General features: G+C 65.9%; 49 protein-coding genes, 1 tRNA gene and 1 other RNA gene (1 of these 51 cut by a window edge). 33 read left to right on the forward strand and 18 right to left on the reverse strand.

The features are described from left to right. The 5 genes from CEY09_RS23560 to CEY09_RS23580 form a co-directional block, all read left to right on the forward strand. A partial coding sequence (locus tag CEY09_RS23560; protein ID WP_143219578.1) for an IS3 family transposase occupies window positions 1-82 on the forward strand: 82 nt, incomplete at its 5' end. Window positions 83-284: 202 nt separating this feature from the next. Continuing rightward, window positions 285-1,943, forward strand: a complete 1,659-nt coding sequence (gene boxC / locus CEY09_RS23565) for a 2,3-epoxybenzoyl-CoA dihydrolase (protein WP_088590480.1) — start codon at window positions 285-287, stop codon at window positions 1,941-1,943. 19 nt (window positions 1,944-1,962) lie between these two features. Further along, a complete protein-coding gene (gene boxB / locus CEY09_RS23570; protein ID WP_006222822.1) occupies window positions 1,963-3,390 on the forward strand; it encodes a benzoyl-CoA 2,3-epoxidase subunit BoxB in 1,428 nt (475 codons plus the stop codon). A gap of 54 nt (window positions 3,391-3,444) precedes the next feature. After that, entirely contained in the window at window positions 3,445-4,692 is a 1,248-nt protein-coding gene (gene boxA, locus CEY09_RS23575) for a benzoyl-CoA 2,3-epoxidase subunit BoxA (protein WP_088590481.1), read from the forward strand. Window positions 4,693-4,773: 81 nt separating this feature from the next. Next, a complete protein-coding gene (locus CEY09_RS23580; RefSeq protein WP_006222824.1) occupies window positions 4,774-5,217 on the forward strand; it encodes a MaoC family dehydratase in 444 nt (147 codons plus the stop codon). A gap of 63 nt (window positions 5,218-5,280) precedes the next feature. On the opposite strand, the gene CEY09_RS23585 is transcribed toward CEY09_RS23580, so the two are convergent. From CEY09_RS23585 to CEY09_RS23595, 3 genes are all read right to left on the reverse strand, one after another. Further along, complete coding sequence (locus CEY09_RS23585; RefSeq protein ID WP_088590482.1) at window positions 5,281-6,279, reverse strand: TRAP transporter substrate-binding protein; 999 nt, start codon at window positions 6,277-6,279, stop codon at window positions 5,281-5,283. 174 nt (window positions 6,280-6,453) lie between these two features. Beyond that, entirely contained in the window at window positions 6,454-7,647 is a 1,194-nt protein-coding gene (locus CEY09_RS23590) for an acyl-CoA dehydrogenase (RefSeq protein WP_006222826.1), read from the reverse strand. 132 nt (window positions 7,648-7,779) lie between these two features. After that, entirely contained in the window at window positions 7,780-9,462 is a 1,683-nt protein-coding gene (locus CEY09_RS23595) for a thiamine pyrophosphate-binding protein (RefSeq protein WP_006222827.1), read from the reverse strand. A gap of 170 nt (window positions 9,463-9,632) precedes the next feature. On the opposite strand from CEY09_RS23595, the gene CEY09_RS23600 reads away from it, so the two are divergent. The 4 genes from CEY09_RS23600 (at window position 9,633) to CEY09_RS23615 (ending at window position 12,803) form a co-directional block, all read left to right on the forward strand. After that, a complete protein-coding gene (locus tag CEY09_RS23600; RefSeq protein WP_088590483.1) occupies window positions 9,633-10,547 on the forward strand; it encodes a LysR substrate-binding domain-containing protein in 915 nt (304 codons plus the stop codon). A gap of 5 nt (window positions 10,548-10,552) precedes the next feature. Then, complete coding sequence (xerD, locus tag CEY09_RS23605) at window positions 10,553-11,536, forward strand: site-specific tyrosine recombinase XerD (protein ID WP_088590567.1); 984 nt, start codon at window positions 10,553-10,555, stop codon at window positions 11,534-11,536. A gap of 65 nt (window positions 11,537-11,601) precedes the next feature. Continuing rightward, complete coding sequence (gene ybaK, locus CEY09_RS23610; RefSeq protein ID WP_088590484.1) at window positions 11,602-12,090, forward strand: Cys-tRNA(Pro) deacylase; 489 nt, start codon at window positions 11,602-11,604, stop codon at window positions 12,088-12,090. Between the two features lie 134 nt (window positions 12,091-12,224). Then, window positions 12,225-12,803, forward strand: coding sequence for a DJ-1/PfpI family protein (locus tag CEY09_RS23615; protein WP_006222832.1), 579 nt, complete (start codon window positions 12,225-12,227; stop codon window positions 12,801-12,803). An 87-nt stretch (window positions 12,804-12,890) separates the two neighbouring features. Here the strand turns inward: CEY09_RS23615 and adhP are convergent, their stop codons facing one another. Then, window positions 12,891-13,916, reverse strand: coding sequence for an alcohol dehydrogenase AdhP (adhP, locus tag CEY09_RS23620; protein WP_088590485.1), 1,026 nt, complete (start codon window positions 13,914-13,916; stop codon window positions 12,891-12,893). Between the two features lie 250 nt (window positions 13,917-14,166). Between adhP and CEY09_RS23625 the strand changes: the two genes are divergently transcribed. Continuing rightward, window positions 14,167-14,556 (forward strand): ribbon-helix-helix domain-containing protein, encoded by a 390-nt coding sequence (locus CEY09_RS23625; protein WP_006222834.1) that lies wholly within the window; start codon window positions 14,167-14,169, stop codon window positions 14,554-14,556. 70 nt (window positions 14,557-14,626) lie between these two features. Here CEY09_RS23625 and pbpG read toward each other — a convergent pair whose 3' ends face one another. Both pbpG and CEY09_RS23635 read right to left on the reverse strand, forming a co-directional pair. Continuing rightward, entirely contained in the window at window positions 14,627-15,841 is a 1,215-nt protein-coding gene (pbpG, locus tag CEY09_RS23630; protein WP_167390151.1) for a D-alanyl-D-alanine endopeptidase, read from the reverse strand. 310 nt (window positions 15,842-16,151) lie between these two features. Next, window positions 16,152-16,226, reverse strand: a tRNA-Arg gene (locus tag CEY09_RS23635). A gap of 294 nt (window positions 16,227-16,520) precedes the next feature. Here CEY09_RS23635 and CEY09_RS23640 point away from each other — a divergent pair. From CEY09_RS23640 to CEY09_RS23670, 7 genes are all read left to right on the forward strand, one after another. Beyond that, entirely contained in the window at window positions 16,521-17,291 is a 771-nt protein-coding gene (locus CEY09_RS23640; protein ID WP_088590486.1) for an enoyl-CoA hydratase/isomerase family protein, read from the forward strand. After that, on the forward strand, window positions 17,288-18,919 hold the full coding sequence (locus tag CEY09_RS23645) for an AMP-binding protein (RefSeq protein WP_175216790.1): 1,632 nt from the start codon (window positions 17,288-17,290) through the stop codon (window positions 18,917-18,919). Before CEY09_RS23640 ends, CEY09_RS23645 begins: the two co-directional genes overlap by 4 nt. After that, entirely contained in the window at window positions 18,916-19,872 is a 957-nt protein-coding gene (locus CEY09_RS23650) for a hydroxymethylglutaryl-CoA lyase (protein ID WP_088590487.1), read from the forward strand. Before CEY09_RS23645 ends, CEY09_RS23650 begins: the two co-directional genes overlap by 4 nt. Before the next feature lie 88 nt (window positions 19,873-19,960). Next, window positions 19,961-20,497, forward strand: coding sequence for a MarR family winged helix-turn-helix transcriptional regulator (locus tag CEY09_RS23655; RefSeq protein WP_006222840.1), 537 nt, complete (start codon window positions 19,961-19,963; stop codon window positions 20,495-20,497). A 91-nt stretch (window positions 20,498-20,588) separates the two neighbouring features. Next, entirely contained in the window at window positions 20,589-21,323 is a 735-nt protein-coding gene (locus CEY09_RS23660) for an enoyl-CoA hydratase/isomerase family protein (protein WP_088590488.1), read from the forward strand. Then, complete coding sequence (locus CEY09_RS23665) at window positions 21,320-22,516, forward strand: CaiB/BaiF CoA transferase family protein (RefSeq protein WP_088590489.1); 1,197 nt, start codon at window positions 21,320-21,322, stop codon at window positions 22,514-22,516. The genes CEY09_RS23660 and CEY09_RS23665 overlap by 4 nt, the downstream gene beginning before the upstream one ends. A gap of 46 nt (window positions 22,517-22,562) precedes the next feature. Beyond that, window positions 22,563-23,549 (forward strand): Bug family tripartite tricarboxylate transporter substrate binding protein, encoded by a 987-nt coding sequence (locus CEY09_RS23670; protein WP_088590490.1) that lies wholly within the window; start codon window positions 22,563-22,565, stop codon window positions 23,547-23,549. Window positions 23,550-23,604: 55 nt separating this feature from the next. On the opposite strand, the gene CEY09_RS23675 is transcribed toward CEY09_RS23670, so the two are convergent. The 5 genes from CEY09_RS23675 to CEY09_RS23695 all read right to left on the reverse strand — a co-directional run bounded on the left by CEY09_RS23675 (window position 23,605) and on the right by CEY09_RS23695 (window position 29,296). After that, the gene (locus CEY09_RS23675; RefSeq protein ID WP_088590491.1) at window positions 23,605-24,558 is read right to left on the reverse strand and encodes an NAD(P)H-dependent flavin oxidoreductase; all 954 of its coding nucleotides are present in this window, start codon (window positions 24,556-24,558) and stop codon (window positions 23,605-23,607) included. A gap of 131 nt (window positions 24,559-24,689) precedes the next feature. Next, entirely contained in the window at window positions 24,690-25,331 is a 642-nt protein-coding gene (locus tag CEY09_RS23680) for a response regulator transcription factor (protein ID WP_088590492.1), read from the reverse strand. A 6-nt stretch (window positions 25,332-25,337) separates the two neighbouring features. Beyond that, window positions 25,338-27,293, reverse strand: a complete 1,956-nt coding sequence (gene acs / locus CEY09_RS23685) for an acetate--CoA ligase (protein WP_088590493.1) — start codon at window positions 27,291-27,293, stop codon at window positions 25,338-25,340. An 18-nt stretch (window positions 27,294-27,311) separates the two neighbouring features. Further along, on the reverse strand, window positions 27,312-28,988 hold the full coding sequence (gene actP / locus CEY09_RS23690) for a cation/acetate symporter ActP (RefSeq protein ID WP_088590494.1): 1,677 nt from the start codon (window positions 28,986-28,988) through the stop codon (window positions 27,312-27,314). Next, complete coding sequence (locus CEY09_RS23695; RefSeq protein WP_088590495.1) at window positions 28,985-29,296, reverse strand: DUF485 domain-containing protein; 312 nt, start codon at window positions 29,294-29,296, stop codon at window positions 28,985-28,987. Before CEY09_RS23695 ends, actP begins: the two co-directional genes overlap by 4 nt. Window positions 29,297-29,526: 230 nt before the next feature. On the opposite strand from CEY09_RS23695, the gene CEY09_RS23700 reads away from it, so the two are divergent. From CEY09_RS23700 to CEY09_RS23750, 12 genes are all read left to right on the forward strand, one after another. Beyond that, complete coding sequence (locus CEY09_RS23700) at window positions 29,527-30,738, forward strand: MFS transporter (RefSeq protein ID WP_006222850.1); 1,212 nt, start codon at window positions 29,527-29,529, stop codon at window positions 30,736-30,738. Between the two features lie 37 nt (window positions 30,739-30,775). Then, on the forward strand, window positions 30,776-30,934 hold the full coding sequence (locus CEY09_RS32330) for a hypothetical protein (protein ID WP_006222851.1): 159 nt from the start codon (window positions 30,776-30,778) through the stop codon (window positions 30,932-30,934). 103 nt (window positions 30,935-31,037) lie between these two features. Then, window positions 31,038-33,701, forward strand: coding sequence for a PD-(D/E)XK nuclease family protein (locus CEY09_RS23705; RefSeq protein ID WP_088590496.1), 2,664 nt, complete (start codon window positions 31,038-31,040; stop codon window positions 33,699-33,701). A 2-nt stretch (window positions 33,702-33,703) separates the two neighbouring features. Next, window positions 33,704-37,150 (forward strand): UvrD-helicase domain-containing protein, encoded by a 3,447-nt coding sequence (locus tag CEY09_RS23710; protein WP_088590497.1) that lies wholly within the window; start codon window positions 33,704-33,706, stop codon window positions 37,148-37,150. A 495-nt stretch (window positions 37,151-37,645) separates the two neighbouring features. Then, window positions 37,646-37,743: signal recognition particle sRNA small type (gene ffs / locus CEY09_RS23715), an RNA gene on the forward strand. A gap of 151 nt (window positions 37,744-37,894) precedes the next feature. Next, window positions 37,895-40,117, forward strand: a complete 2,223-nt coding sequence (locus CEY09_RS23720; protein ID WP_088590498.1) for a DNA polymerase III subunit gamma/tau — start codon at window positions 37,895-37,897, stop codon at window positions 40,115-40,117. Between the two features lie 44 nt (window positions 40,118-40,161). Next, window positions 40,162-40,488: a YbaB/EbfC family nucleoid-associated protein gene (locus CEY09_RS23725; RefSeq protein ID WP_006221090.1), complete on the forward strand. Its 327-nt coding sequence runs from the start codon at window positions 40,162-40,164 to the stop codon at window positions 40,486-40,488. 21 nt (window positions 40,489-40,509) lie between these two features. Beyond that, window positions 40,510-41,118, forward strand: coding sequence for a recombination mediator RecR (gene recR / locus CEY09_RS23730; RefSeq protein ID WP_088590499.1), 609 nt, complete (start codon window positions 40,510-40,512; stop codon window positions 41,116-41,118). A gap of 68 nt (window positions 41,119-41,186) precedes the next feature. Then, window positions 41,187-42,446, forward strand: a complete 1,260-nt coding sequence (locus CEY09_RS23735; protein WP_006222856.1) for a CaiB/BaiF CoA transferase family protein — start codon at window positions 41,187-41,189, stop codon at window positions 42,444-42,446. Window positions 42,447-42,457: 11 nt separating this feature from the next. Further along, on the forward strand, window positions 42,458-43,498 hold the full coding sequence (locus CEY09_RS23740) for an ABC transporter substrate-binding protein (protein ID WP_006222857.1): 1,041 nt from the start codon (window positions 42,458-42,460) through the stop codon (window positions 43,496-43,498). Next, window positions 43,491-44,300: an ABC transporter ATP-binding protein gene (locus CEY09_RS23745; protein WP_088590500.1), complete on the forward strand. Its 810-nt coding sequence runs from the start codon at window positions 43,491-43,493 to the stop codon at window positions 44,298-44,300. Before CEY09_RS23740 ends, CEY09_RS23745 begins: the two co-directional genes overlap by 8 nt. A 3-nt stretch (window positions 44,301-44,303) precedes the next feature. Further along, the gene (locus CEY09_RS23750) at window positions 44,304-45,098 is read left to right on the forward strand and encodes an ABC transporter permease (RefSeq protein WP_006222859.1); all 795 of its coding nucleotides are present in this window, start codon (window positions 44,304-44,306) and stop codon (window positions 45,096-45,098) included. A 52-nt stretch (window positions 45,099-45,150) separates the two neighbouring features. Here the strand turns inward: CEY09_RS23750 and CEY09_RS23755 are convergent, their stop codons facing one another. The 4 genes from CEY09_RS23755 to CEY09_RS23770 are packed head-to-tail and all read right to left on the reverse strand — an operon-like array spanning window position 45,151 to window position 48,972. Beyond that, a complete protein-coding gene (locus CEY09_RS23755) occupies window positions 45,151-45,726 on the reverse strand; it encodes a biliverdin-producing heme oxygenase (RefSeq protein WP_088590501.1) in 576 nt (191 codons plus the stop codon). Between the two features lie 9 nt (window positions 45,727-45,735). Beyond that, window positions 45,736-46,386 (reverse strand): hypothetical protein, encoded by a 651-nt coding sequence (locus CEY09_RS23760; protein ID WP_088590502.1) that lies wholly within the window; start codon window positions 46,384-46,386, stop codon window positions 45,736-45,738. Between the two features lie 13 nt (window positions 46,387-46,399). Continuing rightward, entirely contained in the window at window positions 46,400-46,756 is a 357-nt protein-coding gene (locus CEY09_RS23765) for a response regulator (protein ID WP_234818385.1), read from the reverse strand. 26 nt (window positions 46,757-46,782) lie between these two features. After that, complete coding sequence (locus tag CEY09_RS23770) at window positions 46,783-48,972, reverse strand: ATP-binding protein (RefSeq protein ID WP_088590504.1); 2,190 nt, start codon at window positions 48,970-48,972, stop codon at window positions 46,783-46,785. 97 nt (window positions 48,973-49,069) lie between these two features. Between CEY09_RS23770 and CEY09_RS23775 the strand changes: the two genes are divergently transcribed. Then, window positions 49,070-49,597, forward strand: a complete 528-nt coding sequence (locus tag CEY09_RS23775; RefSeq protein ID WP_088590505.1) for a carboxymuconolactone decarboxylase family protein — start codon at window positions 49,070-49,072, stop codon at window positions 49,595-49,597. A 54-nt stretch (window positions 49,598-49,651) separates the two neighbouring features. Here CEY09_RS23775 and tal read toward each other — a convergent pair whose 3' ends face one another. Next, window positions 49,652-50,605, reverse strand: a complete 954-nt coding sequence (gene tal / locus CEY09_RS23780) for a transaldolase (RefSeq protein ID WP_088590506.1) — start codon at window positions 50,603-50,605, stop codon at window positions 49,652-49,654. A gap of 241 nt (window positions 50,606-50,846) precedes the next feature. Here tal and carA point away from each other — a divergent pair, with 241 nt between their 5' ends. The 3 genes from carA to CEY09_RS23795 all read left to right on the forward strand — a co-directional run bounded on the left by carA (window position 50,847) and on the right by CEY09_RS23795 (window position 56,131). After that, the gene (gene carA / locus CEY09_RS23785; RefSeq protein ID WP_006222867.1) at window positions 50,847-52,001 is read left to right on the forward strand and encodes a glutamine-hydrolyzing carbamoyl-phosphate synthase small subunit; all 1,155 of its coding nucleotides are present in this window, start codon (window positions 50,847-50,849) and stop codon (window positions 51,999-52,001) included. 10 nt (window positions 52,002-52,011) lie between these two features. Then, complete coding sequence (gene carB, locus CEY09_RS23790) at window positions 52,012-55,254, forward strand: carbamoyl-phosphate synthase large subunit (RefSeq protein ID WP_006222868.1); 3,243 nt, start codon at window positions 52,012-52,014, stop codon at window positions 55,252-55,254. A 112-nt stretch (window positions 55,255-55,366) separates the two neighbouring features. Continuing rightward, window positions 55,367-56,131 carry an SDR family oxidoreductase gene (locus CEY09_RS23795; RefSeq protein ID WP_088590507.1) on the forward strand — a complete coding sequence of 255 codons (765 nt, stop codon included), beginning with the start codon at window positions 55,367-55,369 and terminating at the stop codon, window positions 56,129-56,131. A 30-nt stretch (window positions 56,132-56,161) separates the two neighbouring features. On the opposite strand, the gene CEY09_RS23800 is transcribed toward CEY09_RS23795, so the two are convergent. Beyond that, the gene (locus tag CEY09_RS23800) at window positions 56,162-56,806 is read right to left on the reverse strand and encodes a histidine phosphatase family protein (RefSeq protein WP_088590508.1); all 645 of its coding nucleotides are present in this window, start codon (window positions 56,804-56,806) and stop codon (window positions 56,162-56,164) included. Window positions 56,807-56,831: 25 nt separating this feature from the next. Then, window positions 56,832-57,220 carry the final stretch of a LysR family transcriptional regulator gene (locus tag CEY09_RS23805; protein WP_006222871.1) on the reverse strand. The gene runs 520 nt beyond the window's last position, so only the last 389 of its 909 coding nucleotides appear in the window; its start codon lies beyond the right edge, outside the window; the stop codon is at window positions 56,832-56,834.

The following is a 57,220-nucleotide window of genomic DNA, read 5'->3' on the forward strand; positions in this document are numbered from 1 at the left end:
TTACTACAATCACCACCGCATCAAGCTCAAGCTAAAAGGCCTGAGCCCGGTGCAATACCGAGCTCAGGCCTTCGGGCTTTAGCTTCCTCTGACCGTCCAACTTCTGGGGGTCAGTTCATACCGGGCGGCCTTTTTGCATCTGGCCACCAACTCGCTCCTGAGACGCAATCTGCACTTTTATGCATATCTTGCTTGACGCGGTTTTTTTCCTGCACTAATCTGCACAATAATTCATGTGATGCAGTATTTTTCCTGTCCAGGCAGGGCGTACGAGGAGACACACTATGAGCAGCACCATCAACCGGGTCGATTTTCGGACGCAGCCCGAGCACTACCGCCACTGGCGCCTGACGTTCGACGGCCCGGTCGCCACGCTGGCCATGGATGTGGCGGAAGACGGCGGCCTGCGCCCCGGCTACAAGCTGAAGCTGAACTCCTACGACCTGGGCGTGGACATCGAATTGCATGACGCCCTGCAGCGCATCCGCTTCGAACATCCGGAAGTGCGCAGCGTGGTCGTGACCAGCATGAAGGACCGCATCTTCTGTTCCGGCGCCAATATCTTCATGCTGGGGCTGTCTTCGCATGCCTGGAAGGTCAACTTCTGCAAGTTCACCAACGAAACGCGTAATGGCATCGAAGATTCCAGCCGCCACAGCGGCCTGAAGTTCATCGCCGCGCTGAACGGCGCCTGCGCCGGCGGGGGCTACGAACTGGCCCTGGCCTGCGACGAGATCCTGCTGATCGATGACCGTTCGTCCTCCGTGGCGCTGCCCGAAGTACCGCTGCTGGGCGTGCTGCCCGGCACGGGCGGCCTGACCCGCGTGACCGACAAGCGCCGCGTGCGCCACGACCACGCCGACATCTTCTGCACGCTGGTCGAAGGCGTGCGCGGCCAGCGCGCCAAGGACTGGCGCCTGGTCGACGACGTGGTCAAGCCTGCGCGCTTCGAGGCGGCCGTGCGCGAACGCGCGCTGGCGCTGGCCGAAAGCAGCGACCGGCAGCCGGGCGAACAGGGCATCGCGCTGATGCCGGTGCAGCGCACCGAAAGCGCGGACGGCCTGGCCTACCGCTACGTGGATATCCAGCTGGACCGCGAGAAGCGCCAAGCCACCTGGACCGTGCGCGCCCCGCAAGGCCCGGTCGAATCCGAACTGGCGGACATCGTCGCCGCCGGGGCCGCGTGGTGGCCGTTGCAGATGGCGCGCGAACTGGACGACGCCATCCTGTCCATGCGCACCAACGAACTCGACATCGGCACCTGGATCCTGAAGACCGAAGGTGATGCCGACGCCGTACTGGCCGCCGATGCCGCGCTGCAACGCCACGCCGGCCATTGGTTCGTGCGCGAAACCGCCGGCATGCTGCGCCGCACGCTGGCGCGCCTGGACGTGACGTCGCGCAGCCTGTTCGCGCTGATCGAGCCGGGCTCTTGCTTTGCGGGCACGTTGCTGGAACTGGCGCTGGCGGCAGACCGCAGCTACATGCTGGACAACGAGGACGCGTCGGCGCCCGCGCAGATCGTGGTGGGCGAACGCAACTTCGGCGCTTATCCGCTGGTGAACGGCCAAAGCCGCCTGCAGCGCCGCTTCTATGAAGAAACCGCGCCGCTGGAAGCCGTGCGCGCCCGCGCCGGGCAGCGGCTGTCGGCCACCGATGCCTTCGACCTGGGCCTGGTGACCTTCGCGCCCGACAGCATCGATTGGGACGACGAGGTGCGGATGATGCTGGAAGAACGCCGCGCGCTGTCGCCCGACGCCTTGACCGGGCTGGAGGCGAACTTGCGCTTCGGCGGCAAGGAAACGATGGAGACGCGCATCTTCGGCCGGCTGACCGCCTGGCAGAACTGGATTTTCAACCGTCCCAATGCGGCCGGCGACAAAGGCGCGCTGAAGCTTTACGGGAAGGGCGAACAGGCCGCATTCGACTGGAACCGGGTCTGAACAAGAAAAGGAGCGAGACATGTCTGGAATCAATTACACCGATAAGATCCCCAATAACGTCAACCTGTCCGGCGACCGCACCTTGCAACGCGCGCTGGAGCATTGGCAGCCCAACTACCTGCAATGGTGGCAGGACATGGGGCCCGACGGCTCGCACGGTTTCGACGTCTACCTGCGCACCGCAGTCAGCGTGGAACCCGACGGCTGGGCCAATTTCAACCACGTCCGCATGCCCGACTACCGCTGGGGAATCTTCCTGGCGCCGCAGGACGGCCAGCGCAAGATCCACTTCGGCGAAAACATGGGGCGTGACGTCTGGCAGGACGTGCCCGGCGAACACCGCGCCAACCTGCGCCGCATCATCGTCACGCAAGGCGACACCGAGCCCGCCTCCATCGAACAGCAGCGCCATCTTGGCCTGACCGCGCCGTCGCAGTACGACCTGCGCAACCTGTTCCAGATCAACGTCGAAGAAGGCCGCCACCTGTGGGCGATGGTCTACTTGCTGCACCGCTACTTCGGCCGCGACGGGCGTGAAGAGGCCGACGCGTTGCTGCAGCGCAGTTCGGGCGACTCCGACAACCCGCGCATCCTGGGCGCGTTCAACGAGAAGACGCCGGACTGGCTGGCCTTCTACATGTTCACGTACTTCACGGACCGCGACGGCAAGTTCCAGCTGTGCGCGTTGGCCGAGTCCAGCTTCGACCCGCTAGCCCGCACCACCAAGTTCATGCTGACCGAAGAAGCGCACCACATGTTCGTGGGAGAATCGGGCATTTCCCGCGTGATCCAGCGCACCTGCGAAGTGATGAACCAGCTGAAGACCGATGACCCCGAAAGCGTGCGCGCCGCCGGCGTGATCGACCTGCCGACCATCCAGCGCTACCTGAACTTCCACTACAGCGTCACCATCGACCTGTTCGGCGCGGACCAGTCCTCCAACGCTGCGATCTTCTACGGTTCCGGGCTGAAGGGCCGCTACGAGGAATCCAAGCGCACCGACGATCATCAACTGAAGAACGACACCTACCGCGTGCTGACCGTGAACAACGGCAAATTGAACGAGGTCGAAGTGCCGATGCTGAACGCCTTGAACGAAGTGCTGCGCGACGACTTCATCCGCGATTCGGTGGCCGGCATCGGGCGCTGGAACAAAGTCATCGAGAAAAGCGGCATTCCTTTTCGCCTGCATGTGCCGCACAAGGCGTTCAACCGCCAGATCGGCACGCTGGCCGGCATCCGCATGTCTCCCGAAGGCGAGATCCTGTCGGAATCCCAATGGCAGGCCAACAGCCACAAATGGCTGCCCACGCCGGAAGACCGCGCGTTTGTCGCGTCGCTGATGGGCCGCGTCACCGAACCCGGCAAGTTCGCCAATTGGATCGCGCCGCCCGTCATGGGCATCAACCGCCAGCCGGTTAATTTCGACTACGTCCGTTTCAACTAAGGCGACAGGGCGGCGCGTCCGCGCGCCGTCCGCCAGCGCATTGGGAAGACTGCGATGAACGCCCCCCTGCCCGTACAAGTGCTCAAGCAGCATCTGATCGACCCCGAGATCTGCATCCGCTGCAACACCTGCGAAGAAACCTGTCCGGTCGACGCGATCACGCACGATTCGAACAACTATGTGGTGGATCCCGATATCTGCAACGGCTGCATGGCTTGCGTGCCGCCGTGCCCCACGGGGTCGATCGACAACTGGCGGCTGGTGCTGCGCGCCGACGCGTATTCAGTGCAGGATCAGTTGGGTTGGGAAGAACTGCCCGGGGAAAAGGCCTTGCCGGAAGCGGTGGATGCCGGCGCGGGCGATGAACCTCTCGCAGCCCTGGCCGATACGCCGGCGCCTGCCGCGCCCGCCTCATTTTCGTCGGCGGGTGCGTCGGTTCCGCCGTGGTCTGCCGCGCATCCCTACGTCAATCTCTACACGCACAAGGCGCCGATGACGGCCACGGTGGTGGGCAACTACCGCGTGACCGGCGCCGACACCGAAAGCGATATCCACCACATCGTGCTGGACTTCGGCGAGCTGCCGTTTCCGGTGCTGGAAGGGCAGTCCATCGGCATCCTGCCGCCGGGCACGGATGCCCAGGGCCGGCCGCACCACGCGAGGCAGTATTCGCTGGCCAGTCCGCGCGATGGCGAACGCGCCGGCTACAACAACCTGTCGCTGACCGTGAAGCGCGTGACCGAAGACCACGGCGGCGCTGCTGCGCATGGCGTGTGTTCCAACTATCTGTGCGACTTGGCCAAGAACGACACGGTGCAGGTGATCGGCCCGTTCGGCCATACCTTCCTGATGCCGAACCACCCCCGCGCCAATCTCATCATGATCTGCACGGGCACCGGTTCGGCGCCGATGCGCGCCATGACCGAGCGCTACCGCCGGCGCATCGACACCGGGGAAAACGGCCGGCTGATGCTGTTCTTTGGCGCCCGCACCGAACGCGAACTGCCGTACTTCGGCCCGCTGATGAAGCTGCCCCGCGACTTCATCGACATCAACCTGGCGCTTTCGCGCGAGGCTGGCCAACCCAAGCGATACGTGCAGGACCTGATCCGGGAACGGGCTGCCCAGGTGCAGGACTTGCTGAGCGACCGCAACACCTGCATCTACGTGTGCGGCTTGAAGGGCATGGAAGTCGGCGTGCTGGACGCGTTGCGCGAAGTGACGATGCAAGCGGGGCAGGATTGGTCTATCCTGCATGAGGTGCTGCGCCGCGAAGGGCGCCTGCATTTCGAGACGTACTGAATCCAGAAACTTGAGCGTGACTCACGTGAAAAACGGCGCGCCACGGCGCGCCGTTCGCGTTGGTCAGGGGGATAATCAAAGATGAAGTTCGCCGAATTCAAAGACGGCATGTTGATCAAGGCGGGTCCGGTCACCATTACCGAGGCCGAGATCCTGGAGTTCGCACGCAAGTTCGATCCCCAGTGGTTCCACACGGACCCGCAACGGGCCGCGGAAGGGCGTTGGGGCGGCCTGATCGCTAGCGGCTGGCATACCTGCGCACTGGCCATGCGCATGGCGGTGGACGCCGCGCTGCATGACTCCGAGTCCTTCGGTTCCCCCGGCCTGGGCGAAGTGCGCTGGCGTACGCCGGTGCGGCCGGGCGACACCTTGCGCCTGGAAGCGCGGGTGCAGGGCGCCCGTACCTCATCTTCTCGTCCCGATCTGGGCATCATCACGTGGGCCTGGACGGTGATCAATCAGCACGATGAAGGCGTGCTGGAACTGGACGCGACGAGTCTCTTCGATTTGTCGGGCGAGAACTAGGCTCGGCGGCCTGCTCAGCCCCTAATCCACCCGCCCGGTCCCCTTGGCAGCCCGCTTGCACCGTCAGCGGTTGGCTCCCCGTTTCAGGATGCCTGCGGCTTCGGGGCCGACCGCCGTTTTCCAGGCCTGCACCGAATCCGCCGCGGCGCTGCGCAGCGCACGGCGCACAGCAGACGGTACGGCCGTATTGATCGCGACGCCGTTCTTGCGCATGTTGGCGTAGTTTTGCTGCAGGCGGCCGTCGATCCGCTTCCATTGCTCGGTTTCCGTCTGCGCCGCAGCCTGGTCGATGGCGCGCCGTGAGCGCTCGTCCAGGGCCTGATACGCCTGCAGGTTCATCGTCGCGACTGAAATCGGCATTGCGTAGTTGATCTCGGCGAAGTGGGGCAGATGTTCCCAAAGCTTCCGCCCGGCGCCCCCGTCGCCCGACGACAGCACGGCGTTCACCTCGCCCGCGACGATACGCGGCATGGCGTCGGCAAATGAAATGTTCTCCGCGCGGGCCCCGGCCTTCTGCATCACTTCCTGGGACGTGGCGTCATAGGTGCGGATGCTCAGGCTCTTAAGCGCGGCCAGGCCGTCGATCTTCTGTTTGGACCAGATACCGGAAGCGGGCCACGGTGTGGTGTAGAGCAACTTCTGGCCGTGGGCGGCCAGCAGCTTTTCATAGGCGGGGCGCGCCGCCTTGTTCAAGTTGCGCGCCTTGGCCAGCGAGTCCGCCAGGAAGGGCAACGACGATACGCCGAACAGCGGATATTTCGTGGCCAGCGCCCCGGCGAAGGCGTCGCCGGCGTCCACCGTGCGGGCCTCGACGGCATCGATCATGTCGCCCGACTTGATGCCCTTGGACGCGTCGTACGTGGCATCGATCACCACATTGCCCGCCGTCTTCGCACGGACCAGGTCCGCAAACGTGGAAACGCCTTGCCCGGGCATGGACGTCGCCGGGTACTCGGTCGTCATGGTGAGGGTGGTGACGGCGTAGGCGCCATGGGCGCTGAGCAGCAGAGCGATACCCGCCAGCAGGCGGAAGGGGGGGCGGAAGAGGGGGCGGACGGGCATTCGCGACTCCTGGTCGGGGCAAGTGCCACAAAGCGTACGGCGTGTGCAAGCCGCGGCCAATACGGGCTAACGGCAATGCGCAACGCCCCGGCCCCGCGGACTCGGTCCCAACGTTCGGAAACGAAAAAGCCGCCCCGAAGGGCGGCTTTACGCGGCATAAGGCCAGTCAAGCGATCAATAGAACGCCTGGATGCCGGTTTGCGCGCGGCCCAGGATCAGGGCGTGCACGTCGTGGGTGCCTTCGTAGGTGTTGACCACTTCCAGGTTCACCAGGTGGCGGGCTACGCCGAACTCGTCGGAGATGCCGTTGCCGCCCAGCATGTCGCGGGCCAGGCGGGCGATGTCCAATGCCTTGCCGCAAGAGTTACGCTTCATGATCGAGGTGATCTCGACGGCGGCGGTGCCTTCGTCCTTCATGCGGCCCAGGCGCAGGCAGCCTTGCAGCGCCAGCGTGATTTCAGTCTGCATGTCGGCCAGCTTCTTCTGGATCAGCTGGTTGGCGGCCAAGGGGCGGCCGAACTGCTTGCGGTCCAGCGTGTACTGGCGGGCGGTGTGCCAGCAGGCTTCAGCCGCGCCGACAGCGCCCCAGGCGATGCCGTAGCGGGCGGAATTCAGGCAGGTAAACGGACCCTTCAGGCCGGACACGCCGGGCATCATCTGGTCTTCCGAGATTTCGACTTCGTCCATGACGATTTCGCCGGTGATCGAGGCGCGCAGGCCGACCTTGCCGTGGATGGCCGGAGCCGACAGGCCCTTCATGCCCTTTTCCAGGATGAAGCCGCGGATCTTGCCGTCGAACTCGCCGCCGACGCACTTGGCCCACACCACGAACACGTCGGCGATGGGGGAGTTGGTGATCCACATCTTGTTGCCCGACACCTTGTAGCCGTCGGACGTCTTGACGGCACGGGTTTCCATGCCGCCGGGGTCGGAGCCGTGGTTCGGTTCGGTCAGGCCGAAGCAGCCGATCCATTCGCCGCGAGCCAGCTTGGGCAGGTACTTCTGCTTTTGCGCTTCGCTGCCGAATTCGTTGATCGGCACCATGACCAGCGACGACTGCACGCTCATCATCGAGCGGTAGCCGGAGTCGATGCGTTCGACTTCTCGCGCGATCAGGCCGTAGCTGACGTAGTTCAGGCCAGCGCCGCCGTAGGCTTCAGGAATGGTGGCGCCCAGCAGGCCGAGTTCGCCCATTTCCGAGAAGATTTCCGGATCGGTCTTCTCGTTGCGGAAGGCGTTCAGCACGCGGGGGGCAAGCTTGTCCTGCGAATAGGCATAGGCGGCGTCGCGCACCATGCGTTCTTCTTCGGTCAGTTGCTGGTCCAGCAACAGGGGATCTTGCCATTGAAAAGAAGGATTCGAGGACATGCTGGGTCTCCGCTATGGATTTCCGTATTCGGAATCTAGAAAGTTTAAACCTAAAATAATTCGGGCGGCAAGTTGGGGTTTGCACGGCAGCGCGCCAGAGGCTTGCCGCCGGCGATGCCGCCCGGTCTGGTATCAGTGCTGGGCCTTCAGCGCCGCGTCGCGGATCTTTTCCAAGGTCGTCGACGGGGTGATGGTTTCCGGATCGATGAAGCAGTGCAAAATCGCCGGTTTGCCGCTGGCCAGCGCCCGCTCGAAGGCGGGGCCGAACTCGTCGGTGGTCTCGACCCGTTCGCCATGGCCGCCGAAGGCGCGCGCGTAATCGGCGAAATCCGGATTCTTGAGTTCGGTCGCGGAAATGCGGCCGGGGTAGTGCTTTTCCTGGTGCATGCGGATGGTGCCGTACATGCCGTTGTCGACCAGCACCACGATGATGGGCAGGTCGTACTGGACGGCCGTGGCGAATTCCTGGCCATGCATCAGGAAGCAGCCGTCGCCCGCGAAGCAGACGACGGTCTTGTCTGGCCAGACGCGCTTGGCGCCGACGGCGGCCGGCAGGCCGTAGCCCATCGAGCCCGAGGTGGGCGCCAGTTGCGTGCCAAAACGGGTGAAGCGGTGAAAGCGGTGCAGCCAGGTAGCGTAGTTGCCCGCGCCGTTGGTCATGATGGCATCGGCAGGCAGCGTCTTTTCCAGGTAGGCCATGACCTGGCCCATTTGCAGCGCGCCCGGGGTGGTGATGGTTTCCGGGTCGCTCCATTTCAGGTACGACTCGCGCATGGCCTGGGTGCCTTCGGCCCACACGGGCTTGGCAGGCGCCTTCAGGCCGGCCAGCGATGCCGCGAAGGCGGCCGGCGACGTGTTGATGGCAAGGGTGGCGCGGTACACGCGGCCCAGCTCGGCGGTGTCGGGATGCACGTGCACCAGCTTTTGCTTGGGCACCGGGATGTCCAGCAGCGTGTAGGCCTGGCTGGGGTTTTCCGACATGCGGCCGCCCACCAGCAGGATCAGGTCCGCATCGGCCACCCGCTTGAGCAGTGCCGGGTTGATGCCCAGGCCCACGTCGCCGATGAAGCACGGGTGGTCGGCCGGGAATAGCATCTGGCGGCGGAACGAGACTGCGGTGGGCAGCGCATGGCGCTGCGCGAAATCGGCGAACTGCTGCACGGCGCGCGCATCCCAGCGCGTGCCGCCCAGGATGGCGACCGGGTTCTTGGCGTCGGCCAGCAGCTTTTCCAGGTCGGCCAGCTGGCCGGCCGTGGGGGCGGATTCGATCAATTCGTAGCGCGGCGCGTCGGCCACCTTGGCGGCTTCGACCAGCATGTCCTCGGGCAGAGCGATCACGACCGGGCCGGGGCGGCCCGAAGTCGCAATGTGGAAGGCGCGCGAGATCAGCTCGGGAATGCGTTCCACCTGGTCGATCTCGGTGACCCACTTGGCCTGCGTGCCGAACACGGCGCGGTAGTCCATTTCCTGAAAGGCTTCGCGTTCGCGCATGCCGCGTTCGATCTGGCCCACGAACAGGATCAGGGGCGTGGAGTCCTGCTTGGCGATGTGCACGCCGGCCAGCGCGTTGGACGCGCCCGGGCCTCGGGTGACCATGCAGATGCCGGGCTCGCCGGTCAGCTTGCCGTGGGCATCGGCCATCATGGCCGCGCCGCCTTCCTGACGGCAGACGGTGACCTTGATGTCAGCGTCGTGCAGGCCGTCCAACACCGCCAGGTAGCTCTCGCCGGGCACGCAGAAAACATGTTTGACGCCCTGGGCAACCAGTTGGTCGACCAGAATGTGACCGCCAAGGCGGGAATCTTGCTGGGGCATGATGGGATGTCGTGGTGAGCCGAGGATAAGACTCCCGAGCATATGTTCCTTGATCGCACAACGCAATTGATAAAATTGCACAATCTATTGATCCCCTGGCACGTAGTGCCTTGTTGCGCCGCCGCAAGCAGCGCGCCCGGTTCAGGCCGGTTTCAGGCAGTTCCCGTCCCATGAGAAACGGCATTCCCAATCTGAGCGCGCTACAGGCGTTCGAAGCATCGGCCCGGCTGGGCAGCTTTTCGCGTGCGGCCGAGGAACTGTCCCTGACGCACAGCGCGGTCTACCGGCAAGTGGCCAGCCTGGAATCGCGACTGGGGGTGCAGTTGTTCACCCGGGTGCGGCGGCGCATCGTGCTGACCGACCACGGGGCCGAATACGCGGGCCGGATCCGTCACCATCTGGACCAGATCGAAAAAGACACCTTCGGGCTGGTCAGCCGCACGGGCATGGGGCGCAGCATCCATATCGCGGTGGTGCCCACTCTGGCCACCACCTGGCTGATTCCGCGCCTGGCGGATTTCCAGCGGGAACATGGGGACATCACTGTCAGCCTGTCAGTGCGCACCTTGCCCTTCCAATTCAAGGACCAGCCCTTCGACGGCGCGCTCTACCATGGCGACGGCTTGTGGCCGGGCACCCAGGGCGTGCTGCTGTTTCCCGAGCGCGAACTGGTGCCGGTGTGCGCGCCGGAACTGGCGGCTCGCGTGGCCCAGGTGTCGGACGCGGGCGTCAGCGCGCTGGCCGGCATGACCCACTTGCATCTGGCCTCGCGGCCGGACGCCTGGCGGCAGTGGTACGGCGCCAACAACCATTTGTACGGTCCGCAGGCGGCGGGCGGCCCGCGCTATGAGCTCTTCACCATGGTGATGGCGGCCGTGCAGGCCGGCCTGGGGGTGGGGCTGATGCCGCGCTTCCTGGCGCAGCCTGCGCTGGACCAGGGCACGCTCAAGATGCCGGTGCCGCAGTCCCTGACGGTCAGCCAAGGCTATTATTTCGGCTACCCGCAACGCAGCGAACGGTCCGACGCGCTCAAACTCTTCGAGAGCTGGTTGAAGTCCGCCGCCGCCGGCGTGGGCGAAAGGTGAACCGCATGTCAGATCCCCGCCCGCCGCTGGCCTCCCAGGCCGATATCGACGCCTTCATCGACGCCGTCTGGCTGGAAGACGGCCTCTCGGCCAACACGCTGGCCGCCTATCGCCGCGACCTGACCGGCTTTGCCCGCTGGCTGGAAGACCCCGACGCCTACGCCCGCGAGATGGCCGACCGCTATGGCGACGCCGCCCATGCCCACGCGCTGCCCGCCGGCCCCGCCAAACCCCTGAACGAGGCGCAAAAGGCCGACATCGAGGCCTGGTTCGCGTTCCGCCACGACGAAACCCGTGCCACCACGGTCAATCGCCGGCTGGCGGCCTTGCGCCGCTTTTACGCCTGGGCCTTGCGTGAACATCGCGCCGAACGGGATCCCTGCCTGACGCTCATCGCCGCCAAGCAGCCGCCGCGCCTGCCCAAGACCCTGTCCGAACAGCAGGTGGACGCCTTGCTGCGCGCGCCCGATCTGGGCCAGCCGCGCGGCCTGCGTGACCGCGCCATGCTGGAAACGCTGTACGCCACCGGCTTGCGCGTGTCGGAACTGGTGGGCGTGCGCGCGCTGGATGTCAGCCTGAATGAAGGCGTGGTGCGCGTGGTGCTGGGCAAGGGCGGCAAAGATCGCTTGGTGCCGCTGGGCGCCGAGGCGGCGCATTGGATCGACCAATATTTGAAGACCGCCCGGCCCGAGCTGGCGGCAGGGCGCCAGAGCGATGCGCTGTTTATCACCGGCCGCGCCGAAGCGATGTCGCGCCAGGCCTTCTGGCAGCTCGTGAAGAAATACGCGCTGCTGGCAGACATCCACGCCCCGTTGTCGCCGCATGTGCTGCGCCACGCGTTCGCCACCCACCTGCTGAATCACGGCGCCGACCTGCGCGTGGTGCAGATGCTGCTGGGCCATGCGGACATTTCCACCACGCAGATCTATACCCACGTGGCGCGCGAACGTCTGAAGGCGCTGCATGCGGCGCATCACCCTCGCGGCTAGCCGCCCGCGCCGTTCAACGCCTGCCACTGCCTTACACTTTTCGTTTTCCCGATTGACGCCTACCCATGAGCAAAGCCCGCCACGTTTCTGAAACGCCCGCCACCCAGTTCCTGAAGCAGAACAAGGTGGCCTATACGGAACACACCTATGACTACGTGGACCATGGCGGCGCCGGCGAAGCGGCGCGCCAATTGGGCCTGGACCCGCACGCGGTGGTGAAGACGCTGGTGATGGAAGACGAATCCGCCAAGCCGCTGATCGTGGTCATGCATGGCGACCGCGAAGTCTCCACCAAGAACCTGGCGCGCCAGGCCGGCCTGAAAAAGGTCGAACCCTGCAAGCCCGAGGTCGCACAGCGGCATTCCGGCTACCAGGTGGGCGGCACGTCGCCGTTCGGCACGCGCAAGAAGATGCCGGTGTGGGTGGAAGCCGAGGTGCTGGAATACCCCGTCGTCTATATCAACGGCGGGCGGCGCGGCTACCTGATCGGTATCGATCCCAAGGTCCTGGTGACGCTGCTGGGCGCCAAGGGCGTGTCCGTCGCGCTGGAATAACGGCCGGTCCCGGGCGCGGTATTCCCATACCACCCGTCTGATTTCCGCCAGGGGCACAATGGGGGCAGAACATCAAGAACCGGAGCCCGGCCAGTCGGGTGCGCAACCGGCTCCCCCACCCCTAGGAGACAATCATGAGCAAGAGACTGTTGATGCTGGTCGGCGATTACGCCGAAGACTACGAAACCATGGTGCCGTTCCAGACGCTGTTGGCGGTGGGGCACACGGTGCATGCGGTCTGCCCGGACAAGAAAGCGGGCGACACCATCGCCACCGCGATCCATGATTTCGAAGGCGCACAGACCTACAGCGAAAAACGCGGTCACAATTTTGCGCTGAATTTCGACTTCGATCGCGTCGAACCGTCGTCTTACGACGGCCTGGTGATCCCTGGCGGTCGCGCGCCCGAATACCTGCGTTTGAATGAAAAGGTGCTGGATATCGTGCGCGGCTTCGACCAGGCCGGCAAGCCGATCGCGGCGGTGTGCCATGGCGCGCAGCTGCTGGCCGCAGCCGGCATCCTGAAAGGCCGCACCTGCTCGGCATACCCTGCTTGCGCGCCCGAAGTCCGGCTGGCCGGCGGCACCTACGCCGAGATCGGCATCGACCAGGCCTACACCGACGGCAATCTGGTGACGGCGCCCGCATGGCCTGCGCATCCGGCGTGGCTGTCGCAGTTCCTGGCCGTGCTGGGCACGAAGATCACGCCCTGAGGGCAGGGCTTCAGGCCACATGAATGCGCAAGGCGCGTGGGGCGAATGCCGCCCCACGCGCCTTGTGGTTGATGGCTGACGATCAGGTCAGGCGAAATCCAGCACGATGCGGCCTTCGATCTGGCCCTGCTTCATGCGGTCGAACACGCTGTTGATGTTCTCCAGGCTCTCCGTGGCGACGGTGGCATGCACCTTGCCTTCTTCGGCGAATTGCAGCGATTCCTGCAAGTCCAGGCGCGACCCTACGATGGAGCCGCGTACGGTGACGCCGTTGAGCACCATGTCGAAGATCGACAGCGGGAAATCGCCCGGCGGCAAGCCATTGAGCGCCACGGTGCCGCCGCGGCGCACCATGCCCAGCGCCTGTTCGAACGCCTTGGGCGACACGGCCGTAATCAGGGCGCCATGCGCGCCGCCGATTTCGCGCTTCAGGTAGGCGGCGGGATCGGTGGTCTTGGCGTTGACGGTCACTTCCGCGCCCAGGCGGCGCGCGAAGTCCAGCTTGGCGTCATCGATGTCCACCGCGGCGACATTCAGGCCCATTGCCTTGGCATACTGCACGGCCATGTGGCCCAGCCCGCCGATGCCCGAAATCACGACCCAGTTGCCGGGGCGCGTGTCGGTCATCTTCAGGCCCTTGTAGACGGTGACGCCCGCGCACAGCACCGGGGCGATGTCGACGAATCCCACGTTCTTGGGCAACAACCCCACGTAATCGGCCGCGGCAAGGGCGTACTCGGCGAAGCCGCCATTCACGGAGTAGCCGGCGTTCTGCTGCTGTTCGCACAGGGTTTCCCAGCCGCCCAGGCAGTGCTCGCAATGGCCGCAGGCAGAGTACAGCCACGGGATGCCGACGCGGTCGCCTTCCTTCACATGGGTGACGCCTGCGCCCACGGCCACGACGAAGCCCACGCCTTCGTGGCCGGGGATGAACGGAGGATTGGGTTTGACGGGCCAGTCGCCTTCGACGGCGTGCAGATCGGTGTGGCAGACGCCGCACGCTTCGATCTTCACCAGCAGTTCGCCCGGACCGGGGCGGGGTACCTCGACTTCTTCGATTACCAGGGGCTTGCCGAATGCGCGTGCAACTGCGGCCTTCATGGTCTTGTTCATCACTACCTCCGAAGTCTGATCAGTTTCACTATGCTCGAACGCCCGCGCGTTCAAGACCATGATTTATATCAACCCAGGCGGCATGCGACGTCGGCGGGAAACGTGTGGTTGCAGAATGACGGGGCCGCAGCCGGGTGGCGCAGGACGCGGCGAGGGAGTCCGGTGCCTTGCGGGCGGTGCACCAAACGTCGTACAGTGGTCCTGGCGTGCCACCACGGCGGCCGCCTTGCCCCCTGGCACCGGAGCTCTCATGTGTGAAATCTTCATCCGCGCGAGCGAGCAGTCCTACGCGCCCGAAACCCGTTCGCTGCGCCTGCACGGCGTGGCGACCAGCTTGCGGCTGGAGCAATTGTTTTGGCAGGTCCTGGAAGAGATCGCCGGGCGCGACAACATGCGCGTCACGCAACTGATCGAACGCCTGTACGACGAGCTGATCGAATACCGCGGCGAGGCCGCCAACTTCACATCGTTCCTGCGCGTGTGCTGCCTGCGCTATCAGCTGCTGCAGGCTGAAGGCCGGATTCCGCTGGACGCGGCGGTGCCGATCCGGTCCTTGAATCCGCAAGCCGTGCTGGAAGGGTTGCCGGCGTCGTTGTACGACGCGAAACCGCTACGCGTGAAGCGGCCGGTTGCCGCGTAACGTCAGACCGCCACCCAAAGAAAAAGGCCCGATCGGATCGGGCCTTTTTTCATTGGCGAGGGGCCAGCGTTCAACCGCCTGGCTGGATCGAGGCCAGCGCCACTTCGCTTTGCACGATGCGGCGGATGCGCACGGCGTCACCGATGCGCGACAGCTTGCCTTGCGAATCCAGCAGCACGATGGCGAGGTCGCGGCCATTGATGCGGGCCAGCATCACCAGGCATTCGCCTGCTTCGTTGATGTAGCCGGTCTTGGACACCTTGATGTCCCAGTCGGGCTTGCGCACCAGCAGGTTGGTGTTGCGGAAGGTCTGCGTGCGGTTGTTGATCTCAACGTCGTACTCGGTATCGGTCGAGTAGCGGTGGATCAGCGGGCGCTGCGAGGCTGCACGCAGCAGGCGGGCCAGATCATGCGGCGAAGACACGTTGTTGCTGGACAGGCCCGTCGGCTCGATGAAGTGCGTGCTGCTCATGCCCAGCGACAGCGCCTTGGCATTCATGGCGGCCACGAAAGCGGGCAAGCCGCCGGGGTAGTGGCGGCCCAGCGCGTTGGCGGCGCGGTTCTCGGACGACATCAGCGCCAGGTGCAGCATGTCGCCGCGCGACAGCTTGGTGCCCACGCGCAGGCGCGACGTGGTGTGCTTCAGACCGTCGACATCCTCGTCGGTGATCTCCAGCATTTCATCCATCGGCAGGTTGGCGTCCACGACGACGACCGCGGTCATCAGCTTGGAGATGGACGCGATGGGGCGCACGACGTTTTCGTTCTTGGCAAACAGGACGGTCGACGTTTCCAGGTCTTGCACGTAGGCGGTGCTGGAACGCAGCGCGGCGGCTTCGGCGCGCACGGAGACGGCGGGCGGCGGCATGGCGGCGGATACCGCCGCTGCGGTGCGCTGCCCGCGTCCGGCCTTGTTCGGCGTGCCGTTCTTGCCGGCCGCGGCACCCTTCTTGGGCGGCGTGCCTTTGGCGGCCACCTGCTTGCCGCCCTTGGGCGGCGCCTTCTTGGCGGTGGACGAGGACTGGGGCGAGCCCTTCTTAGCTGCCGGCGCGGCTTTCTTGGCGGCCGGGGCGGCCTGCTTGCCGGCCGCGCTCTTGCCCGAGCCGGCCTTCGGGGCGGGCGCCTTCTTGGCTTGTTGCGCCTTGCAAGCCGCCGACTTGGCGTTCGTCTTGCAGGGGTCAGAATTCTTCGCGGCCAGCGCGGCCGGGGGGACGAGGAGCGCGCACATCGCCAGCGCCGCCGGCGCTACCGCGTTCGCAATTGCACGTTTCCAGGAAAATGCCATGGTTTGAGCAGGCTTGTCAGTCTGTGAAGAAATATTTCTTAAGCCGGCGTTTCGTCGGTTCAAAAAAATCCAGAGGAATTAGGGGCTTACGCGTCGAATTTAAACAGCACATCAAGTTGCGCGCAAGACGATTCGCTATCATCGCTGAAAAAAATAACGGTGACGTATTGACGCAGATTCAATTCGTCACAAGACGCGACATGAGAAGCTAACTGCGCGGCGCGCAAGAGCGTAGCCCGGATTAACCCTCATCTGGCTGAACGTGCGGCATTTCGGGGGGAAGGTGCGGCGTCGGAACCGAAGCCGGGGTTGGCCTCGCCGGGTGGAATCGAACCACCAATTGACCCTTAGGAGGGGCCGGTTATATCCATTTAACTACGGCGAGACGGTCAAAACTTGGGCGTCGAAGCGGTCGCGTGGAGGCGAATTTCTTCTCTAGTGCCTTGATATTGCAGGGAAACACCCGGGCGGAGTGTATCACTAATCAAGGTAAATCCAGACCGCTGACAGGGCGCAAGTCTAGCAGAGGCGGCGGGGCTTGCGCCCAAAGCGATAAATCGGTCCGTCTGGGCGGTACTCGCCCGGACCCAATGACGCGAAATGCCTCCTGAAAAAGTAGTGGATTAAATCAACTATATGCCGTAAAGTCGCTCAATACCTAGAACATTCAGGAGCAGGCATGACCCCGACTTTTCACACGATCTTGCTGGACGTGCAGGACCGTGTCGCCACGGTGACGCTGAACCGACCCGATAGCCGAAACGCGCTGAACTCGTTGATGTGCGCCGAGCTGGTGCAGGCCATGGGCTTGCTGGCTGCGGACTCCGCTGTCAATGTGGTGCTGATCCAGGCGGCCGGGGTGGCGTTCTGCGCCGGCGCCGATCTGAAAGAGCGCAAGACCATGAGCACGTCGGAGATGACCGCCCGGCGCGTGCAGGGGTTTGCCGCCTATGGCGCGATCGAGCGCATGCCGCAGCCCGTGATCGCCGTTGTGCAGGGGCCGGCATTCGGGTCGGGCTGCGAGATCGCTGCGGCGTGTGATTTCGTGCTGGCTTCGTCCGACGCGATTTTCTGCTACCCCGAAGTGGGGTGGGGCACCGTGGGCGCCACGCAGCGGTTGCCGCGCATTGCTGGGGCCCGCAAGGCCAAGGAACTGCTGTTCACCGGCCGCCGCTTCGATGCGGCCGAAGCCTGCGAGATCGGCTTGGTGAATCAGGTGCATGCACCGGACGCCTTGCCGCGGGAAGCGCTTGAAATGGCGAAGAAGATCGCGGGCGCCTCGCCCTTGACGGTCAGACTGACCAAACGCAGCATCGATCAAGGTCTGGCCACCACGCGAGAAGGCGCCATGGCGATTGAGCTGCTGGCGATCGAAGAGAATCTGCGCGGCACGGATTGGCGTCAGGCAATTGCCGGGTTCGGCGCATCGGACAAAGGGGACCGCGCATGATCGCCGCTCCGATTACGTTGTCTCAGGCATTGGAGCGGGTGGCGCTTGAACGCCCGCACGCGCAGGCGTTTGTTGCGCCGGGCGAACGGCATGACTGGCGCACGATGTGCGACCAGGCACGACACATTGCGCGGGCCCTGCACGCCGCAGGCGTGCGGCATGGCGACCACGTTGGCGTGTTGCTGGGCAATAGCGGCATGTGGGTGCAGATCTTCTATGCCTGCGCGATGTTGGGCGCCGTCACGGTGCCGGTTAATACGCGCTTCAAGACCGAGGAGCTGGAGTTCTGCCTGAAGCAGGCGGACGTGAAGCTGCTGCTTACGGCGGACACGTTCCTGGGCATCGATTTCCTGGCGCTGCTAAGCCAGGTGGAACCGGCGCTGGACCGCGCCAATGGCTTGCCGGGCGAGCGCCTGCCTCGCCTGCGCCAAGTCGTGGTGTTGGGAGACCGGTGTCCGCCGGGGGCGCGAAGCTGGCATGACTTCCTGGCTGCGGGAAATGCGGTGGACGATGCGCAGTTGCAGGCTTGCGTGCAGGCGGTGACGCCTGACGATGTGCTGCTGATCCAGTACACCTCTGGAACGACCTCGTTTCCCAAGGGCGTGATGTTGACGCATGCCAACATGTTGACCAACGCGTGGGCGGCGGCGCAGCGTATCGGCGTCAACGCCGATGACCGCTATTTCAGCATCCGGCCGTACTTTCACGTGGCCGGCACTACCTTGTCGATCCTGGTCAGCCTGGTGACGGGGTGCTGCTTGCTGACGCTGCCCAAGTTCGAGGTGGCGGATGCGCTGCAAATGCTGGATGCCGAGCGCTGCACGCTGACTTCCGGCAACGACACGATCTTCCTGATGCTGATGGGTCATCCCGATTTCGACCGCTCGCGGATTCATTTGCGCGGCGGCTGGGCGGCCGCAGGGCCGCAGGTGATGCAGAAGATCCGCGACGTCATGGGCGTCGCAGGCATGTGCAACGCCTATGGCCAATCCGAGGCGTCTCCCAACATCACGCTGTCGTCCCACGACGATCCGTTTGTGCTGCGTGCCGCGGGCTGGGCGCTGCCGCATCCGGGCATGGAAGTGCGGGTGGTGGATCCGGGCACGGGGGTGCCGGTGGCCGTCGGCGAGGCAGGCGAAATCCAGGCGCGTGGCTGGAGCGTCATGAAGGGCTACTACAACATGCCGGAGGCGACCGCGCGCGCCCTGAGCGAAGACGGGTGGCTAAGCACCGGCGACCGGGGCGAAATGGACGCGGCAGGGCGCCTGCGCATGGTGGGCAGATTGAAGGACATGTTCCGCGTCGGCGGCGAAAACGTCGCGCCAGCTGAAGTGGAGGAAGTGCTGCATGCGCATCCCGCCGTACGCATGGCGCAAGTGGTGGGCGTGCCCGACGCGCGCCTGGGCGAAGTGCCTGCGGCCTTCGTGCTGTTGAAAGACGGGCGCGAGTGCACCGCCGATGAGTTGACCGCCTGGTGCAAGCAACGCTGCGCCAACTACAAGGTGCCGCGCCATGTGGCCGTGGTCGACAGCTTTGAGCACATCGGCATGACGGGCAGTTCCAAAGTGCAGAAGAACAAGCTGCGCGCGCATGCGATCGCATTGTTCGGCCTGGAGCAAATCGCATGAGCGCGCGCGATGTGGTGCTGTGCGAATGCTTCGCCCGCGACGGTTTGCAGCACGAGCCCGAATTCATCGGCACGGCGATCAAGTCGGACTTGATCGACCGCTTTGCGCGCATGGGATTCGAGCGGGTGGAAGCGACGTCCTATTCCAATCCCAAAGTCGTGCCGCAGTTTGCCGACGCCAGCGAACTGCTGGCCATGCTGCCGCGCCGCGCGGGCGTCTGGTACAAGGCGACCTGCGCCAATGCCCGCGCCGTGCAGCGCGCGCTGGCGGATCAGGATGCGGGTATCGGCGCCAACGAGATCAGCCTGCTGGTGTCGGCCAGCGCGTCGCATTCGCTGCGCAACCTGAAGCGCGAGCGCGCCGCGCAGTGGGAAAACATCGCGGAAATGGCGGGTCTGGCCAATGGCCGCTTGCGGATGGTCGGCACGATTTCGGTCGCGTTCGGATGCCCCTTCGAAGGCGCGGTGGATCCGGACTCCGTGCTGGAAGACGTAGGGCGGTTCGCGCAGTTGGGCGTGGGCATCGTCACGCTGGGCGACACCACCGGCATGGCAACGCCCTCGGCTGTGCGCGACCTGTATCGCCGCATGGCAAGCGCGTTTCCCCAATTGACGCCGGTTGCGCATTTTCACGATACGCGGGGGACTGGGCTCGTGAACTACGTGTCCGCCCTGGAGGCCGGCGTGCGGCATTTCGATTGCGCGTTCGGCGGTGTCGGCGGGCATCCGGCCAAGGTCCGGTATGGCGGCGGCCATACGGGCAACGTGGCAACGGAAGACCTGGTCAGCCTGTTTGAATCCATGGGCGTGCGCACGGGCCTGGACCTGGATGCGATGGACGAGGTCTCGCAGTTCTGCCAGCAAACGCTGGGGCGGCCGCTGCATAGCCGGGTTGCGTTAAGCGGCCTGAATCCGCTGATTCCAGGCGCGCGGCAAGCGCCGGGCGCACCATGACAGGGGCGAGCCGCATTTGTATATCATGCGGCCAGGAGGGCGCCTGGCGCGCCCATATGCTTTTTCCTCATCTTTGCAGAGCCCAGCCATGGCATCCCTGAACGCACACAAGTCTGCCTCCTCCGCGCGCGACCAGCCGACCGCCTTGAAGGAGCTGTTCTCGTACCGGCTGAATCGCCTGGCCTATGTGTCCAGCCGCATCGCGGCGGGTTTGAACGAAAGCCGTTACGGCGTCGGGCCGCGAGAGTGGCGGATTATCGCGCTGCTGGGCGCGGCGCCCGACATGTCGCTCAACGCCGTGGCGCGCGAGGCCAACATCGACAAGAGCCAGGCCAGCCGCACGGTGTCCGAGCTGATTGAACGCGGGCTGATCTGCCGCAGCGCTGATAGCCAGGACGGCCGCGGCGTCAGCCTGGACCTGACGCGGACCGGGCGTGCGTTGTATGAAGAAATGTTCCCCGCCGCCGTGCAGCGCAACGAGGCCATGCTTTCCGTCCTGTCGCCCGCCGAGCGCGACGAGATGGAACGGATGCTGGACAAGCTGACGGCCCATGCGCTGGAAATGCTGAATGAATTCAAGGCCGAGGTGCCTGCCCGTCGAGGCCGTGGGGTGCAGCCGCGGTGAATGCGTGGCGCCTGCTGGGCGCCCTTTTTTTTACCTATGTTGTTGATTAAATCAATCAAATGCCTGATCACTATTCAAGAGGATTTGCGCCATGCCCGAACTGATCGTCGAAAACCAGGGCGCCGTGCGTCTGCTGCGCCTGAATCGCCCCGAAAAGCACAACGCGCTGAACACGGCCCTGACCACGGCGTTGCTGGACGCGTTGTCGCAAGCCGAACGGGAGACGGCGGTGCGCGCCGTCGTACTGACCGGCAACGGCAAGTCCTTCTGCGCCGGCGCGGACACCACGGAGTTCTCGGGCCTGACCCCGGAACAGCCCGAGGCGGTCCTGGCCCGCGCAGACCTGACGACCGACCTGCACCTGGTGTTCTCGCGCATGACCAAACCCGTCGTGGGCGCTGTGCACGGCAATGCGCTGGGCGGCGGCGCCGGCCTGGCGTTGGCCTGCGACCTCACCGTCATGGCCGAGGACGTGCGATTTGGCTATCCCGAACTGCGCCATGGCATCGTGGCCGCCGTCGTGATGGCGAATCTGGTGCGACAGGTGGGACGCAAGCACGCCTTTGAATTGGTGGCGATGGCCGAACCCATCGATGGTGCGCGCGCGTTGCAGTTGGGTATCGCCAATCGTGTCGTGCCCGCCGCCGACGTGCTGGACGCGGCCTTGGCGATGGCCGGGCGGCTGGCGGGCTGGGAGCCCGCAGCGATGGGGCTGACCAAGCGCGCCTTCCACCGTGCCGCGGACCTGGGCCTGGCCGAGGCGCTTGGCGTCGGGCGCGACGCCAATGTGATCATGCGCGGGTTTCGCCAGGGAGCCGCGCGATGAGGCCGCTGGATGGCGTGACCATCCTGGATCTGTCGCGGGTGCTGGCTTGCCCGTTCGCCTCGATGATCCTGGCGGAATTGGGCGCCACCGTGATCAAGGTCGAACAACCCGGCGCGGGCGATGAAACCCGGGGGTTTGAACCGCAGGTGCAGGGCGAGGGGGGGACGGAGTCTGCCTATTACCTGGCCTTCAACCGCAGCAAGCAATCCATCACCGTGAACTTCCGCAAGCCCGCTGGCCAGGCGCTGATCCGCCGGCTGGCCGAGACTTGCGACGTGGTGGTGGAGAATTTTCCGGTGGGCACCCTGGCCAAGTACGGGCTGGACCGCGACACGATCGCGCCCGGCAATCCGGGCCTGGTCTATTTTTCGTGCACGGGCTTCGGCATGACCGGCCCGTATGCGCCCCGCAAGGGATACGACACGGTGTTCCAGGCGATGGGCGGCATCATGAGCCTGACGGGCGAACGTGGCGGCGGCCCCGTCAAACCGGGCCTTCCGGTGGCGGACCTGACCTCGGGTCTGTGGGCGGCCATCGGCATCCTGTCCGCCTTGGTGGGCAGGGCGCGCTCGGGGCAAGGTTGCCACATCGACTTTTCGATGCTGGACGGGCAGGTCGGCCTGTTGTCGTTGGCGGCGGCGCGCTACTTCGCATTGGGTGAAGTGCCGCAACGGCTGGGCACCGAGCATCCCGGGCGCGTGCCGTCGGCCGCGTTCGAATGCGGCGATGGGCGCTGGGTGCAGATCACCGGCAGCGACCAGCACTGGAAACCCTTGTGCGATGCGCTGGACCTGCCGCAATGGGCCGATGACCCAGAACTGGCGCGCAATGCCGTGCGGGTGGCGCGGCGCGATGAAGTCATGGCCGGCCTGGCCGCTGCCGCACGGCGGCTGACGCGCGACGAACTCTGCCGGCGTTGCGATGCCTTGGGCGTGCCAGCCGGGCCGATCCTGGATGTGGAGGAAATCCTGCACAACGAACACGTGCTGGCGCGCGGCATGGTGTCCAGCTACGAGCATCCCGCCATCGGCCGCTTCGGCGCCGTGCCTGTGCCGTTCAAGTTCAAGGGATATGAAGATCCGCGCCTGGATCGCCCTCCGCTGCTGGGCGAACACACCGACAGTGTGCTGAGGTCAACGCTGGGCCTGTCGGATACGGAGATTCAAGCATTACGCGCGGAGGGCGCGATCTAGGCATTTCATCGTCACACCAAAAAAACAAACCTGCAGGAGACAACCCATGAAGACTTTAAAGCGTCTGTTTGCTTATCGACGCCTGCTGTGCGGCCTGGCCGCCGGGGCAGTTTGCGCCACCGCGGTGGCCGCTGACCCGTATCCGTCCCAGCCGATCACGCTGGTCAATCCCTATGCCGCCGGCGGCCCCGCCGATGTGCTGGGCCGCGCATTGGCGCGCGAGCTGGAGAAACAGCTGGGCAAGCCGGTGATCGTGGAGAACAAGGCGGGCGGAGGCGCGGCGATCGGTGCGAACTTCGTGGCGCGCGCCAAGCCCGACGGCTACACCCTGTTGCTGGGCACGTCGGCCGCGCATGTGGTGACGCCGCTGATGCAGCGCACGTCCTACGACGGCATCAAGGATTTCGCCTTTGTGTCCATCGTGGCCAACCAGCCGAACATGCTTGTCGCGCGTCCCACGCTGAATGCCGCCAGCGTTGCCGACCTGGTGGCAATGGCGCGCAAGGATCCCGGCAAGATCAATTACGCGTCCGCCGGGCCGGGCAGTTCCCCGCATCTGGGCGCCGAACTGTTCCGTGAGCGGGCAGGCGTGGATATCGTGCACATTCCGTACAGCGGCGCGGCGCCGGCCATCAATGACCTGGTGGGCGGGCAGGTGGACATCGCCGTGCTCAACCTGGCCGCCAGCCTGCAGTTCATCCGTAGCGGGCGCCTCAAGGCATTGGCCTACGCCAACGGCAAACGTTCGCCGCTGTTGCCGGATGTACCCACGCTTGCGGAGTCTGGTGTAACGGGGGCGGAGTCTGCGTCGTGGTACAGCCTGGCCGCGCCCAAAGGGACGCCGGCCGACGTGTTGCAGCGGCTGAACGATGCCATGGGCCGCGTGAATGCGGATGCCGAGTACGGCAAGCTGATGCAGGCGCAGGGCGTGGATTTGTGGAACATGACGCCGGCCGAAGCGACGGCTTTCGTGGAGAAAGACCAGCTTGCGATGAAGAAGCTGGTGGAGTCGGCCGGCCTGATGAAAAAGTAGGCGCGACGACGACGTCTTGCAATCGAAGCCGCCCTCTCGGGCGGCCTCCTCTTTTTCAGCCCGCCAGTGCCGCAGCACTGGCAAGCGCCTGCCGCGTTTCATCCATCAACTGCGCAACCAGAAGGCCTGCCGGTTGCAGGCTGTCGATCAATCCGGCGCTTTGTCCGGCTTCGACTTTGCCGCCTTCCACGTCGCCGTCGTGGGCCGCCTGTTTCAGTGAACTGACGGCGAACAGCGCGTCCAATGCGGCATCGTCGCTGCCGCGCTCGGCCGCCAGATATCGGCGGGCAAACGTATTGCGCAACATCCGCACCGGCGACCTTCCGCGGCCCACCAGCGTCGTGTCGGCCACGCCGGCAGCCAGAACCGCCGCCTTGTAGTCGGCATGCACGCCGGCCTCGGGTGTCAGCAGGAAACGGGTGCCCAATTGTGCCCCGGCCGCGCCCAGGCACAGGGCCGCGGCAATGCCCGCGCCGTCGGCAATGCCGCCCGCGGCCACCACCGGCAGGGACACGCGGCGCACCGTGGCGCGCAGCAGGACCTGCAGGCCGATTTCGTCTGGTCCTGGATGCCCCCCGGCTTCCAGGCCCACCGCGATGACCGCGTCCACGCCCGCCGCCTGCGCTTTCTCGGCATGCAGCGGGCTGGCCACCACTTGCAGCCATTTGATGCCCGCCTCGCGTGCGCGGCCGATATGCTTTTGCGGTCCGCCCTGAGACGCGATGATGACCGGCACGCCTTCCGCAATGGCAATGTCCATGTGTTCCTGGGCACGCTTGTTGTACAGCGGGATGTTGACGGCGAACGGCGCGTCGGTGCCGCGGCGTACTTCGCGCACGGCGGCAAGCAGGGCCTCGGGATACATCGGGCCGGCGGCGATGACGCCCAGCCCGCCCGCACGGGAAACCGCCAGCGCAAGCGCCGCGTTGGACGATGCCCAGCTCATGCCGCCCTGGATGATGGGATAACGCGTGCCCAGCAATCGGGTCAGCGGAGTTTGCAGAATCATGGCCTACCTGCCGTGGGGAAAATCCCATTTTCGGTCAGTTAGTTGATAATATCAACTATATTCGGAAGCAATGGCTGGGGCTTCGGTTGGGGCCGGATGCGACCTGACGCCAAGTATTCGGCCTCAGGGGTTCAAGCCCAGTCGGTCAAGCCCAGCCGCCGCGCGATCAGCACCGCCTGTGTCCGGTTGGAGACGCCAAGTTTGCGCATCACGGCGGTCATGTGCGTTTTGACCGTGGCTTCCGCCACGTTCAGCTCATGCGCGATCTGCTTGTTGAGCAGCCCCGCGCCCACCATCCGCAGGACCCGGTATTGCTGCGGCGTCAGCTCGCATAGCCTTGCGGCCAGCTGCCTGTCTTCGGGGCAGGTGCGACCAGCCTTATCGTCATCAAAGGGCAGCCATATGCCGCCGCTCAGCACATGGCGCAGGGCCCGGCCGATGGTGTCGGCGTTGGCCGACTTTGGAATGAAACCCATCGCGCCATGATCGATCGCGCGGCGCATCAGCAGCGGGTCGTCATGCGCCGACACGATGGCAACCGGCAATTGCGGCCGCAGGCGGAGTACCTGCGTCAACGTGTCGAAGCCCGTGGCGCCAGGCATGTTCAGGTCCAGCAACAGCAGATCAGCGTGCGGTTTGGCCTGGACCAGGCCGTAAAGCACGCTGATCTCTTCGGCATCGCGGATGACGGCGTTCGGGTATAAGCGGCCGATCAGCCCGCGCAGGGCGTCGATATACAGCGGGTGGTCATCGGCAATCAGGAATACGGGCATGGCCGATCATGCCATACCCCGTTCCTGCACCAGTGCTTGCACGACCGAGGGATCGGCCAGCGTGGTGATGTCGCCCAGGTCGTCGACATTGTTCTCGGCGATCTTGCGCAGGATGCGGCGCATGATCTTGCCCGAACGCGTCTTGGGCAGGGCGGGCGCCCATTGCAGATGGTCGGGCGTCGCGATGGGGCCGATTTCGCGGCGTACGTGGGCCACCAGTTCCTGGCGCAGGGTGTCGGACGCTTCCAGACCCGCTTTCAGCGTGACATACACGTAAATGCCCTGGCCCTTGATGTCGTGGGAAAAGCCCACCGCCGCCGCTTCGGCCACCTTCGGGTGCGATACCAGCGCGCTTTCCAGTTCGGCGGTGCCTAAGCGGTGTCCGCTGACGTTCAACACGTCGTCCACGCGGCCGGTGACCCAGTAGTCGCCATCGGCATCGCGGCGGCAACTGTCGCCCGTGAAGTACATGCCGGGATAGTCCTTGAAGCAACTTTCAACGTAGCGCCGGTCGTCGCCGTAGACGGTGCGCGCCTGCCCAGGCCACGAGTCGCGGATGAACAGGTTGCCTTCGCCGGGGCCTTCTATCACTTCGCCCGTCTGCACATCGACCAGCTCCGGCCGGATGCCGAAAAAGGGCATGCTGGCCGAGCCCGGCTTGCAGGCCTTGGCGCCGGGAATGGGCGCAATCAGGATGCCGCCTGTTTCCGTCTGCCACCAGGTGTCCACGATGGGACAGCGGCCCTCTCCCACGACATCGTGATACCAGCGCCAGGCCTCGGGGTTGATGGGTTCACCCACGGTGCCCAGCAGGCGCAGCGACTTCCGGGAGGTGCGGAGGACGGGCTCGAGGCCCTCGCGCATCAGGGCGCGGATGGCCGTGGGCGCGGTGTAGAAGATGCTGACCTCGTGCTTGTCGATGACGTGCCAGAAGCGTGAGGCGTCCGGGTAGCTGGGCACGCCTTCAAAGACGACCGTCGTGGCGCCATTGGCCAGCGGTCCGTACACGATGTAGCTGTGGCCCGTGATCCAGCCCACGTCCGCCGTGCACCAGAAGACATCGCTGTCCCGGATGTCGAAGATGGCGGCATGCGTGTAGGCGGCATAGACGAGGTAACCGCCGGTCGTGTGCAGCATCCCCTTGGGCTTGCCGGTGCTGCCCGAGGTATGGAGGATGAAAAGCGGGTCTTCGGCGTTCATGAGTTCGGGGACGCATTCTTCGGTTTCCCGGTCCATCAGGCGGTCCAGCCAATAGTCGCGTTCGGCCGTCATGTCGACGGGCGCGCCCGTATGCCTGACCACCAGCACGTTGCGCACGCCCTCCATGCCCGGCATCTTCATCGCGGCGTCCACATTGGCTTTCAGCGCAATGGCGCGGCCAGCCCGCCGGCCTTCGTCGGCGGTGATGATGGCGCGGGCGCCGCAGTCGCGCACGCGGTCGGCGATGGAGGCCGGCGCGAATCCGCCGAACACGACGTTATGCACGGCGCCGATGCGCGCGCAGGCCAGCATGGCGGCCACGGTGTCCACGATCATCGGCATGTAGATCGTGACGCGGTCGCCGCGGCCAATGCCGATGCGTCGCAGCGCATTGCCCATCTTGCAGACCATCGCGTGCAATTCGCGGTAGCTGATGCGCCGCGAAGGGGTGCCGGGGTCGTCCGGTTCCCAGATCAGCGCGGCCTTTTCGCCGAGGGTCTCAAGGTGGCGATCCAGGCAGTTGACGCTGACGTTCAACTCCCCGTCGGCGTACCAGCGGATATGGAAGTCTTCGGCGGCGAAGCTGACGTCCCGGATTTGCGTCGGGGCGCGATGCCACTGCAGGCGCTGCGCGGCGTGGGCCCAGAAGGCGTCCGGATCGCGGTGTGATGCCGCGTAAAGGTTTTCGTAGTGTTCCTGCGTGATCGTATGCGGGCCGGCAAAGCCCTCGGGCACGGGATAGAGGTCGCGGATGGGTTTCATGGATGGGTCCTCTGAACGTTAATGGCCGACGGCGGTGGTGGCGCCGATACCGGTCTGGCTGCGGACGGTGAGGGCGTCGAAGGCCTCGGCTTCTTGCCGGGCGCGCGGGCTGCGGTCCAGTTTCGAGAACAGCCAGATCGAGGAAAACGCCAGCGGGATGGACAGGATGCCCGGGTTGGGGAAGGGCGTGACGGGCGAGGAAAACCCCAAGACGTCCACCCATACGGTCTGGCTGAGCACGACCCAGACTGTCGCGCTGGTCAGGCCCAGGAACCCGCCGATGGTCGCGCCACGCGTGGTGCATCCGCGCCAGGAGATCGACAGCACCAGCACGGGGAAGTTGGCGCTGGCGGCGATGGCGAAGGCCAGACCCACCATGAACGCTACGTTCTGGTTCTCGAATACGATGCCTAGCAGAATGGCCATGACGCCCAGGGCGATGGTGGACAGGCGCGAAATGCGCATCTGCTGGTGTTCCGTGGCGCGGCCGCGCGCGATGACGTTGGCGTACAGGTCATGCGAAATGGCTGCGGCGCCAGCCAGCGCCAGACCGGCCACCACGGCCACGATGGTGGCGAACGTGACGGCCGCCAGGAAACCCAGCAGCAGATTGCCGCCCACGGCGTTGGCCAGGTGGACCGCGACCATATTGGTGCCGCCGATCAGGTTTTTCATCATGTCGAACCCGCCGTCCGGGCTCGTCGAGAAATACTCGGGGTGGCGCACCAGCAGCGCGACCGCCCCAAAACCGATGATGAACGTGAGCAGATAGAAGTAGCCGATGAAGGCGCTGGCGTAGATCACGGACTTGCGGGCTTCCTTGGCGTTGGACACCGTGAAGAAGCGCATCAGGATGTGCGGCAGGCCGGCGGTGCCGAAGGCCAGCGCGATGCCCAGCGACAAGGCGTTCAGCGGATTGCTGCTGACCTGCGCGCCCGGCGCCAGCAGTTCCAGGCCGGACGGGTGCACGCGGGCGGCCTCCGCCAGCAGCGCATCCGGGCTGTAGTTAAAGGCCGCCAGCACCAGGATGGTCATCAGCGTGGCGCCGAAGAGCATCAGGACTGCCTTGATGATCTGTACCCAGGTCGTGGCGGTCATGCCGCCGAAGGCCACGTAGATCATCATCAGCGACCCGACGATCAGTACCGCAATGTTGTAGTCCAGCCCGAACAGCAGCACGATCAGCTTGCCCGCGCCGACCATCTGCGCGATCAGGTACAGCGCGATGATCAGCAGCGACGCGCTGGCCGCCAGCACCCGCATGGGGGTTTGCGCCAAGCGGAACGAGGTCACGTCCGCGAAGTTGTACCGGCCCAGGTTGCGCAACCGTTCGGCGATGAGGAACATGACCACTGGCCAGCCGAACAGGAAGCCGATGGCGTAGATCATGCCGTCGAAACCGCTGACGTAGACCATGCCCGCAATCCCCAGGAACGAGGCGGCGGAAAGGTAATCGCCTGCGATGGCCAAGCCGTTCTGAAAGCCCGTCAGTCCGCCGCCTGCCGTGTAGAAATCCGATGTGGTGCGGGTGCGCTTGGCGGCCCAGTAGGTGATGCCCATGGTTCCTGCGATGAAGGTCAGGAACATGACGATGGCGGAAGTGCTGGCCTGCCCGGTTGCGGCGGCGCGGGCTGAGCCCGCCAGCACGCAGCCCAGCACGAAGATCAACGCGGCGCCCACTGTCTTGCGCTTCATGAGACGTCCCTGAGGATGGCGGCCAGCAGCGGGTCGAAGACCGTGTTGGAGATGTGGACGTAAGCCGAAATCAGCACCACGGCGCTGCCCACCACGAGGATGCCGGTCAAGATGCCGATGCTCATCGTCATGCCGGGCAGCGGGCGGGCGAAGAATGCGGGATCGAATGCCAGGGTCAGGATGAAGCCCGCGTAGATCACGCCGGTGATGGCGAAGAACAGCAAGCTGGTGCGGCTGCGGCGGCGCAGCAATTCCTGATATTTGGGATGACGCATGACAGCGGCAACCACGCCTTTGGGCGAAGTCATTGCGAGGGTCTCCTTATCGTTATTGGCGAACGAGCCTCCGGCCAATATAGAGACGCATCAATTCGGGGGACATGCGACCTTAGTCGTAGGGGGAAGGCCCGAGTGACAGCCCTGCAAAGCGCGACGCGGCAGCATGGCTATTGCCGTTCTGCCCCGGCCGATTTGTATATGATGTGCGGGTCGTCCCGAGGAGGGGGCGCAAACCCATACAACAACCAGACACGGGTTTCATGTCTATCCAAACCGATAAGATTTCCACGCGCACCCTCATCCTGGGTACCCTTGTGGTGCTGCTTGCCATGGGCGTGCGCGCCACTTTTGGCCTGTTCATGCAGCCGATGGGCCTGGCCCACGGCTGGGGCCGCGACGTGTTTTCAATGGCCTTCGCCTTGCAGAACCTGGTGTGGGGCGTCGCCTGCATTTTCATGGGCATCCTGGCCGACCGTTACGGATCGGGGCGCACCATCGCGCTGGGCGCGGTGCTGTACATGCTGGGCATGATCGGCACCCGTTTTGCCACGGACGAAGCGACGCTGTACCTGACCGCCGGCGTGCTGGTCGGGCTGGGCCAGGCGGGTACCACGTTCCCGGTGATCCTGCCGGTGGTGGCGCGTGCGGTGCCGCCTGCCTACCGCAGCACGGCGATGGGCATCGCCAGCGCCGGGGGTTCGCTCGGCCAGTTCGCCGTGGTGCCTACCGGGCAGGCATTGATCACCGGCATGGACTGGCCGGGTGCGCTGTGGGTGCTGTCGCTGTTCGTGGCTTGCGCCGCGCCGCTCGCCTATTTCCTGCGTGGGCGTCCGCAAGCGCAATCGGGGCCGCAGCAGTCGCTCGCCGCGGCCGTGCGCCAGGCGGTGCGCCATCCGTCGTTCCACTTCCTGTTCTGGAGCTACTTCGTCTGTGGTTTCCATACCGCCTTCATCACCCTGCACCTGCCGGCCTATGTGACCGATGGCGGCTTGACGCCAGGGCAGGGCGCGACCGCCGTGGCGCTGATCGGCCTGTTCAACGTGCTGGGCTCGTTCTACGCGGGCAAACTCGGTGGCAAATACAGCAAGAAGCGCTTGCTGGCGATCGTGTATTTCATGCGGGCCTTCGGCATTCTGCTGCTGTTGGCCATGCCCTTGTCGGCGTGGGTCCTGTACGCCTTTGCGGCCTGGATGGGCCTGTTCTGGCTGGGGACGGTGCCGCTTACTCAAGGGCTGATCGGGCAGATCTACGGCCTGCGTTATGCGGCCACGCTGTCGGGCATTGTCTTCCTGGGGCACCAGCTGGGCAGCTTCATCGGCGTCTGGCTGGGCGGTTACGCCTACGCCAAGACGGGCAATTACGATATGGTCTGGTGGTTGGGCGTGGCGCTGGCCGTGATTGCCGCGTTGCTGTGCCTGCCGGTGCGGGAACAGCCGGTGACGCCCGCCGAACCCCGCCCCGCGTCGGCATGAGGCCGGTGCCAGAACCTTGCGATCCGGAGATCCGTCCATGACCCCAGCCCATCCTCCCGCCGTCCGCCGCCATCGAGGCTGGCGTGCCGTGGGCGTGCTGGCGCTGGCGGCCGTGCTTGGCCTGGCGTTCTGGGGCTACACCACGCCCGAGATGCAGATCCACTGGGAAAACCTGGCCGCGCTTTGCGGCTTTTAGGCGCATCCATCCCCTCGGCTCGCGGTATCCTACGACGGAGTTTCCTCCGTCGTTTTTTTCGTCGCCCGCGCCTGCCGTGTCGGTACGCGCTTTGTAGGTGCCCATGCAGGACGCATCGCTTTCCTTTTCCGATCTATCGCTGCCGGACATCGGCGCCATGCCCGCCGCCGACACGCTGGTGCTGACCGTGAACAACCGGCTGTCGCGCCGCTTGACGCTGGAGCTGGCCGGCCTGTTGCGCCAGGAGCGCCAAGTCAGCGAATTGCCGCGCATCCTGCCACTGTCGGCGTGGTTGGCCGAGTCCGCCAACGAACTGGCCTTCGAAGCGGACGACGACGTGCCCGCTTACCGGCTGGACAGTTTTGCCACGCAGCTGGTCTGGACCGAAGCCATTCGGGCGGAAGAGGCGGAGCGGGTGCTGCTGGACGCCAGCCAGGCAGCGCGCCTGTCCATGGACGCCGATCTGCTGATGGACGAGTGGGACCTGCACGTGCCGTCGGGCGCGGACACCGACGAGTACCGCGGCTTTGCCCGGTGGCGCGCGCGCTACCGCCAAACGCTCGCAGGCATCGACGCCGAAGACGCGAACCAGGGGTATGCGCGCGTGCTGCGCGCCCTGGAGGACGGCCGGCTCGCCACTCCCGGCCAACTGGTGCTGGCGGGTTTTACCGACATGTCCCCGCGCTTTCGCCGGCTGCTCAACGCGTTTGAGGCGCAGGGCACCGTGGTTGCGCAGTGGCGCGACGCGCAGCGGGTCGAAACCGTGGCGCGGCGGTTCGAGGCCGCGGATCAGGGCGCGGAATGGCGCGCCGCCGCCGCGTGGGCCGCCAGCCGGTTGAAGGCGAATCCGCTTGGGCGCTACGCCATCGTGTCGCCGCAACTTGAGGCCGAATCCCCGTTCGCACGGCGCGTGTTGAGTCAGGCCCTGGCCGGCCGCGATGGTGCGCCGGCTTTTGCGTTCAACGTGGCGGTGGGCCGGCCGCTTGATGAATGGCCGATGGCGCGCGCCGCGCTGGCGTGGCTGCGTGCGCTGGCCGAATGCGCCGCGGGCAAGGGCTGCAGCGTGGACGTGCTGGGCGCCGCTGTGCTGGCCGGCTATTGCGCCGGCGACGTGCGCGACCGGGCGCGCCTGGCTGCGATCGACGCACGTTGGCGCCGGCAGGCCGTGCAGCACGTGGGCCCGCAGGATTGGAAGAAATTGCTGGCCGACATGCCCGCCCTGGCGCAAGCCTGGAACCACGCGATGGAGCTCTGGACGCAGGGCGGCCGCCAGGCGACCTGCGACATCTGGATGCTGCGCATGAAAGCGGCGCTGACGGCGTTGGGCTTTCCCGGCGAAGCCGTGCTGGATAGCGTCGGGTATCAGGTCATGGGCGCGCTGGGCGACGCCTTGGGCAGCTTCTCGGCGCTGGCGCCGGCCGCTGGCCGGCTGGGCGGCGTGGCGGCGGTGAACCTGCTGCAAAGCGTGGCACGGTCCGCATCGTTTCAGCCGCAGCGCGATCCGCTGGCGCGCCTGGATGTGCTGGGGCTGCTGGAAGCCGAAGGAGGGTACTGGGACGGCGTCTGGATGCTGGGCTTGACCGACGACGTCCTGCCCGCATCGCCCAAGCCCAACCCGCTGTTGCCCTTGGCCGTGCTGCGGCAGGCCAAGGCGCCGCGCGCCACGCCCGAACGGGAGCGCGAATGGGCCGAAGGCATGTACGCCGCGCTGTGCCGCTGCGCGCCCGACATCATCGTCAGCCATGCCCACATGGATGGCGAACGCGAATTGCGTCCCTCGCCGCTGATCGCCGCCGCCGCGTTGACGGACTGGGCGCCGGCCGCCGCCGATCTGGTGGCCGCGCTGCCGCAGGAATCGCTGGACGACAACCAGGGGCCGCCGCTGGCGCCCGGAAACCGCGGAGGCGGGGGGCTGGACGTCCTGGATACGCAGGCGCGCAACCCGCTGTGGGCCTTCGTGCGCCACCGCTTGGGCGGCCGCGAACTTGCGCCGTATGCCGACATCGCCACCGTGAACGTGCGCGGCCAGTTCCTCCACAAGGCGCTGGAACTGGTGTGGGGCATGATGCCCGACCAGGAAACCCTGCACGAGGTCCTGGCCACCGGCCGGCTGCCCGCGCTGCTGGAGCAGGCGGTGGCGCAGGCCGCGGAGGTCGAGCTCAAGGATTACGCGCCCGCGCTCAAGGCGCTGGAATGCCAGCGCGCCCGGACCGTGTTGGCCTCGTGGCTGGACATGGAGGCGCAGCGCCTGCCGTTCACCGTCGCCCAGGTTGAAAAAAACCATCAGTGGCAGCGCGGGGCGCTGAACCTGAAACTGCGGCTGGACCGCATCGACAGCCTGGCCGATGGCCGCAATGTCATCGTCGATTACAAGACGGGCGTGGCCGCCGCCAAGCCCGAGCCCGACTGGTCGCGAAGCCGGCCGGTGAACGTGCAGCTGCCGTTCTACGCGTCGGTGCTGGCGGACGCCGTGGGCGGCGAGGTGGCTGGCTTGGTGCTGGCGCAGATCCACGCGCGGCAGGTGGCTGCCCAAGGCCTGGCCGACGAAGACCTGGGCATGCCAGGCGTCACGCTGGCCGAAGACAGCAAGTTCTTCGATGGCCTGTCCTGGCCCGAGATCCGGCAGCGCTGGCGCGTGGCGATTGAAGCGCTGGCTGACGAGTATGTGGCCGGGGTGGCCACCAACGTCGCCTACCGCCGGGATGATTTGAAATACTGCGATGCATTGCCGTTCCTGCGTTTGCATCTGGACGACGAGGATGCATGAGCATGGCTGAACAAGAACGCTTGCCGCAGGACCACGCCGCGCGCACCGACGCGCTGGACCCCACCCGTTCGTTTCTGGTGCAGGCCCCCGCCGGGTCGGGCAAGACCGAACTGCTGACCGACCGCATCCTGGCCCTGTTGGCCACGGTGAACCGTCCGGAAGAGATCGTCGCCATCACCTTCACGCGCAAGGCCGCGTCCGAAATGCACGCCCGCGTGCTGAGCAAGCTGCGCCGCGGGCTGGACGGGCCGCCCGAGGCCATGCACGAACGCCGCAGCTGGGAGCTGGCCCGTGCCGCGCTGGCGCGCAACGAAGCGCAGGGCTGGCATCTGCTGGATCACCCGGCGCGCCTGGCCATCCGCACCATCGATTCCTTCTGCGCGGGGCTGGTGCGCAGCATGCCGTGGTTGTCGGAACTGGGCGGCATGCCCGAGATCACCGATGACGCCCGCGCAAACTACGAAGCCGCGGCGCGCGCCACGCTTGATCTGGCCGACGAGTACGACGCCGTGCGCGTGCTGCTGCAGCATCTGGACGTGGACGTGCAGGCGGCCAAGGACGCCATTGCCGACATGCTGGGCCAACGTGACCAATGGCTGCCGCTGCTGCGTCACGGTTCCGACCGCGCGGGCATGGAAGCCATGCTTGCCGAGGCCATCGGCGAAGACCTGGACGCGCTGAGCGAAGCGATGCCGTATGGCTGGGCCGAAGCGCTGTCCGGGCCTGCTCGGCTGGCCGCCACCCATCTGCAGGACGGGGAAGACGACAACAAGCTGCTGGCGCTGCTGGACTGGACGGAAGAGCTACCGCCGGACGCCGAGGTGCTGGACCAGTGGCGCGCGGTGGCGCATCTGTTGCTGACCGGCACCGGCAGCCTGCGTAAGACGGTCAACAAGAACCTGGGCTTTCCGGCCAAGTGCGCGCACAAGGAACCCTTTGTGGCGTGGCTGGAAGCGGCCGACGGGCAGGCCGCCTGGGTGCGCCGCCTGAACGCCGTGCGCGACATCCCGGAACCCCGCTTCACTGATGCGCAGTGGGAAGTGCTGGGCGCCCAGTTGATGACCTTGGCGCTGGCCGTGGCGCAGTTGCGCCTGCGCTTCGCGGATACGGGTGAAGTCGACTTCATCGAGATCGCGCAGCGCGCGGCCTCGGCGCTGGGCAGCGCCGATGATCCGGGCGAATTGCTGTTGAAGCTGGATGCGTCGATCCGCCATCTGCTGATCGACGAATTCCAGGACACCAGCCAGACGCAGCTGGACCTGTTGCGCACGTTGACCTCCGGCTGGCAGGCGGGCGATGGACGCAGCCTGTTCCTGGTGGGCGACCCCATGCAGTCCATCTACCGTTTCCGCAAGGCCGAAGTGGGCCTGTTCCTGGAAGTGGCGGATATCGGCGTGGGCGAGTTGCAGCCCGATTTCCTGAACCTGACCGACAACTTCCGTTCGCAGGCGGGTATCGTCGATTGGGTGAACCGGTCGTTCGTGTCGCTGTTGCCCAAGCGCAGCGACGCCGCCGCGGGCGCAATCGCCTACAGCCCGTCCACGGCATTCCACGACGCGCTGCCGGACCCGGCGGTGCGCTTCCATCCCGCCTGGTCGCGCGCCGGCGCGGCGCCCGCCGAAGAGCAGGCCGAAGACATCGCGGTGGGGCTGGTGCGCCAGGCATTGGCCGACCACAAGGGCGCCAAGCATCCAGTCGCGGTGCTGGTGCGCGCCCGCAGCCACCTGGGCAACCTGACCCGCCGTCTGGCGCAGGAGGGCATCCGTTGCCGCGCGGTGGACCTGGTGCCGCTGGCCTTGAGACCGGTGGTGGCGGATCTAGTGCAATTGGTGCGCGCGCTGTCGCATCCCGGCGACCGGCTGGCGTGGCTGTCGGTGCTGCGCGCGCCCTATTGCGGCCTGACGCTGACGTCCTTGCAGCGCCTGTTCGGCGACGACCACATCACCCCGGTGCCGGTGCTGCTTGAGCGCGCCTTGCGCATCGTGCGGCCGACGTTGCCAGCGGCGGTGGATACGGCGCCCCAGGGTTCCCTGTTCGACGCGGCCCCGGCCGCACCCGAATCCCCGTCGGCGCAGGCGCTGCTCAGCGCCGACGAATTCGAGCGCCTGCGCCAGGTGGCGGCCGTCTTGCTGGACAAGCGCAACGACTCCGGCGCCATGCCATTCGCGGCGTGGGTGGAATCGCTGTGGCGCCGCCTGGGCGGCCCTGCGCTGTATGCCGGCCTGTCGGTGGCCAATGACGCGGAAAGCCTTTTCCAGCTGGTCGAACGCCTGGCACCGCACGGCGGCATCGACCCCGCAGCGCTGGACGCAGGCATATCGAGGCTCTTCGCCGCGCCCGATGCGGCGGACGAGGACGACGGCGCAGTCGAGATCATGACCATGCACAAGTCCAAGGGCCTGCAATTCGAAACCGTCATCCTGTACGGCCTGCACCGCGCGCCGCGCGGCGACCAGGCGCCTTTGGTGCGCTTCGAGCAAAGCGGCGGCCGCGTGTTGTTCGGCCCGGTCAAGCCGCGCGCCGAAACCGAGGCCGACCCGGTCTCGCGCTACCTGGGCGCACGCGAGGCGCGCCGCGCCTCGTACGAAATCGATCGGCTGTTGTACGTGGCGGCCACCCGGGCGCGCAAGCGTCTGCATCTGGTGGGCCACGTGTCGCTCGACGAGGCCACGGGGCAGATCAAGACCCCGCCCGCGGCCAGCCTCCTGGGCCGCCTGTGGCCCTGCCTGGAAACACCGGTGCCGCCGTCTTTGCAGGGCGACGCCGAACCCGACGCCGCCGACGGCCCGGAGTGGCAGGGTGAACCTTTGCGGCGGGTGGCAAGCGTCGGCCTGGCGCAATTGGCGCGCCTGTCCGACATCACCATCAGCCCCGGCTTTGGCGCCGCCGCCCGCGGCGCCTGGGGCGACGGCAGCGAACATCCCGCCTGGCAACTGGAAGCCGGCTACGACGCCGCCATCGGCACCCTGGCCCACGCATGGCTCGCCCGCATCGGCCAGGACGGCGTGCACGCATGGCCGGCCGACGCCCTGACCGACCGCCTGCCCGCCATGCGTCGCCAACTGACGCGCGCAGGCATCCCCGCCAGCCAGGCAGACGCCGCCGCCGAAGCCGTGCTGGAAACCCTGCAGGCCACGCTATCGGACGACCGCGGCCTGTGGCTGCTATCCCAATCCGGCGCCCGCCGCGAATGGCCACTGATCGACGCCGCCGGCAAGGTATCCGTCATCGATCTGGCGTTGAGCACCGAAGACGGCTGGCTGATCGTCGACTACAAAACCGGCCGCCCCCACCCCGGCGAATCCCCCGCCGCCTTCGCCACCCGCATGCGCCAGCGCCACGGCGAGCAACTGCTGCGCTACTGCACCCAGGTCACCGCCCTGGACGGCCGCGTAGCCCGAGCCGCCCTGTACTTCCCCAGAGCCAAAGCCTGGATAGACCTGCAGTAGCGATTTTGTCTGCAACCTGCATGATGGGTTGCGCGCGCTCGCCCCCGTCCTCCTAAAGACGACACCCGCGCGCTCCACCCATCCTACGTATCCACGCCCAAGCCGAGGACCGCGTCCAGCCAGAGGATCGCGCCCAGCCAGAGGACCGTGTCCAGCTAGAGGGCGGCGCCCAGCCAGAGGACCGTGCCCAAGCCGGAGGATCGCGCTCAGCCAGAGGACCGCGCCGAAGCCAGAGGACCGCGCTCAAGCGAGAGGTCCGCGCCCAAGGGAGAGGCCCACACCCCAAGACAGCCCCCCGCAAAGCAAAGCGAGCAAAGCGAAGCGAACAAGCAAGCAAGGCAAAGCGAAGCGAGCCAAAAATGGCAAGCGAAGCAAAGCCATCCCTCCCTCCCCCTCGGGGGGAGGGCCGGGGAGGGGGCAACATACCGCCCCTCAGGGGCCCGCCAACCGGAAGGCTGCAAGCAAGCGAAGCGCAGCTCTGCTAGAATTCCGGTTGGCGGGCCCCTCCGCATGGTTCGACGGTGAACCTGGTCAGGTCGGGAACGAAGCAGCCATAGTCGTTTAGGGTCAGTGCCGGAGTAAGGCTCGCCAACCGGATTCTTCAAAGCAACGGGTAGTCATTCAACCCACCGCTCGATTGCTTTCAAGGGGGACGGGGTTATTTTCCAGGGATTCGTTCCACGGGAATAAGCCCGTCCCCTTTGCATTTCAGCCAGCACGCGAAACAGGCTCTACAATCCAGCCATGACTTATCTGGTACTGGCCCGCAAGTGGCGGCCGCGATCGTTCGATACCCTCGTGGGACAGGATCACGTGGTGCGCGCGTTGACTCATGCGCTCGACACCCAACGCCTGCACCATGCCTGGTTGTTCACCGGCACCCGGGGCGTGGGCAAGACCACCCTGTCACGGATCCTGGCCAAATCGCTCAACTGTGAAACCGGCATCACGTCCAAGCCGTGCGGCGTCTGCCGCGCGTGCACGGAAATCGACGCCGGGCGCTTTGTCGACTACCTGGAACTGGACGCGGCCTCGAACCGCGGCGTCGAAGAGATGACGCAGCTGCTTGAGCAGGCGGTGTACTCGCCGGGCGCGGGCCGCTTCAAGGTCTACATGATCGACGAAGTGCACATGCTGACGGGCCACGCCTTCAACGCCATGTTGAAGACGCTGGAAGAGCCGCCCCCGCACGTCAAATTCATCCTGGCCACGACCGATCCGCAGAAGATCCCGGTGACGGTGCTGTCGCGCTGTCTTCAGTTCAACCTGAAGCAGATGCCGGCCGACTCCATCGTCGGGCACTTGCAGGCCGTGCTGGGCCAGGAAGAAGTCGCTTTCGAAGTGCCGGCCTTGCGGTTGATCGGGCAGGCTGCCCAGGGGTCCATGCGCGATGCGCTGTCCCTGACCGATCAGGCCATCGCCTACAGCGCCGGCAACATGACCGAGGACGCCGTGCGCGGCATGCTCGGCACCATCGACCAACGCCACCTGGTGCGCCTGCTGGACGCCCTGTCCGCCGGCGACGCCAAGGGCGTGCTGGCGGTGGCCGACGAACTGGCGACCCGTGGCTTGTCCTACGCCGGTGCGCTGGCCGATCTGGCGGTGCTGCTCTCGCGCGTGGCGATCGAGCAGCGCGTGACCGGCGTGACGCCGGCCGAAGATCCGCTGGCGGCCGATATCGCCCGCCTGGCGCTCGGCTTGCATCCCGACGCCGTGCAGCTGTTCTATTCGGTGGCCGTGCATAGCCGCAGCGAACTGACGCTGGCCCCGGACGAGTACGCGGGCTTCATCATGGCCTGCCTGCGCATGCTGGCGCTCAACGGGGATGCCGGTCCGCAAACCGCGCTGGAAGCGCCCGCCGCGCCCGCCCGCCAGGTGGCGGAGCCGGCCGTCGCGTCCGCTGCGCCGGCAGCGGCCGTCGCCGCTGTGACTGCGCCTGCCGTGGCTGCAGCCCCAGCCCCCGCCGTGGCGCCCGCTTTGGCCCCGGCTGTCGTGCCGCCGGTTGCCCCGGTTGCAGCGTCGGTTGCCGCCCCGGCCGTCGCCGCGGCGCCTGCCGTTGCATCGGAGCCGGTCGCGCCCGCCGCGCCGGTAGAAGCCGCCGCCCCGGCCCCCGCCGCGACGGCTCTCGAAGCTGCCCCTCAAGTCGACTCCCAAGCCGACCCCAAATCCGCCCCCTCTGCCTCGCAAGCCGCGGCAAGCGGCAGCGTGCCGCCCTGGGAAGACTTGCCGGCCGAGGCGTCCGTAGTGCCCGATACCGCCGCTGCCGCCAAGGCAGCCGGTTCCGCGGCGCTGGCGGTCACTCCCGCGGTGGCGGCCGTGCTGGCCAGCGCGCCGCCCGAGTCCGATGACGGCGGTCCGCCTTCCTGGGTTGACGAAGAAATCCCGTTCGAAGCCGAAGGCGGCTTTGTTCCGGATGGCGGCTTCACGTCCGATCCGGACGATGACGACTTTGAAACCCTGGCCAGCGCGCCGTCGGCCGCACCCATTTCGGCTGCCCCGGCCCGGCGCGACGGCCCGGCGTCGGCGCGCAAGCGCGCAGGCGGCTCAGGCCAATCGCGCGCCCGCATGACGGACATGACGTCCGCCGGCTGGCCCGAGCTGGCTGCGCGCCTGCCCGTCACCGGACTGGCGGCGGAACTGGCGCGCCAGAGCGAATGGGCCGGCGTGCAGGGCGATGCAATCGTCCTGCGCGTAGCGGTCAAGACGCTGGCCGAAAGCGAAAGCCGGGTCCGCCTGCAAACCGTCTTGTGCGAACATTTCGGTCAGGGCATCCGGCTGGACGTGGAAGTCGGCGTCACGGGCGACGCCACGGCGCATGCCGTGGCGAAGGCCGAGCGCGCCGCACGCCAGCAGGCCGCGGAAGACGCCGTGGCCGTCGATCCTTTTGTACAAGCGTTGTTGGCCGATTTCGGGGGCCAGGTCGTACCCGGCTCCATCCGCCACGTTGATCCCCCGGCCGCTGCCTGAGGCGGCGGCAATCTCTTATTCCCCTCGTTCAAGGAACATCCATCATGATGAAAGGACAACTGGCCGGCCTGATGCGCCAGGCGCAGCAGATGCAGGAAAACATGAAGAAGGCGCAAGACGCGCTGGCCGAGATCCTGGTCGAAGGCGCCTCCGGCGGCGGCCTGGTCAAGGTCACCATGACCTGCCGCCACGACGTCAAGCGCGTCGTGATCGATCCGTCGCTGTTGGGCGACGACAAGGACATGCTGGAAGACCTGGTCGCTGCCGCGTTCAACGACGCGCTGCGCAAGGCTGAAACCACGTCCCAGGAAAAGATGGCGGGCGTTACCGCCGGCATGCCGCTGCCCCCGGGCATGAAGCTGCCCTTCTGATAGACGCCGCTCAGGGCTGCAATGGATCCCTTACTGCCTGAACCCGAACCGCTGGTGTCGCTGATCGAGGCGCTGCGCCGCCTGCCCGGCGTGGGCGTGCGATCGGCCAGACGCATGGCGTACCACCTGCTGCAGCATGACCCGCAAGGCGCGGACATGCTGGGGCAGGCGCTGGCCGGCGCGGTGCGGGATCTGAAGCATTGCGCGCGGTGCAACAGCTTTTCGGAAGAAGAGGTCTGCGGCACCTGCGCCAATCCCAAGCGCGATCCTTCGCTCTTGTGCATCGTGGAAACCCCGGCCGACCAGAACATGATCGAGTCCAGCCACGGCTACCGCGGCCTGTACTACGTGCTGATGGGCCGGGTGGCGCCGCTTGAGGGCATCGGCCCGCGCGAACTCGACTTCGACCGGGTCATCAAGCGGGCAACCGACGGCATGGTGCAGGAAGTGATCCTGGCCACCAACTTCACCGCCGAAGGCGAAACCACCGCCCACTTCCTGGGCGAAGCGCTGGGCGAACGCGGCCTGCGCGTGACGCGTCTGGCGCGCGGCGTGCCGGCCGGCAGTGAACTGGAATACGTGGATGCCGGCACGATCGCCTGGGCCTTGATGGAGCGGAAAACCACCTGAGGCTCGCCGCATCACAATAGCCCGCCGGCAACGTATCGGCGCGGCAGAAAACGTGAGGAAGACAAACCATGTCAGCGCTGACCGGACTCAAGGTCCTGGAACTCGGCACGCTCATCGCCGGCCCCTTTGCCGCGCGCATCTTCGGCGAATTCGGCGCCGATGTCATCAAGGTGGAAACGCCGCATGGGCCTGACGGCACGGGCGGCGGAGACCCCATCCGCAGCTGGCGCCATCTGCACGAGGGCAATTCGCTCTGGTGGACGGTGCAGGCCCGCAACAAGCAATCCATTGCCCTGAATCTGAAAGACCCGCGTGCCCAGGAGATCGCCCGCAAGCTGGCGTTGGACGCCGATGTCGTGGTCGAAAACTACCGGCCGGGCGTGCTGGAGAAATGGGGTTTGGGCTTTGAGCAGCTGCGCGCCATCAATCCCGCCTTGATCATGGTGCGGCTGTCGGGCTACGGCCAGACCGGCCCCATGAAAGACCAGCCGGGCTTCGGCGCCATCGGCGAATCGATGGGCGGTCTGCGCTACGTGTCGGGCCATCCCGACCGGCCGCCGCTGCGTGTCGGCATTTCCATCGGCGACTCGATTGCCGCGCTGCATGGCGTGATCGGCGCCATGATGGCGCTGCGCCACCGCGACGCCACCGGCGGCCGCTGGAACGGCAAGACGGGCGAGGCCTGCCAGGCCGGGCAGGGCCAGATGGTGGACGTGGCCCTGTACGAGGCCGTCTTCAACATGATGGAAAGCCTGGTCCCCGAATACGACGTGGCTGGCGTGGTGCGTGAACGCACCGGCGGCGCGCTGCCGGGCATCGTGCCGTCCAATACTTACACCACTCGCGACGGCCAGAACGTCGTCATCGCGGGCAACGGCGACGCCATCTTCCATCGCTTGATGCGCGCCATCGGCCGGGACGACCTGGCCGAAGACCCTGAACTGGTGCGCAACGACGGGCGCGCGCGCCGCGTCGAAGAGATCGATGGCGCCATCCAGCAGTGGTGCGGCGGCCGCGGCATCGACGAGGCGCTGGGCGTACTGAAAGGCGCGGACGTGCCCGTCGGCAAGATCTACAGCGTGGCCGACATGTTCAGCGATCCGCAATTCCTGGCGCGCCAGATGATCGAACAGCACCACTTCGCTGACGGCAGTCCCGTCAAGCTGCCGGCGGTGGTTCCCAAGCTGTCGGAGACCCCCGGCCAGACGCGCTGGGTGGGCCCGGCATTAGGGGAACATACCGAGGAAGTCCTGAAATCGCTGGGGTATGATTCAGCGGCTATTGATGAGCTGGCGAAGACCGGCGCTATCGGTAAACCCGACAATTAGGAGACAACCACATGTCAGTTACCCGCCGTGACTTGCTCAAGATGGCCGGCGCTGCCGGCGTCATGGGCATGGCGCCCGCCATCGTGCGCGCACAGAAGCTTGAAAAGACCAAGGTCCAGATCGCCGTCGGCGGCAAGCCCCTGATCTACTACCTCCCCTTGTCCATCGCAGAAGCCCGCGGCTACTTCAAGGACGAAGGCCTGGACGTCAGCATCGCCGACTTCGCCGGCGGCTCCAAGGCGTTGCAGGCCGTGGTGGGTGGCAGCGCCGACGTGGTGTCGGGCGCGTTCGAGCACACGCTGTCGATGCAGTCCAAGGGCCAGGCCTACCGCGCCTTCGTGCTGCAGGGCCGCGCGCCGATGATCGGCGTGGGCGTGTCGAAGAAGAACCTGCCCAACTACAAGGGCCCGGCCGACTTGAAGGGCAAGAAGATCGGCGTGACCGCGCCTGGGTCGTCCACCAACATGGTGGTCAGCTTCTTCCTGGCCAAGCACGGCCTGAAGGCGTCCGACGTCTCCATCATCGGCGTGGGCGCTGGCGCCGGTGCCGTGACGGCCTTGCGCAGCGGCCAGATTGACGCCATCTCCAACACCGACCCCGTCGTGTCGATGCTGGAAATGCCGGGCGACATCCAGATCATCGTCGATACGCGCACCCTGAAAGACACCCAGGACATCTTCGGCGGCAACATGCCGGCCGGTTGCCTGTACGCGCCGCAGGCGTTCATCGACGCCAATCCGAACACCACCCAGGCACTGACCAATGCACTGGTCCGCGCAGACAAGTGGATCCAGAAGGCAGGCCCCGACGAGATCGCCAAGATCGTGCCGGAAACCTATCTGCTGGGCGATCCGGCCGTCTACAAGGCCGCCATCGCCAAGAGCCTGGAAGGCCTGTCGCCTGACGGTATGATCCCCGAAGACGGCGCCGCAACCGCGTTGAAGGCCCTGGCTGCCTATCAGGCGGACTTCGACGGCGCGAAGATCGATCCTTCCAAGGTCTGGACCAACGATTTCGCGCGCCGCGCCAACGAGAAGTATGCCAATGGCTGAAGCCGCGCTGTCGCTGGAAAATATCAGTTGCACCTTTGTGTCGCGTGATGACCGGTCACAGCGCTACACGGCCGTCAGCGACACGACCCTGGCCATTGCGCCAGGGGAGTTCGTGTCGGTGGTGGGGCCGACCGGTTGCGGAAAATCCACCTTGCTCAACGTCGGCGCCGGCTTGCTGGCGCCGTCGTCGGGGCAGGTGTTGGTCTTCGGCCAACCGTTGACGGGCATCAACGCGCGGGCGGGCTACATGTTCCAGGGCGAGGCGCTTTTGCCCTGGCGCAGCGCGCTGGACAACGTGGTGGCCGGGCTGGATTTCGCCGGCGTGCCGCGTCCCGAAGCGCTGGAGCGCGGCCGGGAGTGGATGCGCCGTGTGGGCCTGGGCGGCTTTGAAAGCCGGTATCCGCACCAGATGTCGGGCGGCATGCGCAAGCGCGCCATGCTGGCCCAGACGCTGATCCGCGATCCTGACATCATTCTGATGGACGAACCGTTTTCCGCGCTGGACATCCAGACGCGCCAGTTGATGGAAAACGAAGTGCTGGAGCTGTGGATGGCCAAGCGCAAGGCCGTGCTGTTCATCACGCACGACCTGGACGAAGCCATCGCGATGAGCGACCGCGTGATCGTGCTGTCGGCAGGGCCGGGCACGCATCCGATCGGCGAATTCGTGATCGACCTGCCGCGTCCGCGCGACGTGGCTGAGGTGCGCGCCCATCCGCGTTTCGTCGAGCTGCATACGGCCATCTGGGCGGTGCTGCGCGAAGAAGTCCTCAAGGGCTATGCCCAACAGAAGCGAGCCTGAGGTATGTCGAAGTCATTCAAATCCGGTTCCGCCAGCCTGCGCTTCTGGCAACTGCTGCTGCTGGTCGTCATTCTGGGCGTCTGGCATTTCGCATCGCGCGATTCGAAGGTGGCGTTCTTCTTCGGCGAGCCGCTGAAGGTCTGGGGCCGCATCTGGGCCTGGTTCGTCACCAACGCGGATATCTACACGCACCTTTGGGTGACCCTGACCGAAACCGTGCTGGCGTTCTTCATTGGCACCATCGCCGGCCTGGGTTTCGGCCTGTGGCTTGGGTTGTCGCCGCGCGCAAGCGCCATCCTCGATCCCTACATCAAGGCCGCCAACTCGATGCCGCGCGTCATTCTGGCGCCCATCTTCGGGATGTGGTTCGGGCTGGGGATCTGGTCCAAGGTGGCGCTGGCCGTCACGCTGGTGTTCTTCATCGTGTTCTTCAACGTCTACCAGGGCGTGCGCGAAGTCAGCCCCACCTTGCTGGACAACGCCCGCATGCTGGGCGCGCGCAAACGCCAATTGCTGCGCCACGTCTATCTGCCGTCCGCCACCAGCTGGGTGTTCTCCAGCCTGCATACGTCCGTGGGCCTGGCCTTCGTGGGCGCCGTGGTCGGGGAATACCTGGGCTCGGCAAGCGGCGTGGGCTACCTGATCCTGCAAGCGGAAGGCACGTTCGACGTGAATACGGTGTTCGCGGGCATCGTCGTGCTGACGGCGTTCGCGCTGGTGCTGGACTACATCGTCGGCATTGGTGAAAAGCGCCTGATGAAGTGGCAGCCCAAATCGGGCGAAACCGAAAAGTTGTAGCCCGGCTGTCCGGCGGCGGCGTATCAGCCGCCGCGCGGGCGGTCCTGGCGGCTCAGGCTCGCAGCGCCTGCCGGCTGTGCAGCCAGGCTGTCAGGCTGTCAAAGGCGTCACGGGCGCCTTGCAGGGCATGGGCCTCGCTTCCCTGGGCCCCGGCCTCACTGTCCAGATACTGCAGAAACGCTTTCCACATCGGCCCCACCTGTTCGCCGTAGCCACGCAGATAGCGCAGCGGCAGGGCAGGAGTGACGTCGGCCAGGTGCTTGGCCAGGAAGCGTCCGCCCAATTGCGACCCCTCCACCACGTAGGCCACGCCCAAGGCGTAAGCGTTCGCCGCATCCACGCGCGGCGCATCCGCGCATTGCGGCACAGGCTCGGCATCCCCGGCATCGGCCAGATCGGCGCGGATCCAGTCGCTCTTGCCCGCACGTGTGCCGGCTTGCAGGCTGTCCGGCCAGTCCAATTGCCAGAGCCGCTGCTCCAGCGGTTCCAGCCAGCCCAGCAAGGCGCGCAGGTAATTCAGATAATCGGCGCGGTCCACGTCGCCGCTGGTCAGGGCCAGGCCCTGGTCCAGCGTTTCGTGCCTGTCACGCGTGCCTTCTCGAAGCACCTGATGAACGGGGGAAATCATGTCGGCCACTCACTTGTCGAGGGTGGGGGCAGGCAGGTGCAGCGTCCAATGATGCGTTTGACGCTCCAGGCGCCAGCCTGATGCGGCCGCAAGAAGGTCGACTTCCTGCGGATCGAAAGCGGTGGGCTGGACTTCGCTGAAGTCCGCAGCCGCGGAGAAACGGGCGTGCCAGGCATCCGCCTGTGAAAAATCCAGCGTCAGCGACGCGCCGGCGGGCAGCGCCGGCAGCAGGCACAGCAACCACGCCAGCAGCAGGTAGCGCGACGCGAATTGCGGCAACTGCACCGCGGCGATGTCTTCGGACCAGGTGACGCTGCGCCCGGACAGCAGCAGGTGCGAGAACATGAGCTTACGGCATTCACGCAGCAAGGCCTCGGCCGATGTGGACGCGTCTTGGTCGACCAGCCACTGATCCAGGTCGCGCACGATGGCGACGCTGTCTTCGAGCATGCCCGTCAGATCGCCGGCCAGCCTGTGGCAACGTTGCTGCAGGGCGTCGGGGCTGGCGCCTTCAGGGCTCTGGCGCAACATGGCGGCCGCCAGCGTGGCGTTCGACAGCGGGCCGACCACCTCGTGGCGAAGCACGGGAAAGACCTGGGCCAGCACCTTCAGGCGCACGCCGTGCGCGGCCAGGGTTTGCAGGAGCGTTGGGGTCGGCATCGGGGTTGCCACGCTAATGCGCCTGGCGCAGGATGGCCAGTAGCGCGTCGGGGTCGGCGGGCTTTTCGATCCAGCCGTTGAACATGCTGTCGGTGTCGTCGCGCCGTTCCTGGCGGGCCAGTCCGCTCAGCGCATAGATGAGGGGAGGGCTGCCGCGTGCGCGCAGCTTGGCGGCCAGCTCGTAGCCGTCCATGTCGGGCAGCAGGATGTCCACCAGCACGGCCTCGGGGGCAAAGCTGTCGGCCAGTTCCAGGGCGGCTTCGCCGGTAGCGGCGCACCGCGTTTCCACGCCCGAAAGCGCCAGGAACTCGGCAAGCAGCTCCGAGCCCATTTCATTATCGTCAACCAGCAGGACGCGAATCGCGCGCACGTCGTTCAAAACGGTACCTCCAGAAATCAAAGGGCGGGCGCATCGCGCAGGTCGCGCGGCAGCGTCACCGTGAAAATGACCAGGCCGTCGCGGCATTCGACCGCGATCTCGCCATCATGGTCGCGCACGACCTGATCGGCGATGTACAGGCCCAGTCCCAGGCCATTGCGGTTACGCGAATGGCCCATCGACTCGGGTTTGAAAGGCGAAAACAGGTGCGTCAGCACCTCTTCCGCGATCGGCGCGCCGTGGTTCACGACACGCAGTTCGATATTGTCGCCTACCTGCCGTGCCAGCACATGGATGGGCTGGCGCGGGGCGCCGTGCTGGCGCGCATTGCTCATCAGGTTGGTCACGACCTGGGCGATGCGATCGGTATCGGCCATCAGTTCCAGGCCGGATGCCACCTCGGGCTCGATGCGCAGCCCAGGATACGCCTGGCGCTTTTCATCGATCAGGCCGTTGACCAGATCGCTCAGCTTGCACAGCCGCTTTTCGATGCCCAGCCCCATGCCGCCCTGCAGGCGGGACAGGTCCAGTACCTGCGAGATCAGCCGTTGCATCCGGCCGCTGGAATACCGGATGCGTTCGCCCATGCGGGCCCCGGAATCCGTCTTGGACAACAGCGTGGCGGCCATGGAGATGGACTGCAGCGGGTCACGGAGGTCGTGGCCCAGCATGGCCAGCAGCGCGGTGCGCGCGCGGTCCACGTCAGCGGCGCGGCTGGTCGCGATGTGGGACAGTTCGTCGCGCAGGTTGTCGGCGGCCTCCCGTTCGGCGGGCAGCCAGGTCGTGCAGGTGTTGCGCACGACTTCGCGCCAGGCATCGAACGAGCCGCGGGGAGTCAGGCGCGGCCCCAGATTGCCGACGGTGTACTGCTTTTCCGGCTTTCCGCCCCACACCAGCGTTTCGATCTGTTCTTTGCGCAGCCAGATCAGCCAGCCGTTGTTCATGGGGTCGAACTTGCAGGCCAGCAGCCCGGCGTAGGGCACCAGGTCGGTCTGCAGGTCAGGATAGTCGCGGGCGATGTTGTCCGTATGCACCAGGCGCTGGCCGCTCTGGTCCAGCGCGCACAGGATGCCGGCCAGTTCGCCGCGCGGCGCGATGCCGCCGAACACGGTAACGCTGTTGCCCCACAGGCAGAGCGCGGCGTCGTTCGGGATCAGCGAGGCGGGCGTCGTAGGGCCGGCGGACAGAGCCAGGTGCAGGTTTTCTGATGCGGATACCCGTTCGGCCAGTTCGCTGACCAACGCTGCATTGCGGCGCATTTCACCGGCGCGTTCGCTGCCTTCGAAATTGGCCAGCGCGGCCGACAGTACCTGAGCCAGCGCTTCGCAGGCCTGGCGGGCCGGGTAGGGGATCGGGCGCGGCGAATGATGGTGGCAGGCAATCATGCCCCACAGCCGGCCGCCGATGACGATCGACAGGCTCATCGACGCTTGCACGCCCATGTTCGCCATGTATTCCAGATGGATCGGCGACACGCTGCGCAACGCGGAAAAGCTCATGTCCAGCGGCTGCGGGTCGGTGCCGGGCGCACCCAGCACGCGGATCGGCGTATAGCGCGCGTCGGCGATCTGGCGCAGGGTGTTGACGGTGTACAGGCGGCGCGCCTGCGCCGGGATGTCGCCGGCCGGATAGCGGCGGCCCACCCAGTCTTCCAGCGATTCGTGGCGTTGCTCGGCCACGATCTCGCCGCTGTCGTCGGGGTGGAAGCGGTACGCCATGACGCGGTCAAAACCCGTGGCGCGGCGCACTTCGCGCACGGCGCTTTCCAGCAGGCCCTGGATGTCGCGCTGGTGGCGCACCCGTTCGATGCTGCGGTAGATGCGCGCCGGGTCGGCGATACCCGTCTCCTCGACCCGCAATTCCAGTTCGATGATCGTCAGGCCGTCGACGTTGCGGTGGCCGATCACGTCGTACGTGGCGTGATTCAGCACAATGGTCAGCGGGTCGAAGATGGGGTCGGGATTGCCCAGCCAGACGGGCAGGTAATGGGCCAGCGCAGGAGGCAGCGCGCCGGGGGCGCACGGTTGGCCCAGTGTCAGCGGCGCACCCAGCACGTCCGGCGCGTTTTCACTGGCGAAGCGCAAGTTGCCGTCTGCGTCGAATGCAATCAGCGCGCCCAGCGGCTGGATGGCGCCCGGTACATGTATCGGTTCGCTATCGCAGTTCGCGAGCGTGACGGGCGGGACGGATTGGGTGGGCGCATTCATTCTGGGTATATACCGGGGACGCGCAATGTGCTGTCATTATGTCAAATATATTGTATGAATGTGTGCATTTGCGGCCCGTCACCTATATGGAGTTCCCATGGCCCGTCTTCCCTACGCCGATTTGACTCATCCCGAAGCACGGCCCCTGGTCGATCGCATCGTTGCCGAGCGCGGCAGCGTCCTGCACCTGTACCAGATGCTGCTGCATAGCCCGGCGGTAGCAGGCGGCTGGTTGAACTACCTCACCTCGATCCGCCAGCTGAGCACGCTGCCTGGCGACCTGCGCGAATTGGTGATCATGCGCGTGGCGGCGATCAACGGCGCACCGTACGAGGCTGACCAGCATGCGCCGATCGCGCTGAAAGAGGGCGTTTCGCAAGCGCAGCTGGATGCGCTGGGCGCTTGGGAAGACTCGGACCTGTTCAGTGAACGCGAAAAGGCCGTGCTGGCCTACACCGATGCGATGACCCGCCAGGTGCAGGTGCCGGAACCGGTGTTCCACGCGGCGCGGGCGGCGATGGGGTCGGAAAAGCTCATCGTCGAACTGACCGCGACGGTCGCGGCATACAACATGGTGTCGCGCTTTCTGGAAGCGCTGCAGGTGCATTCGCACGACCACCGCTAGGGCGGCGGGAAAAGGGGGCGCGTGCCAGCGAAGGCCCGCGGCCCCGGAATCGCCTTAGCTGCGTTGTGCCTCGATCAGCGCGTCCAGCTTGATCGCGTCCGCCACGAACAGGCGGATGCCTTCCGACAGTTTCTCTGTAGCCATGGCGTCGTCGTTGAGCAGGGTGCGGAACGTGATTTCGTCTGACCCGATGCGCGCGATGGGTTCGCCCGTGTCGTCGGCGCGCAATTGCGCGGGCACGTCGCCCGGCGTGCTGGCCAACTGGTTCAGCAGGTCGGGGCTGATCGTCAGCAGGTCGCAGCCCGACAGCGCCACGATTTGTCCCGCATTGCGGAAGCTGGCGCCCATGATCTCGGTGGGGATGCCGTGCTGCTTGTAATAACGGTAGATGCGCGTCACGGACAGCACGCCGGGGTCCCGCGCGCCGGCGTTGTCGGCTTCCACCCAGGACGCGCCGGCATTTTTCTTGTACCAATCGTAGATGCGGCCGACAAAGGGCGAGATCAGCTGCACGTTCGCGTCGGCGCAGGCCACGGCCTGGGGTAGGGAAAACAGCAACGTCAGGTTGCAGCGCACGCCTTCGGCCTGCAAGGCGCGGGCGGCCTGGATGCCTTCCCAGGTGGACGCGATCTTGATCAGCACCCGTTCGCGCGGGACGCCGGCGGCTTCATACAGCGCGATCAGCCCGCGGGCGCGTTCGATGGTGGCGCGGGTGTCGAACGACAGGCGGGCATCCACCTCGGTCGACACGCGGCCCGGCACGATGTTCAGGATGGCGCGGCCGAAGGCGACCAGCAGGCGGTCCACGAGCTCGGGCGTCGAGGCGCCGCCATGGTCGCGCGCCGTCTTTTCCAGCAGCGGGCGGTAGGCGTCCTGCTGGACGGCTTTAAGAATAAGGGACGGGTTGGTAGTGGCGTCTGTGGGACGCAACGCCTTCATCGCTTCGAAATCCCCGGTGTCGGCGACAACGGTGGTGTGATTGCGCAGGGCGTCAAGTTGGCTGGACATGGACAGATACGGCTCACAACGGCAAGGGTTGAAGGTGTCCCTAGCGTATCACTGCCGCTTGCGACGTGCTGTCAGCCAAAGGCCTGCCCTGGGCTCAACCCTAAGCGCGATGGCGCGACACCGCAGGCCGAAAGGGGGAAATCACCGATTCCGGCCTTATTTGGCGCGGTTCTCCGGGAAAAACGCCGGGTCAAGGTATAATCCGAAGGTTTGATTATCGATTCTAAAACCGGGGTTTACTGTGCTGCCGCAACTTTTTCCCGAGGGGATCAACCGCTTCCCTCCTGCAATTCTGGCTCTGGCGGACGGTACCATTTTTCGAGGCGTGTCGATCGGTGCGCACGGGGCTACCGTTGCCGAAGTGGTGTTCAACACCGCGATGACCGGGTACCAGGAAATTCTCACCGATCCCAGCTATAGCGGTCAGATCGTCACGCTGACCTATCCGCACATTGGCAACACCGGCGTCAACGCCGAAGACGTGGAAGCCAATCGCGTCTATGCCGCCGGATTGGTGGTCCGCGACTGTCCCGCCCGCGTGTCGAACTTCCGTTCCACGCAATCCCTGCCCGACTATCTGGCCGCGCAGGGCATCGTCGCCATTTCCGGCATCGACACCCGCAAGCTCACGCGCATCCTGCGTGAAAAAGGCGCCCAGGGCGCCTGCATATTCGTCGGCACCGACGCTGAGCGCGCCGTTGAACTGGCTCGCGGCTTTGGCGGCATGGCCGGCCAGGACCTGGCCCGCGAAGTGTCGGTCAAGACCAGCAGCGAATGGACTGAAGGCACCTGGCAGCTGGGCAAGGGTTTCGCGAAGCCCGACCAATCCAAGTTCCACGTCGTGGCCTATGACTTCGGCATCAAGACCAACATCCTGCGCCTGCTGGCCGACCGTGGCTGCCGCCTGACCTTGGTGCCGGCGCAAACCAGCGCCGAAGAAGTCCTGAAGCTCAATCCTGATGGCGTGTTCCTGTCCAACGGCCCCGGCGACCCCGAGCCCTGCGACTACGCGATCACCGCCACGCGCACGTTCCTGGACAAGAAACTGCCGGTGTTCGGTATCTGCCTGGGCCACCAGATCATGGGCCTGGCCGTGGGCGGCAAGACGCTCAAGATGAAGACGGGCCACCACGGCGCGAACCACCCCGTGCAGGACCTCCAGTCCAAGCGCGTGTTCATCACGAGCCAGAACCACGGCTTCGCGGTCGACGCCGCCAGCCTGCCGGCCAATGCGCGCGTCACGCACGTGTCGCTGTTCGACGGCACCCTGCAGGGCTTCGAGCTCACCGATCGCCCGGCCTTCTGCTTCCAGGGTCACCCCGAAGCCAGCCCGGGTCCGCACGACATCCTTGAACTGTTCGACAAGTTCATCGCCCTGATGTCCGGCCAAAAGTAAAGATTGCATCATGCCCAAGCGTACAGACCTAAAAAGCATACTCATCATCGGCGCCGGCCCCATCATCATCGGGCAGGCCTGCGAATTCGACTATTCCGGCGCACAGGCTTGCAAGGCGCTCAAGGCCGAGGGTTACCGCACCATCCTGGTGAACAGCAACCCCGCCACGATCATGACGGACCCGGAAACGGCCGACGTCACCTACATCGAGCCCATCACCTGGCAAGCCGTTGAAAAGATCATCGAGCGTGAAAAGCCCGATGCGCTGCTGCCGACCATGGGCGGCCAGACCGCGCTGAACTGCGCGCTGGACCTGGCCCACCACGGCGTGCTGAAAAAGCACAACGTGGAACTGATCGGCGCCAACGAGCACGCCATCGAAAAGGCCGAAGACCGCCAGAAGTTCAAGCAGGCCATGACCGACATCGGCCTGGAATCGGCCAAGTCGGGCGTGGCCCACAGCATGGACGAAGCCTGGGAAGTGCAGCGCCGCATCGCGGCTGAAGTCGGCACCTCGGGTTTCCCGGCCGTGATCCGCCCCAGCTTCACGATGGGTGGCTCGGGCGGCGGCATCGCCTACAACGCCGAAGAATTCGAAACCATCTGCCGCCGCGGCCTGGAAGCTTCGCCGACCAGCGAACTGCTGATCGAAGAGTCGCTGTTGGGCTGGAAGGAATTCGAGATGGAAGTGGTCCGCGACAAGGCGGACAACTGCATCATCGTCTGCTCGATCGAAAACCTGGACCCGATGGGCGTGCACACCGGTGACTCGATCACCGTGGCGCCGGCCCAGACGCTGACCGATAAGGAATACCAGATCATGCGTAATGCATCGATCGCGGTGTTGCGCGAGATCGGCGTGGATACGGGCGGTTCGAACGTGCAGTTCGCGGTCAACCCGCGCGACGGCCGCATGATCGTCATCGAGATGAACCCGCGCGTGTCGCGTTCGTCGGCGCTGGCTTCCAAGGCCACCGGCTTCCCCATCGCCAAGGTCGCCGCGCGCCTGGCCGTGGGCTACACGCTGGACGAGCTCAAGAACGAAATCACTGGCGGCGCAACGCCCGCCTCGTTCGAACCGTCGATCGACTACGTCGTCACCAAGGTGCCGCGTTTCGCGTTCGAGAAATTCCCCACCGCCGACGCGCGCCTGACCACCCAGATGAAGTCCGTGGGCGAAGTCATGGCCATCGGCCGTACCTTCCAGGAATCGTTCCAGAAGGCGCTGCGTGGCCTGGAAGTCGGCGTCGACGGCCTGAACCAGAAGACGACCGACCGCGAAAAGCTGCAAGTCGAGCTGGGCGAGCCCGGTCCGGAACGTATCTGGTACGTGGGCGATGCCTTCGCGCAAGGCTTCACGCTGGACGAAGTGCACAACATCACGCACATCGACCCGTGGTTCCTGTCGCAGATCAAGGAAATCGTCGACATCGAACTGGCGCTGGAACAAAAGACGCTGGCCGATCTGGACTACGCCACCCTGTGGGAACTGAAGCGCCGCGGTTTCTCCGACCGCCGCCTGGCTTTCCTGCTGGACTCGGCTGAATCCGAAGTGCGCAAGCTGCGTCACCAGCTGAACGTGCGCCCGGTCTACAAGCGCGTCGACACCTGCGCCGCCGAATTCGCCACCCGCACCGCCTACATGTACTCCACGTACGAGGAAGAGTGCGAATCCGCGCCCACCGATCGCAAGAAGATCGTGGTGCTGGGCGGCGGCCCGAACCGGATCGGCCAGGGCATCGAATTCGACTATTGCTGCGTGCATGCCGCGCTGGCGCTGCGCGAAGACGGGTACGAGACCATCATGGTCAACTGCAACCCGGAAACCGTGTCCACCGATTACGACACCTCCGACCGTCTGTACTTCGAGCCGCTGACGCTCGAAGACGTGCTGGAAATCGTCCACAAGGAAAACCCGGTCGGCATGATCGTCCAGTACGGCGGCCAGACCCCGTTGAAGCTGGCGCGCGCCCTGGAAGCCAACGGCGTGCCGATCATCGGCACCAGCCCGGAATCCATCGACGTTGCCGAAGACCGCGAGCGTTTCCAGAAGCTGTTGAACAAGCTTGGCCTGCGCCAGCCGCCCAACCGCACCGCGCGCACCGAAGGCGAGGCCCTGGCCCACGCCACCGAAATCGGCTATCCCCTGGTCGTTCGCCCCAGCTACGTGCTGGGCGGCCGCGCCATGGAAATCGTGCACGAGCAGCAAGACCTCGAGCGCTACATGCGCGAGGCCGTGAAGGTCAGTAATGACTCGCCCGTGCTGCTGGATCGCTTCCTGAACAACGCCACCGAAGTGGACGTGGACTGCCTGGCCGACGGCGAAACCGTCTTCATCGGCGGCGTCATGGAACACATCGAACAGGCCGGCGTGCACTCGGGCGACTCGGCTTGCAGCCTGCCCCCGTACTCGCTGTCGGCGGAAGTCATCGCCGAGATCAAGCGCCAGACCACGATGATGGCCAAGGCCTTGAACGTCAGCGGCCTGATGAACGTGCAGTTCGCGATCCAGGGCGGCGACGTCTACGTGCTGGAAGTGAACCCGCGCGCATCGCGCACGGTGCCGTACGTGTCCAAGGCCACCGGCCTGCAACTGGCCAAGATCGCCGCGCGCGCCATGGCCGGCCAGACGCTGGCGGCGCAAGGCATCACGAAGGAAGTCGTGCCGCCTTACTTCTCGGTCAAGGAAGCCGTGTTCCCGTTCGTGAAGTTCCCGGGCGTGGACACCATCCTGGGCCCGGAAATGAAGTCGACCGGCGAAGTGATGGGCGTGGGCATGAGCTTCGGCGAAGCCTTCGTGAAGTCGCAGCTGGCTGCTGGCGTGCGCCTGCCGGATTCCGGCACGGTGTTCATCAGCGTGAAGAACCAGGACAAGCCCCGCGCCGTGGAAGTGGCGCGCGGCCTGCACGCACTGGGCTTCAAGCTGGTCGCCACGCGCGGCACGGCCGCCGAGATCGAAGCGGCCGGCATTCCGGTGCAAGTGGTCAACAAGGTCACCGAAGGCCGTCCGCACATCGTCGACATGGTGAAGAACGGCGAAATCGCGCTGGTCATCAACACGGTCGAAGAGCGTCGCAACGCCATTGTTGATTCGCGCACCATCCGTACCCAGTCGCTGGCGGCTCGCGTCACCTTCTTCACCACCATCGCCGGCGCCCGCGCCGCGGTCGAGGGCATGCAGTATCTGCGCCAGGGCCTGGGCCTGCAGGTGTATCCGTTGCAGGATCTGCACGCATCTCTGTTGAAGAACTAAAGCGAAAAGCGGGCGCGCGGCTTGAAGCCAGCCGCGCACGCTTGATGTAGGATGCCGGGGCGGCCCTTGTTAAAGAGGGTCGCCCCTTTTTCATCTCTGCTTACGACGATCCATGAACCGAGTCTTCATTACCGGCGCCAGCAGTGGCCTGGGCCGCGCCTTGGCGCAGCAGTACGCCGCAGCGGGCGCCACGCTGGGCTTGCTGGGCCGGCGCGAAGACGCGCTGCGCGAATTGGCCGACAGCCTGCCGGGCGAACATCGCTGCTACGCGGTGGACGTGCGCGACCGCGCCGCGTTGCACGCGGCGGCGGCGGATTTCATCGCGTTCTGCCAGGGCAGGGTGGACGTGGTCATCGCCAGCGCCGGCATCAGCGCGGGCACGCTGACCGAGCACGGCGAAGACTATGACGTGTTCAAAGCCATCGTCGACACCAATCTGCTGGCTACGGTTGCGACCTTCGAGCCGTTCGTGGGCGCCATGCGGGTGGCGGGTGCCGGCCGGCTGGTGGGCATCGCCAGTGTGGCCGGCGTGCGCGGCCTGCCGGGCGCGGGCGCGTACAGCGCGTCCAAGTCCGCGGTGGTGACCTACTGCGAAAGCCTGCGGCTGGAGTTGGCGGCGGACGGCATCCGGGTCGTGACGATCGCCCCCGGCTACATCAAGACCGCCATGACGGCGAAGAACCCGTATTCGATGCCCTTCCTGATGGAAGCGGACGCCTTTGCGCAACGCGCGCATGCGGCGATCGAGCGTGGCACATCGTATAAGGTGATTCCGTGGCAGATGGGCGTGGTGGCCAAGCTGATGCGCCTGCTGCCCAACGCAGTGTATGACAAGCTGGCGCGCAACGCGCCGCGCAAGCCGCGTAAGGCGGGATAAGCCCCGCTTTACGCTTCGGGCGCTTGCCGGTTACGGCACTACGTCGTCGCCGACTTCATCGGCCACGTGTCCCACATCGCCCCAGTCCAGCACTTCCCATTTGCGGCCCTGCACGCCGACGCGATTGATGCTGACGTTAAGCAACGCGGCATCTCGCGGCGCATTCAGCGGCACGCCCGACGCATGGCGCCAGATGATGTCCAGCACGCCGCCGTGCGTGAACAGCAGGATGCGTTCGCCGTCGTGGCGGCTGGCGATGTCGTCCACGGTGGAGATCACGCGCGACTGGAACTGGCCCAGCGTTTCGCCGCCATCCAGCGGGCGCAACGGGTCACGGCTTTTCCAGGCGGCCGCGGCCTCGGGGGCCTGCACGTCGATACGGTCGTGGTCCAGGCCTTCCAGCACGCCGAAGCCGCGCTCGCGGATGCCGGGCTCCACGCGCACGCGCAGGCCCAGTTGTTCGGACACGGGCACGGCGGTCGCGTGGGCGCGTTGCAGGTCGCTGCTGTAGATGGCGTGAATCGGCGTGTGGCGGGCCTCTTCGCGCAGGCGCGCGGCCAGCAGGCTGGCCTGGTTGACGCCGAATTCGTTCAGGGGGATGTCTTGCCAGCCTTGCAGGCGGCGCTGGCGGTTCCAGTCGGTTTCGCCATGGCGGATGAACCAGATTTCAGTCATTGGGATCGTGATGCGGGAGTAAGGCTTAAAGCTGGGCCGGCGTGATCGCCGCGCGCGGCTTCCAGATGGTTTGAATGATCGAGCTTAACGCGACCAGCGCGGGCTCGCTAGCGCGCTCGTAGGGCAGGATGAAGCCTAGCATGGCGTCCACGCGGGCCTGGCCCCATACGATGAAATCGTTGGACGCGGCGCCGGCCAGGGCGGTTTCCTCGCGCAGCAGCGCGCAGCCCGCGCCGGCGCGCACCAGCGCATCCAGGTTGGCCTGGTCGTCATGCTGCATGATGATGCGCGGCGACAGGCCGTGGCGTTCGAACATGTCGCGCAGCAACAGATGGGTGTGGCAGCCGGACGGTCCGTCCAGCCAGGGCAGTTGCGCCACTTCCCGCCAGCCGCCGCGCTTGAGCACCGCGGCAT

The organism is Achromobacter marplatensis, assembly GCF_002209535.1.
GTDB lineage: Bacteria > Pseudomonadota > Gammaproteobacteria > Burkholderiales > Burkholderiaceae_B > Achromobacter > Achromobacter marplatensis.

What these genes read in the sequence shown, in the direction of transcription:
- boxC (WP_088590480.1), top strand. Translation starts at nt 285, where the DNA reads ATGAGCAGCACCATCAACCGGGTCGATTTTCGGACGCAGCCCGAGCAC.
- boxB (WP_006222822.1), top strand. Translation starts at nt 1,963, where the DNA reads ATGTCTGGAATCAATTACACCGATAAGATCCCCAATAACGTCAACCTG.
- boxA (WP_088590481.1), top strand. Translation starts at nt 3,445, where the DNA reads ATGAACGCCCCCCTGCCCGTACAAGTGCTCAAGCAGCATCTGATCGAC.
- CEY09_RS23580 (WP_006222824.1), top strand. Translation starts at nt 4,774, where the DNA reads ATGAAGTTCGCCGAATTCAAAGACGGCATGTTGATCAAGGCGGGTCCG.
- CEY09_RS23585 (WP_088590482.1), bottom strand. Translation starts at nt 6,279, where the DNA reads ATGCCCGTCCGCCCCCTCTTCCGCCCCCCCTTCCGCCTGCTGGCGGGT.
- CEY09_RS23590 (WP_006222826.1), bottom strand. Translation starts at nt 7,647, where the DNA reads ATGTCCTCGAATCCTTCTTTTCAATGGCAAGATCCCCTGTTGCTGGAC.
- CEY09_RS23595 (WP_006222827.1), bottom strand. Translation starts at nt 9,462, where the DNA reads ATGCCCCAGCAAGATTCCCGCCTTGGCGGTCACATTCTGGTCGACCAA.
- CEY09_RS23600 (WP_088590483.1), top strand. Translation starts at nt 9,633, where the DNA reads ATGAGAAACGGCATTCCCAATCTGAGCGCGCTACAGGCGTTCGAAGCA.
- xerD (WP_088590567.1), top strand. Translation starts at nt 10,553, where the DNA reads ATGTCAGATCCCCGCCCGCCGCTGGCCTCCCAGGCCGATATCGACGCC.
- ybaK (WP_088590484.1), top strand. Translation starts at nt 11,602, where the DNA reads ATGAGCAAAGCCCGCCACGTTTCTGAAACGCCCGCCACCCAGTTCCTG.
- CEY09_RS23615 (WP_006222832.1), top strand. Translation starts at nt 12,225, where the DNA reads ATGAGCAAGAGACTGTTGATGCTGGTCGGCGATTACGCCGAAGACTAC.
- adhP (WP_088590485.1), bottom strand. Translation starts at nt 13,916, where the DNA reads ATGAACAAGACCATGAAGGCCGCAGTTGCACGCGCATTCGGCAAGCCC.
- CEY09_RS23625 (WP_006222834.1), top strand. Translation starts at nt 14,167, where the DNA reads ATGTGTGAAATCTTCATCCGCGCGAGCGAGCAGTCCTACGCGCCCGAA.
- pbpG (WP_167390151.1), bottom strand. Translation starts at nt 15,841, where the DNA reads ATGGCATTTTCCTGGAAACGTGCAATTGCGAACGCGGTAGCGCCGGCG.
- CEY09_RS23640 (WP_088590486.1), top strand. Translation starts at nt 16,521, where the DNA reads ATGACCCCGACTTTTCACACGATCTTGCTGGACGTGCAGGACCGTGTC.
- CEY09_RS23645 (WP_175216790.1), top strand. Translation starts at nt 17,288, where the DNA reads ATGATCGCCGCTCCGATTACGTTGTCTCAGGCATTGGAGCGGGTGGCG.
- CEY09_RS23650 (WP_088590487.1), top strand. Translation starts at nt 18,916, where the DNA reads ATGAGCGCGCGCGATGTGGTGCTGTGCGAATGCTTCGCCCGCGACGGT.
- CEY09_RS23655 (WP_006222840.1), top strand. Translation starts at nt 19,961, where the DNA reads ATGGCATCCCTGAACGCACACAAGTCTGCCTCCTCCGCGCGCGACCAG.
- CEY09_RS23660 (WP_088590488.1), top strand. Translation starts at nt 20,589, where the DNA reads ATGCCCGAACTGATCGTCGAAAACCAGGGCGCCGTGCGTCTGCTGCGC.
- CEY09_RS23665 (WP_088590489.1), top strand. Translation starts at nt 21,320, where the DNA reads ATGAGGCCGCTGGATGGCGTGACCATCCTGGATCTGTCGCGGGTGCTG.
- CEY09_RS23670 (WP_088590490.1), top strand. Translation starts at nt 22,563, where the DNA reads ATGAAGACTTTAAAGCGTCTGTTTGCTTATCGACGCCTGCTGTGCGGC.
- CEY09_RS23675 (WP_088590491.1), bottom strand. Translation starts at nt 24,558, where the DNA reads ATGATTCTGCAAACTCCGCTGACCCGATTGCTGGGCACGCGTTATCCC.
- CEY09_RS23680 (WP_088590492.1), bottom strand. Translation starts at nt 25,331, where the DNA reads ATGCCCGTATTCCTGATTGCCGATGACCACCCGCTGTATATCGACGCC.
- acs (WP_088590493.1), bottom strand. Translation starts at nt 27,293, where the DNA reads ATGAAACCCATCCGCGACCTCTATCCCGTGCCCGAGGGCTTTGCCGGC.
- actP (WP_088590494.1), bottom strand. Translation starts at nt 28,988, where the DNA reads ATGAAGCGCAAGACAGTGGGCGCCGCGTTGATCTTCGTGCTGGGCTGC.
- CEY09_RS23695 (WP_088590495.1), bottom strand. Translation starts at nt 29,296, where the DNA reads ATGACTTCGCCCAAAGGCGTGGTTGCCGCTGTCATGCGTCATCCCAAA.
- CEY09_RS23700 (WP_006222850.1), top strand. Translation starts at nt 29,527, where the DNA reads ATGTCTATCCAAACCGATAAGATTTCCACGCGCACCCTCATCCTGGGT.
- CEY09_RS32330 (WP_006222851.1), top strand. Translation starts at nt 30,776, where the DNA reads ATGACCCCAGCCCATCCTCCCGCCGTCCGCCGCCATCGAGGCTGGCGT.
- CEY09_RS23705 (WP_088590496.1), top strand. Translation starts at nt 31,038, where the DNA reads ATGCAGGACGCATCGCTTTCCTTTTCCGATCTATCGCTGCCGGACATC.
- CEY09_RS23710 (WP_088590497.1), top strand. Translation starts at nt 33,704, where the DNA reads ATGGCTGAACAAGAACGCTTGCCGCAGGACCACGCCGCGCGCACCGAC.
- CEY09_RS23720 (WP_088590498.1), top strand. Translation starts at nt 37,895, where the DNA reads ATGACTTATCTGGTACTGGCCCGCAAGTGGCGGCCGCGATCGTTCGAT.
- CEY09_RS23725 (WP_006221090.1), top strand. Translation starts at nt 40,162, where the DNA reads ATGATGAAAGGACAACTGGCCGGCCTGATGCGCCAGGCGCAGCAGATG.
- recR (WP_088590499.1), top strand. Translation starts at nt 40,510, where the DNA reads ATGGATCCCTTACTGCCTGAACCCGAACCGCTGGTGTCGCTGATCGAG.
- CEY09_RS23735 (WP_006222856.1), top strand. Translation starts at nt 41,187, where the DNA reads ATGTCAGCGCTGACCGGACTCAAGGTCCTGGAACTCGGCACGCTCATC.
- CEY09_RS23740 (WP_006222857.1), top strand. Translation starts at nt 42,458, where the DNA reads ATGTCAGTTACCCGCCGTGACTTGCTCAAGATGGCCGGCGCTGCCGGC.
- CEY09_RS23745 (WP_088590500.1), top strand. Translation starts at nt 43,491, where the DNA reads ATGGCTGAAGCCGCGCTGTCGCTGGAAAATATCAGTTGCACCTTTGTG.
- CEY09_RS23750 (WP_006222859.1), top strand. Translation starts at nt 44,304, where the DNA reads ATGTCGAAGTCATTCAAATCCGGTTCCGCCAGCCTGCGCTTCTGGCAA.
- CEY09_RS23755 (WP_088590501.1), bottom strand. Translation starts at nt 45,726, where the DNA reads ATGATTTCCCCCGTTCATCAGGTGCTTCGAGAAGGCACGCGTGACAGG.
- CEY09_RS23760 (WP_088590502.1), bottom strand. Translation starts at nt 46,386, where the DNA reads ATGCCGACCCCAACGCTCCTGCAAACCCTGGCCGCGCACGGCGTGCGC.
- CEY09_RS23770 (WP_088590504.1), bottom strand. Translation starts at nt 48,972, where the DNA reads ATGAATGCGCCCACCCAATCCGTCCCGCCCGTCACGCTCGCGAACTGC.
- CEY09_RS23775 (WP_088590505.1), top strand. Translation starts at nt 49,070, where the DNA reads ATGGCCCGTCTTCCCTACGCCGATTTGACTCATCCCGAAGCACGGCCC.
- tal (WP_088590506.1), bottom strand. Translation starts at nt 50,605, where the DNA reads ATGTCCAGCCAACTTGACGCCCTGCGCAATCACACCACCGTTGTCGCC.
- carB (WP_006222868.1), top strand. Translation starts at nt 52,012, where the DNA reads ATGCCCAAGCGTACAGACCTAAAAAGCATACTCATCATCGGCGCCGGC.
- CEY09_RS23795 (WP_088590507.1), top strand. Translation starts at nt 55,367, where the DNA reads ATGAACCGAGTCTTCATTACCGGCGCCAGCAGTGGCCTGGGCCGCGCC.
- CEY09_RS23800 (WP_088590508.1), bottom strand. Translation starts at nt 56,806, where the DNA reads ATGACTGAAATCTGGTTCATCCGCCATGGCGAAACCGACTGGAACCGC.